This is a genomic window from Pseudomonas sp. RIT357 (assembly GCF_000632245.1).
GTDB classification, from domain to species: Bacteria; Pseudomonadota; Gammaproteobacteria; order Pseudomonadales; family Pseudomonadaceae; genus Aquipseudomonas; species Aquipseudomonas sivasensis.
The window spans coordinates 167,252-223,516 of record NZ_JFYX01000045.1 but is presented as its reverse complement, the minus strand read 5'-3'; the positions used below and the strand labels follow the sequence as shown (position 1 = coordinate 223,516).

The following is a 56,265-nucleotide window of genomic DNA, read 5'->3' as shown; positions in this document are numbered from 1 at the left end:
GCTGATGCGCCATTTATCGACCATGAGCGGCCTGCATCCCGAGCAACTTTATCGCGACCTCTCGGCCCTGGCCGGTGAGCTGGCAACGTTTAGCCGCGACGATAAGCGCACGCCTGCCTACCCGGTGTATCGCCATACGGCCCTGGCAGAAACGTTTGCTCCGGTGATGCTTGAACTCCGTCGGATGCTCTCGACCGTGATGGATACGCGGGCCATCGCTATTCCCTTGGAAGAGCGCCAATACGGCATCCGTGTGGCCGTGCTGCCGGACCGGGCGTTACTGGCCTCGGCCACCTTCATCCTGGTGGTTCAGGCTCAAATGGCGGCCGACAGCGTGCGCAGCAGTTTCCCCTCCCAGGTCAAGATCGGCTCGATGGAGAAAATCCGCGACCTGGTCAACCTGCAACTGCCGGGTGTTGGCCTGCGGCCTTTGCCGGCAGCCCCACGGCAATTGCCGTTCTATGCGGGCTGCACGTATTTCGAACTTGATCGCAGCAGCGAGTATTGGCAACTGTTGAGCCAGTCGAGCGGTTTTGCGATCCATGTACCCGCCGGGTTTCCTGGGTTGGATATGCAATTTTGGGCCATCCGCGATTTGGCCCAAAACGAGTGAGGTGAACGCCCTGTTGCAGGGCATCCAGAAACGCAAAACGGCGCCCGAAGGCGCCGTTTTGTTTACTGCATCCCGCTAAGCGATCAAACGCCCAGTACCGCGTGCTGCACCAGGGTGAGCAACGGTTGTGGGTACACGCCCAGGAAGAACGCGAGCAGGGCGATGGCCAGCAGCATCACGCCGCCTGCCTTCTGTTCCCAATGCAGCTCGGCATCCACACGGCGCAGGTTTGGCTCGATCAGGTACAGGGTGACCATCACGCGCAGGTAGTAGAACACGCCGATAGCGCTGCCCAGTACCAGGGACGCAACCAGCCACCACTCGTGGGCTTCTACACCGGTAGCGACGATGTAGAACTTGCCGATGAAACCCGCGGTCAGCGGGATACCGGCCAGGGACAGCATCATCACGGTCAGTACGGCGGTCAGGTACGGGCGGCGCCAGAACAGGCCGCGATACTCGTACAGGGCGTCAGCGTCACGGCCTTTGTACGGCGAGGACATCAGCGTAATTACACCGAAGGCGCCGAGGCTGGTGATCACGTAGGTGACCAGGTAAACGCCGATGGCTTCCACGGCCAGGCCTTTGCTCGCCACCAGGGCGATCAGCAGGTAGCCGAAGTGAGCGATGGACGAGTAACCCAGCAGACGCTTGAGGTTGTTCTGGGTCAGGGCCAGCAGGTTACCGAACAGGATCGACGCGATGGCGATCACGGTCAGCACGTTGCTCAGCACGCCGGTATTGGCAGCAGGCGAGATCTGGAACAGACGCACCATCACGGCAAACACAGCAACCTTGGACGCGGTAGCCAGGAACGCAGCCACCGGCGCCGGGGCGCCTTCGTACACGTCTGGGGTCCACAGGTGGAACGGCACCAGCGACAGCTTGAATGCCAGGCCGATCAGCATCATCGCCAGGCCCAGTTGGGCAATCGGCGCCGGGCTGTTGGTGGCAGCCAGTGCGTGGCCGATACCGGTGAAGCTCAGGCTGCCGGCTTCGGCGTAGAGCAGGGCCATACCGAACAACAGGAACGCGGAACCGGCCGCCGACAGCACCATGTACTTGATGCCGGCTTCCAGGGAGCGCTTGTTGAAGAAGGCGTATGCCACCAGGCCGTAGGTCGGGATCGACAGCAGTTCCAGGCCGATGAACAAGCCGGCCAGGTGCTGTGCGCTGACCAGCACGATACCGCCGGCCGCAGCCAGCAGGATCAGCAGGTACAGCTCTTCGCGATTGCCTGGGTAGCCGGTGCCGCCTTCGCCGAGGTAGGCGTGGGCGAGGGTGACGCAGGCGAGGGTGGCGACGAGGATCAGCGCGATATACAGCAGCGCGAAGTCATCGACCATCATCAGCGGGGTCACCGCCAGTGGCGCGACCTTGAGTGCCGGGATAATCGACAGCAAGGCCAGGTTCAAACCGGCACAGGACAGCAGGAACGTTTGTGAGTGATTGCGGCGCCAGGCGATTGCCAGCATCACCACCACGATGGTGAGGCTGGTAATCAGCAGCGGCGCAAGCGCGATAAAGTGTTGGATCGTGAATTCCATAGCGCTCTTACCGGGCCGAAGCGAGTTGAGAGAAGGCGGTGCCGAACCACTGCTGCACGCCATGCATCGTTGCGGCAGAAGTGTCCAGGAACGGTTGCGGGTACACGCCGATGTAGATCAGCAGCACCGCAAGGCCGAGCACCATGATCAGTTCGCGAGCATCCATCCCTTTCAGGACGGTGTCGGACTTGGCCGGGCCGAAGTAGGCGCGGTGGATCATGATCAGCGAGTAGACCGAACCGAATACCAGGCCGGAAGTAGCAATGGCGCTGATCCAAGGCGTTTGCACGAAGGCACCCATCAGGATCAGGAACTCGCCGATGAAGTTGCCGGTACCCGGCAAGCCCAACGAGGCAGCGGCAAAGAACAGGCTGATCGCCGGCAGGTACGCGATGCGCGACCACACGCCGCCCATCTCACGCATGTCACGGGTGTGCAGGCGCTCGTACAACTGGCCACTCAGGATAAAGAGTGCAGCGGCGGAAACACCGTGCGCCAACATCTGGATCACTGCACCTTGCAACGCCAGTTGGCTGCCGGAGTAGATGCCGATCAGTACGAAGCCCATGTGGGAAACGGACGAGAAGGCAATCAGACGCTTGATGTCGGTTTGCGCGAACGCCAGGAACGCACCGTAGAAGATCCCGATCAGACCCAGGGTCATGGCAATCGGCGCGAACTCCGCCGAGGCGTTCGGGAACAGCGGCAGCGCGAAACGCAGCAGGCCATAGGCAGCGGTTTTCAGCAGGATGCCGGCCAGGTCAACGGAACCTGCGGTCGGTGCCTGGGCGTGAGCGTCAGGCAGCCAGGAGTGGAACGGCACCACCGGCAGCTTCACCGCGAACGCGATGAAGAAGCCCAGCATCAGGATGTACTCGGTGGTCAGGGACATCTTGGTTTTCAACAGGTCGGCGTAGTTGAACGTAATCACGCCTGTGCTGTTGAAGTTGACCAGTACCAGACCCAGGATCGCCACCAACATGATCAGGCCGGAAGCCTGGGTGAAGATGAAGAACTTGGTCGCCGCGTAGATCCGGGTTTTCTTGCCGTCCGAAGAACTGTGACCCCAGAGCGCGATGAGGAAGTACATCGGCACCAGCATCATTTCCCAGAAGAAGAAGAACATGAACAGGTCGAGGGCGAGGAACACGCCGACAACGCCGCCCAGGATCCACATCAGGTTCAGGTGGAAGAAGCCCACGTGACGCTGGATCTCTTTCCAGGAGCAGAGTACCGAGAGGATACCCAGCAGGCCGGTCAGCAGGATCATCAACAGCGACAGGCCATCGAGGGCCAGGTGCACGTTGATGCCGAAGCGCTGGATCCACACGTGCTTGAATTCAAGCGCGAAAGTCGGATCGACACCCGGTGCCGGAGCGAATGAATAGTCACCGTGGGCCCACAGCCAGAGGCCGAGTGCGAGTTCCAGGGACATGGTCAGCAACGCAATCCAGCGGGGGAGGGTGGCGCCGAAGCGTTCACCCATCCAGCAGAGCAGGCCGCCGATGAAGGGGATCAGGATTAGCCAGGGCAGAATCATGACAGGCTCGTTTCCTTTCGCAAGTTTGCAAAGTTCGCAATGTACATAGACATGGTCAGACCGCCACGACAACGATGGCGGCGATCACCAGCACGGCACCGACCGCCATGGACGCTGCATACCAACGCAGTTGGCCGGTCTCGCTGCGGCTCAGGGCGGTGTGACCGGCCTTGGCGGCGCGCGGGATCAAACCGATGGTCTGGTCGAGCGGGTCTTTGCGCAGTACATGGCTGATAGCCAGGTAAGGCTTGACGAACAGTTTGTCGTAGATCCAGTCGAAGCCCCAGGCGGCGAACCACCAGGCCGACAGGAAGCGGCCGATGCCACTGTTGGCCACGGCCGTCACGAAGCGACGCTTGCCGAGGAACAACAGCGCGGCCAGCAGGATACCCGCGATGGCAATGGCGCCCGAGGCGATTTCCAGGCTGTGCTTGGCGGCGCCACCGGCATGGCCGGCGCTTTCCGGCAGTACACCGGCCAGCGGCGGGGTGATCAGGGCGCCGACGAAGGTCGACAGCACGATCAGCACCGACAGTGGCAACCAGTGGGAGATGCCGTGACCTGCGTGCGCTTCGGTCTTGGCTTCACCGTGGAACGTGATGAAGATCAGGCGGAAGGTGTACAGCGAGGTCATGAACGCACCCACCAGGCCTGCGTAGAGCAGGTTCTGGTTACCGCTGGCAAAGGCTTCCCAGAGGATTTCGTCTTTCGAGTAGAAACCGGCGGTCACCAGTGGCAGTGCGGCCAGGGCTGCACCACCGACGATGAAGCTGGCGTAGGCCAGCGGCAGTTTCTTCCACAGGCCGCCCATCTTGAAGATGTTCTGCTCGTGGTGGCAGGCAACGATCACCGCACCAGAGGCAAGGAACAGCAGGGCCTTGAAGAAAGCGTGAGTCATCAGGTGGAAGATCGCCGCGTCCCAGGCGCCAACGCCCAGGGCCAGGAACATGTAGCCGATCTGGCTCATGGTCGAGTAGGCGAGGATACGCTTGATGTCGGTCTGCACCAGCGCGGCAAAGCCGGCCAGCACCAGGGTCACGCCGCCGACGATGCCCACCAGGTGCAGGATGTCCGGCGCGAGGGTGAACAGGCCGTGGGTACGGGCGATCAGGTAGACACCCGCAGTTACCATCGTAGCGGCGTGGATCAGTGCCGACACTGGGGTAGGACCGGCCATCGCATCCGCCAGCCAGGTTTGCAGCGGCAGTTGCGCGGATTTACCCACGGCGCCACCCAGCAGCATCAGGGTCGCCAGAGTGATCCAGAAGTCGCCGACCTGGAATTTCTGTGGTGCCAGCACCAGCAGTTCCTGGATGTTCAGCGTGCCCACCTGTTGGAACAGGATGAACAGGCCGATGGCCATGAACACGTCGCCGATGCGGGTAACGATAAATGCCTTGAGTGCCGCGTTACCGTTGTTGCGGTTGCTGTAGTAGAAACCGATCAACAGATACGAGCACAGGCCCACGCCTTCCCAGCCGAAGTACAGGAACAACAGGTTATCGCCGAGCACCAGGAACAGCATGCTGGCGATAAACAGGTTGGTGTACGAGAAGAAGCGCGAGTAGCCCGCTTCACCGCGCATGTACCAGGACGCGAACAGGTGGATCAGGAAGCCCACGCCGACGACCACGCCGAGCATGGTGATCGACAGGCCGTCGACGTAGAGGGCGAAGTTAGGCTTGAAGCCTTCCACCGACATCCACTGCCACAGCACCAGGGTGTAGTGACCACCTTCCGGCGGCGCTACGTTGAATTGCCAGATGACGTAGGCGGCCACGATGGCCGACAGGCCAATGGAACCCACGCCGATCAGGGCCGAGAGGTTTTCCGACCAGCGTCCACGGGAGAACGACAGCAGCAGGAAACCGATCAGGGGAAATACGAAAGTCAGAAAGATCATGTTCATCCGCGCATCTCACTGGCAGCGTCGATATCAAGCGTGTGGAAGCGACGATACAGTTGCAGCAGGATCGCCAGGCCGATACTGGCCTCGGCGGCTGCCAGGCTGATCACCAGGATGAACATGACTTGTCCATCGGGCTGGCCCCAACGTGCACCTGCAACGATGAACGCCAGTGCCGCAGCGTTCATCATGATTTCCAGGCTCATCAACACGAACAGAATGTTACGGCGAACCATCAGGCCGACCAGGCCAAGGCAGAACAGGATGCCGGCGACCGCCAGACCATGCTCCAAAGGGATAGCAGGCATCGTCATTGCTCCTTGGCTTCGTTGCGGCCCAAGTGGAAGGCGGTGATGGCTGCCGCGAGCAGCAGCATCGAAGCCAGTTCGACCACCAGCAGGTACGGGCCGAACTGGCTGATGCCCACGGCTTTCGCGTCTACGGTGGTGTGGCCGATGGCCTGGCCGCTCTGGTGAGCGAACAGCACATACAGCAGCTCACCCAGCAGCAGCGCTGCGAGGACAACCGGGCCGAGCCAGATGCCGGGCTTGAGCCAGACGCGTTCCTGGGCGACCGAAGCCGGCCCCAGGTTGAGCATCATCACCACAAACACGAACAGCACCATGATGGCGCCGGCGTAGGCGATCACTTCGAGCACACCGGCGAACGGTGCGCCGAGGCTGAAGAACGTCATGGCCACGGCGATCAGCGAAATGATCAGGTAGAGCAGGGCGTGCACGGGGTTAGTGTTGGTGATCACACGAAGCGTGGACACCACTGCAATACCCGATGCGAAATAGAAAGCGAATTCCATCTTTCTTCCTTAAGGCAGCAAGCTCTTCACGTTGATCGGCTCGGCTTCGTTTTGTGCGGCGCCTTTCGGCTTACCGGCAACGGCCATACCTGCAACACGATAGAAGTTGTAATCAGGGTTTTTACCGGGACCAGAGATCAGCAGATCTTCTTTCTCGTACACCAGGTCCTGACGTTTGAACTCGGCCATCTCGAAATCCGGTGTCAGCTGGATTGCGGTGGTCGGGCAAGCTTCCTCGCAGAGGCCGCAGAAAATGCAGCGCGAGAAGTTGATGCGGAAGAAGTCCGGGTACCAGCGACCGTCTTCGGTTTCAGCTTTCTGCAGGGAGATGCAACCCACCGGGCACGCTACGGCGCACAGGTTGCAGGCTACGCAACGCTCTTCGCCATCGGGGTCGCGGGTCAGCACGATACGGCCGCGATAGCGCGGCGGCAGGTACACCGCTTCTTCCGGGTATTGCAGGGTGTCGCGTTTGCGGAAACCGTGACCGAATACCATCACCAGGCTTCGCAACTGGGTACCGGTACCCTTAACGATGTCGCCAATATATTTGAACATGGGTCAAATCCTCACTGAACCGCGGCCGCTGGCGTGTTCAACAACACAACGGCAGCAGTCACCAGCAAATTGATCAGGGTCAGTGGCAGGCAGAAGCGCCAGCTGAAATCCATCACCTGGTCGTATCGTGGACGCGGAATGGAAGCGCGCAGCAGGATAAACAACATGATGAAGAACGCGGTCTTCAGGAAGAACCAGAAGAACGCCAACTGCGGCAGGATGCCGAACGGACCGTGCCAGCCGCCGAAGAACAGCGTCACCAGCAGGGCAGAGATCAAGATGATGCCGATGTACTCACCGACGAAGAACATGCCCCATTTCATGCCGGCATATTCAATGTGGTAACCGTCGGCCAGTTCCTGTTCTGCTTCAGGCTGGTCGAACGGGTGACGGTGAGTCACGGCGACGCCAGCGATGAAGAAAGTACAGAAGCCGAAGAACTGCGGAATGATGAACCACAGGTTCTGCGCCTGGTACTCGACGATGTCGCGCATGTTGAACGAGCCGACCTGCACCACGATGCCCATCAGCGCCAGGCCCATGAACACTTCGTAGGACACGGTCTGCGCCGAGGCACGCAAGCTGCCCAGCAGGGCGAACTTGTTGTTACTCGACCAACCGGCGAACAACACCGCGTAGACCGACAGACCGGCCATGGCGAAGAAGAACAGCAAGCCGATGTTCAGGTCCGCCACGCCCCAGGTCGGGGTGATCGGGATGATCGCGAAGGCAATCAGCAAGGCGCTCATGGCCACGACCGGCGCCAGGGTGAAGATCACCTTGTCGGCAAACGGTGGGGTCCAGTCTTCCTTGAAGAACATTTTCAGCATGTCGGCAGCGATCTGGAACATGCCGAATGGGCCAACGCGGTTCGGACCGTAACGGTCCTGCCACCAGCCCAGCAGGCGACGTTCGACGAAGCTGAGCAGGGCGCCCGCAACGACCACGGCCAACAGGATCACGATGGCCTTGACGACCGAGATGATCACGTCGATCACTTCAGGGGTGAACCAGGTCATTGCGCTGCCTCCTGCAGACCGTCAACGGTTTTGCCAAAGATCGCAGGCGGAATGCCGGCGAGGCCTTTAGGCAGTGCAACCAGGCCAGCACCCAACGCTTCGTTGATACGCAGCGGCAGACGCAGAGTCTGGCCGGCCACGTTCAGGCTGAGCACGGCACCGTCGTTGACGCCGAGACGGTCGGCTTCGGACTTGGCCACGGACACGTACGCTTCTGGGATGCGGCTTTGCACCGGCGCGGCCTTGGAAGAGTTCTCTTCGCTGCCGAACAGATGGAAGAACGGCACAACTTGCCAAGTGCCCTGGGCCGGGTTGAACGGGCGCGGTACTGCTGCGAACCAGTTCAGCGAGTCACCGGTGCTTTCGATCAGGCGGGTGCCTGGGTCGCCAGCGCGGATGTGACCACCGACTTCGTCCTGGAACTTGTTCCAGGCTTGTGGCGAGTTCCAGCCCGGCGACCAGGCAAACGGCACCTGCTGACGCGGCTCGACTGACCCCGAGTAACCTTCCATGGAGAAGGCGAACGCGGTGTCGTTGTCTTGTGGGGTACGCGGTTCGTGCACGCTGATGTCGGCGCGCATGGCGGTACGACCGGAGTAACGCAGCGGTTCACGGGCCAATTTCATGCCCTTGATGCGGAACGCGGCGGACGGTGCGGCATCGACGATACGCGCAAGCTGCGGTGTGCTGCCGGCGACGGCTGCGGTCACGTGGTCCAGTTGGGTCCAATCGATCGGTTGGTTCAACAGGGTCGCGCGCAGGGCATGCAGCCAGCGCCAGCCTTCGTGAACCAGGATGCTGGCGTCCATGTACTTCGGATCGAATACCTGGAAGAAGCGCTGGGCGCGGCCTTCCTGGCTGACCAGGGTACCGTCGCCTTCGGCAAAGCTCGCCGCTGGCAATACCAACTGAGCGCGGTCGCTGGTGGCGGTCTTCTGGTGGTCGGCCACGATCAGAACTTTGGCGGCGTTCAGTGCAGCGTCAACCTTGGCGGCGTCGGTGCGTGTGTACAGGTCGTTTTCCAGCACCACCATGGCGTCGGCGTTGCCGTCGATCACGGCTTGCAGGCCAGCGTCCAGGGACTCACCACCCAGCATGGCCAAGCCTAGGCTGTTGGCTTCCGGCACGACCAGGCTGATGGAGCCGTTCTTGTCGCGCAGCTTCAAGGCCTTGGCGATGTTGGCGGCGGCTTCGATCAATGCTTTGGAACCCAGCGAGGTACCGGCAATGATCAATGGACGCTTGGCTGCCAGCAGGGCGTCGGCAATGCGTTGGGCCAATTCGACGGCTTCTGTGTCCAGGCCTTCGACGGCAGGCGCGCTGGCGTCCAGGGCGTGGGCCACGGCGAAACCGATGCGGGCGAGGTCGTCCGGTGCAGCGTGGACGCATTCTTCGGCGATGTCGTCGAGCTTGGTTTCAGCGATGCTGGCGATAAACAGCGGGTTCAGCGCGTGCTGGCCAATGTTTTTCACCGCAGCGTCCAGCCATGGCTGTACGCGCATGGCGTCGGCCATCTCTTCAGCCTTGCCTTTGACCGACTGACGCAGGGACAGCGCGATACGCGCGGCGGTCTGGGTCAGGTCTTCACCGAGCACGAAGATGGCATCGTGGTCTTCGATGTCGCGCATGTTCGGCACTGGCAGCGGGCTGTCGTTCAGCACTTGCAGGACCAGACGGATGCGTTCCAGCTCACCAGCTTCGATGCCGGAGTAGAAGTGCTCGGCACCGACCAGTTCGCGCAACGCGTAGTTGCTTTCGAGGCTGGCGCGAGGCGAACCGATACCGACGATATTACGACCGCGCAGCAGGTCGGCGGCTTTATCCAGCGCGTCGTCCAGGCTCAGCTTAGTGCCGTCGGCCAGCAGTGGTTGGCGCGGGCGATCCTTGCGGTTGACGTAGCCATAGCCGAAACGGCCACGGTCGCACAGGAAGTACTGGTTGACCGAACCGTTGAAGCGGTTTTCGATACGACGCAGTTCGCCGTAGCGTTCGCCCGGGGAAATGTTGCAACCGCTGGAGCAACCGTGGCAGATGCTCGGGGCGAATTGCATGTCCCACTTACGGTTGTAGCGCTCGGAGTGGGTCTTGTCGGTGAACACACCGGTCGGGCAGACCTCAGTGAGGTTGCCGGAGAACTCGCTTTCGAGCACGCCGTCTTCAACGCGACCGAAGTACACGTTGTCGTGGGCGCCGAAGACACCAAGGTCGGTGCCGCCAGCGTAGTCTTTATAGAAACGTACGCACCGGTAGCAGGCGATGCAGCGGTTCATCTCGTGGGAAATGAACGGGCCGAGGTCCTGGTTCTGGTGGGTACGCTTGGTGAAGCGATAACGGCGTTCGTTGTGGCCGGTCATCACCGTCATGTCTTGCAAGTGGCAGTGACCGCCTTCCTCACAGACTGGGCAGTCGTGGGGGTGGTTGGTCATCAGCCATTCGACAACGCTGGCGCGGAACGCCTTGGATTCTTCATCTTCGATGGAGATCCAGGTGTTGTCGGTGGCTGGGGTCATGCAGGACATGACGATACGACCACGGGTGTCGTTCTCGTCGGTGTATTGCTTGACCGCACACTGGCGACAGGCACCGACGCTACCGAGTGCGGGGTGCCAGCAGAAATACGGGATGTCGAGGCCTAGTGACAGACATGCCTGTAACAGGTTGTCCGCCCCATCGACTTCGAGCGCTTTGCCGTCTACGTGGATAGTGGCCATGGTTCAAAGTTCTTCGTTGGCCCGTTGTCAGCGGGCGTGGCTAATGGAATCTTGTTATTCATGGGCATCAACACAGCCTTTACGGCGTCAGCCCATGAGAAGACGAAGGGCACGGACCCTTCGCCTTTTAAAGCGTTACGCGCCGACTACGATCGGCCTTGCCAGAGGCGGGACGGCGGCGCTGGTAGGCGCAATACCGGCTTCGAACTCCGAGCGGAAGTATTTGATTGCGCTGCCCAATGGCTCCACGGCGCCCGGTGCGTGAGCACAGAAGGTCTTGCCTGGGCCGAGGAAACCGACCAGACCCAACAGGGTCTCGATGTCACCCTCACGGCCTTCGCCATTTTCCAGGGCCATCAGCAGCTTGACGCTCCACGGCAGACCGTCGCGGCATGGGGTGCAGAAGCCACAGGATTCACGGGCAAAGAACTGCTCCATGTTGCGCAGCAGCGAGACCATGTTCACGGTGTTGTCCACCGCCATCGCCAGGCCAGTACCCATCCGGGTGCCCACCTTGCCGATGCCGCCGGCATACATTTGTGCGTCGAGGTGCTCGGGCAACAGGAAACCGGTACCAGCGCCGCCTGGCTGCCAGGCCTTCAAGGTGTAGCCGTCGCGCATGCCGCCGGCGTAGTCCTCGAAAAGCTCGCGTGCGGTAACGCCGAATGGCAGCTCCCACAAGCCAGGATTCTTGACCTTGCCGGAGAAGCCCATGAGCTTGGTGCCCATGTCTTCGCTGCCTTCACGGGCCAACGATTTGTACCAGTCCACGCCGTCGGCGATGATCGCCGGCACGTTGCACAGGGTCTCAACGTTGTTGACGCAGGTTGGCTTGCCCCATACGCCCACGGCAGCGGGGAAGGGTGGCTTGGAGCGCGGGTTGGCGCGGCGCCCTTCGAGGGAGTTGATCAGTGCGGTTTCTTCACCGCAGATGTAACGCCCGGCGCCGGTGTGCACGAACAGTTCGAAATCAAAGCCGGAACCCAGGATGTTCTTGCCCAACAGGCCAGCAGCCTTGGCTTCTTCCACGGCACGGTTGAGGTGCTTGGCGGCGGTGGTGTATTCGCCACGCAGGAAGATATAGCCACGATAGGTTTTCAGCGCGCGGGCACTGATCAGCATGCCTTCGATCAGCAAATGGGGCAGTTGCTCCATCAGCATGCGGTCTTTCCAGGTGTTCGGCTCCATTTCATCCGCGTTGCACAGCAGGTAGCGGATGTTGATGGACTCGTCCTTGGGCATCAGGCCCCACTTCACGCCCGTGGGGAAGCCTGCACCGCCGCGGCCTTTGAGGCCGGCGTCTTTCACGGTCTGGACGATGTCGTCCTGGGCCATGTCGGCAAAGGCTTTGCGCGCAGCGGCGTAGCCGTTCTTGGCCTGGTACTCGTCGAGCCATACCGGCTCGGCATCGTCACGCAGGCGCCAGGTGAGAGGATGGGTCTCAGGCGAACGCTTGATCAGGTTGGCGGGGCCGAAAGATGTAAGGGTCATGGGTAGCCCTCAAGCAATTGGGTCACGCCAGCAGGCTGCACGTCACCGAATGTGTCGTCGTCGATCATCAACGCCGGCGCCTTGTCGCAGTTGCCCAGGCAGCACACCGGCAGCAGCGTGAAGCGGCCGTCCGGAGTGGTTTGGCCCAGGCCGATGCCCAGTTTGTTCTGGATCTCGCTGACCACGGATTCGTGACCACCGATGTAGCAGACCATGCTGTCGCACACACGAATGATGTGACGGCCCACCGGTTGGCGGAAGATCTGGCTGTAGAACGTAGCCACGCCTTCAACGTCGCTGGCAGGGATGCCGAGAATCTCGCCGATGGCGTAGAGGGCGCCGTCCGGCACCCAGCCACGTTCCTTCTGAACGATCTTCAGGGCTTCGATCGACGCCGCGCGCGGGTCTTCGTAGTGATGCAGCTCGTGCTCGATGGCCGAGCGCTCGGTTTCACTCAGGGTGAAACGGTCTGTCTGGATAAGCGTGCTGTTCATGCTTAGCGGTCCACGTCGGCCATAACGAAATCGATACTACCCAGGTACGCAATCAAGTCCGCGACCATCTCGCCTTTGATCACCGAAGGGATCTGCTGCAAGTGCGGGAAGCTTGGAGTACGAATCCGGGTGCGGTAGCTCATGGTGCCGCCATCGCTCGTCAGGTAATAACTGTTGATACCCTTGGTCGCTTCGATCATCTGGAAGGATTCGTTGGCCGGCATGACCGGGCCCCACGAAACCTGCAGGAAGTGCGTGATCAGGGTTTCGATGTGCTGCAGCGTGCGTTCTTTGGGCGGCGGCGTGGTCAGCGGGTGATCCGCCTTGTACGGGCCGGCCGGCATGTTGCGCATGCACTGTTCGATGATCTTCAGGCTCTGGCGCATTTCTTCGACGCGCACGATGCAACGGTCGTAGGCATCGCCATTGGCGGCCACCGGCACTTCGAACTCGAAGTTCTCGTAGCCGGAGTATGGGCGCGCTTTACGCAGGTCGAAGTCGCAGCCAGTCGAGCGCAGGCCTGCACCGGTGACGCCCCATTCCAGGGCCTCTTTGGTGTTGTAGGCGGCGACGCCGATGGTACGGCCCTTGAGGATGCTGTTATCGAGCGCGGCTTTTTGATACTCGTCCAGACGCTTGGGCATCCAGTCGATGAACTCCTTGACCAGGCGCTCCCAACCATTCGGCAGGTCGTGGGCCACGCCGCCGATGCGGTACCAGGCCGGGTGCAGACGGAAACCGGTGATGGCTTCGATGACCTTGTAGGCGCGCTGACGGTCGGTGAATGTGAAGAACACCGGGGTCATGGCGCCGACGTCCTGGATATAGGTACCCAGGAACAGCAGGTGGCTGGTGATCCGGAAGAACTCGGCCATCATGATGCGGATGGTGTCGACGCGGTCCGGGACCTTGATGCCGGCCAGCTTCTCGACCGAGAGCACGTACGGCAGGTTGTTCATCACGCCGCCGAGGTAGTCGATACGGTCGGTGTACGGGATGAAGCTGTGCCACGACTGACGCTCGGCCATCTTCTCGGCGCCACGGTGGTGGTAGCCGATGTCCGGCACGCAGTCGACGATTTCTTCGCCATCCAGTTGCAGGATGATACGGAAGGCACCGTGAGCCGAAGGGTGGTTCGGGCCCAGGTTGAGGAACATGTAGTCCTCGTTGGTGCCGGAGCGTTTCATGCCCCAGTCTTCCGGACGGAAGCGCGCAGCCTCTTCTTCAAGCTGTTGCTTGGCGAGGTTGAGGCTGAACGGGTCGAATTCGGTGGCGCGGGCAGGGAAGTCCTTGCGCAGCGGGTGACCTTCCCACGTTGGCGGCATCATGATGCGCGTCAGGTGCGGGTGGCCGGGGAAATCGATGCCGAACATGTCCCACACTTCACGCTCGTACCAGCTGGCGTTGGGCCAGATACCGGTTACGGTCGGGACGCTCAGGTCGCTCTCGGAGAGGGCAACCTTGATCATCACGTCGCTGTTACGTTCCAGCGACATCAGATGGTAGAACACCGTGAAATCGGCACCGCTTGGCAGGCCCTGGCGCTTGGTGCGCAGACGCTCGTCCACGCCATGCAGGTCATAAAGCATGACGTACGGCTTGGGCAAGTTACGCAGGAAGGTCAGGACTTCGACGAGCTTGGCGCGCGCCACCCACAGCACCGGCATACCGGTACGTGTGGCCTGGGCGGTGAAGGCGTCAGCGCCAAAACGGTTATTGAGTTCGACGACCACATCCTGGTCGTCTGCCTTATAAGGCGGGATGTACAGAGCGCTGCCTGTAGTCATGGTTTTTTATCGCTTTCGGTCAACGTAAAGAATGAAGCCAGGTGTTCGTTCTATAAAAGAAGCGGGCTGGATCAGACTTCGTCAGGGCTGCGCAGGTTGGTGACTGCGATTCGCTGTTCGCGGCGCTGTTCCTTTTGCGAGGGCATCTCGGCGCGGTAAACGCCTTGATCGCCGACGACCCAGGAAAGCGGACGACGCTCCTTGCCAATCGATTCCTGCAACAGCATCAAGCCTTGCAGAAATGCTTCAGGGCGGGGCGGGCAGCCAGGCACGTAGACGTCCACGGGCAGGAACTTATCCACCCCTTGGACCACTGAGTAGATGTCGTACATGCCACCGGAGTTGGCGCACGAACCCATGGAGATAACCCACTTCGGTTCGAGCATTTGCTCGTAGAGACGCTGAATGATTGGCGCCATCTTGATGAAGCAGGTTCCGGCGATAACCATGAAATCCGCCTGGCGCGGTGATGCCCGGATAACTTCGGCGCCAAAGCGCGCGATGTCGTGGGGCGCCGTGAAGGCGGTGGTCATTTCCACGTAGCAGCACGAAAGGCCGAAGTTGTACGGCCACAGGGAGTTTTTACGCCCCCAGTTGACCGCGCCACTCAGCACGTCTTCGAGTTTGCCCATGTAGATGTTTTTGTGGACTTGGTCTTCTAACGGATCGGAAACGGTTTCCCGTTCGCCGATGGGGTACTGCTCGTTAGGAGCATCCGGGTCGATCCTGGTGAGATTGTATTGCATCGCCAAAGCCTCATTGTTTCAGCTTCGCTTGCCGCTTACGACGAGCTTCCGGAGCCCAGTCAAGGGCGCCCACTCGAAATAGGTAGACAAGGCCTGCCAACAGAATTGCTATGAAAACGAGAGCTTCGACGAATCCGGTCCAGCCGCTTTCGCGGACGGACACAGACCAGGCAAAGAGAAAGAGGGCTTCGATATCGAAGATCACGAACAGCATCGCGACCAGATAGAATTTGGCTGAGAGCCGCAGACGGGCGCCACCTGTAGGTAGCATGCCCGACTCGAACGGTTCGTTTTTGCTGCGGCCCCAGGCTTTTGACCCGAGGAGGCTGGAAACACCGAGCATGAAGGCGCAAAGGCCGACAACACCGAGGAGGAAAATGGCAAAGCCCCAGTTGTGGGCCATGAGTCCTGTCGCTTCGGTCATGCTGGAAATCCTTAACAGAGAGCAAAGGTCTCTGAGCTCGAAAAAGTAATGATGCAGTGACGATATGTCGCAGCGCAGTCAATCGCGGTGATTTTATGGCTAAACACCGGGCAAGTAAAATTCCTATAGCGAAATTATTCGATGGAATAAGGACATAGTGCACCTTCTTGGGGCTGTAGCCCTTGCGGGGCGGGGATTAGCGGGCATTTGATCAATTATGTTTTGTTTAACCAGTAACGAAGTTTTCATGGTCTAAATGATAATGAATATTGTTTGTGCGGGGGTTTAAGCGATTGTTTCTCATGTGGCGGGGTAAGTTGCCGTTACTTGTTTGATTGGCGCAAGTTGCCGGAGCGGATCTTTTAACCGATTTATCCGCAGCGAATACCGCTCTGGATCAAGGTTTTGTACAAAATCTTCAGGTTGCGTGCGTTCCCTTGTGGGAGGGGGCTTGCCCTCGATGGCTGAGTGTCAGTCAATAACGCTGTTGCTGATCCACCGTTATCGGGGGCAAGCCCCCTCCCACATTTGGATTCTCATTGGCCCGGGGCAGATATCTCAGGCAAAAAAACGCCCCGAACCAGTCGGGGCGTGATTGTCGTGCAGCACTGCGGTTAGCTCTTTAACGGGTCCGCAGTGGCTGTGTACTCACATCGATCAGTGGAACTGCTCTTCTTCAGTCGACCCGGTCAGCGCGGTCACGGACGAGGTGCCGCCCTGGATCACGGTGGTCATGTCATCGAAGTAGCCAGTACCCACTTCCTGCTGGTGCGCCACAAAGGTGTAGCCTTTGGAGGCGTCAGCGAATTCCTGCTCCTGCAGCTTCACGTAGGCGGTCATGTCGTTGCGGGCGTAGTCGTGCGCCAGGTTGAACATGCTGTGCCACATATTGTGAATGCCGGCCAGGGTGATGAACTGGTGCTTGTAGCCCATGGCGGACAGTTCGCGCTGGAACTTGGCGATGGTCGCGTCGTCCAGGTTCTTCTTCCAGTTGAAAGAAGGCGAGCAGTTGTAGGACAGCAGTTGGTCCGGGTATTCCTTCTTGATCGCTTCGGCGAAACGACGCGCTTCGTCCAGATCCGGCTTGGCGGTTTCGCACCAGATCAGGTCGGCATACGGTGCGTAGGCCAGACCGCGGGCGATGGCCTGATCGAGGCCGGCGCGTACCTTGTAGAAACCTTCCTGAGTGCGTTCGCCGGTAACGAATGGCTGGTCGTACGGGTCGCAGTCCGAGGTCAACAGGTCTGCTGCGTTGGCGTCGGTACGGGCCAGGATGATGGTCGGTGTGCCGGCAACGTCAGCCGCCAGACGGGCAGCGGTCAGCTTCTGTACAGCTTCTTGGGTCGGAACCAGTACCTTGCCGCCCATATGGCCGCATTTCTTCACGGAAGCCAGTTGGTCTTCGAAGTGAACGCCCGCGGCGCCTGCTTCGATCATGCTCTTCATCAGCTCATAGGCGTTCAGTACGCCGCCGAAGCCGGCTTCGGCGTCAGCTACGATTGGCGCGAAGTAGTCGATGTAGCCTTCATCGCCTGGGCCTTTGCCAGCTTTCCACTGGATCTGGTCAGCACGACGGAACGAGTTGTTGATGCGCTTGACTACGGTTGGCACGGAGTCAACCGGGTACAGCGATTGGTCGGGGTACATGGATTCAGCGGAGTTGTTGTCCGCTGCCACTTGCCAGCCGGACAGGTAGATCGCCTGGATGCCGGCTTTTACCTGTTGGACTGCTTGACCGCCAGTGAGGGCGCCCATGCAGTTGACGAAATCTTTGTCGGGACGGAAGGAAGGCTTGGCACCTTGGATGACCAGGTTCCACAGCTTCTCGGCGCCGAGTTTTGCAAAGGTGTGCTCAGGTTGAACCGAGCCACGCAGGCGGACGACGTCAGCAGCGGAATAAGCGCGGGTTACGCCTTTCCAGCGTGGGTTTTCAGCCCAATCTTTTTCAAGGGCTGCAATTTGCTGTTCGCGTGTCAGTGCCATGGGGAAAAACCTCGTCGCATAGGTCTAGGTGGAAAGATCCATTTGCCAGCCGCGCAATCGTTGCGGGGTATGGCTGCTCGCTGACCAGAAGCATAGGTGGTCAAGTCAGGTTCGACGGGGAAGGCGACGGGATGAACGATGATCGAGAGGGGGCAGGTAAAGGCTGGCCGAGAACGGTCTTCGGGCATCGTGGGCCCTTGGGTATTCTGCAGCATGTTGCCGGGTTACCTGGTTAGCTTCCGTCCCTCGGGACAACTTCGTTCCAGTCGCAACCTCGTCAAACACACCTTGTGGGCGGTACAGACACGAATCGGCTCAGGTGGGTAGCTTAGAGCGACGATCCGAAGGCCCTTGCCAGGGCCCCTGATTAGCGGGAGCGAGGCCATCATGCCCATGCTTTTTTGGATCGTCAAATGTTTTGTAGTGCTTTTTTTATAGCACTACATCTTTAGTCTAATACGACTCATCAGTCAGTTTTTGGTGCTTCAGTTCAGGGTGTCGACCTTGACCCGCAACGTCAGGTCATCGCGGCCCTGGGTAGAGTAGCTGCGGGTTGTAGAGGATTTATCGGCTTGGGTTTCACGGTTGATGCCGGCCAGGGGGATCCATTCGCCAAGACGCCCGCTGACGGTTGTGTCGGTGCTTTGCACATTCACTACATCGGGACGTTCCTGGCTCATGCGGTCACGGTTGGTACTGATCGCCAGATGCACGGTCTCGCCGGTGACGCTGGCAGTGACGTAGAAGCCCTGGGTGACGTTGCGGTATTGGGTCTGGTTCTGCGGGCGGCCGTAGGCGTCTGGTTGGGTGGTGGTCAGTGGCACGCTCTGGCCAACCTGGATCAGCGCGGGCACGCCTTCGCTGGCCTGGATCTGCTGGATGCCGCCGTCGCGACTGGCAGTGCCGTAGTTGATGATGCGGGTTTGGCTATCGCCACTGTTCTGTTGGTTGTTTTCGTTCGTGTCTACAGTAATCAGCAGGCGCTTGGCCGGTGTGTCCAGTTGTGCAATCAGTGCGCGCAGGTCCTGGAGCTTGCCGGGATCGGCGTTAACAATAAGTTGGTTGCCGTAGGCGCTGACGGTGCCGTCCTTGCCGATAAAATTCTGCGCCACCGGCAATAGATCGGCGCTGGTGCGGTTGTTCAGGTTGACGACTTCGGTGTCGGCCATTGTCGAGCAACTGACGGCCAGGAGGAGGGCGGTGAGCAGGGTGCGTAGGGACATGTCCGTTATCTCTGCGAGTCATTTAGGCTTGATAGTGCCAGTTTGTCGGCCTGGGGTGTAGTGAGCGGGCTTGCCCCGCGCTGGGTTGCGTAGCGGTCCCTATAAAAAACGCCGCGTTCTTTCAGAAAGAACGCGGCGTTTGGTTTTGTGGCTGCTAAGCAGCCCAGCGCGGGGCAAGCCCGCTCACCACAGACAAGCCCTTAAGCAGGCGTCAGCCCCCACGCACCATATCAACATGGGGAATCCCGACTTCCAGGAACTCATCGCTGACGATCTTGAAGCCCAACCGCTCATAAAATGGCGCTGCATAGACCTGCGCGCTGAGGAACTGTTTGGTCTGGCCGCGTTGCTCGGCCACGCCAATTACCGCTTCCATCAGCTTGTCGCCAACCTTCAGGCCGCGCCAGTCCTTGAGGACCGATACGCGGCCGATCTCGCCGCTGGGCAGCAGGCGAGCGGTGCCGATTGGAAAGTCGCCTTCGAACGCCAGGAAGTGCATCGCACCAGCGTCATCCGCGTCCCACTCCAACTCGGGCGGAACCGATTGTTCAGCGATAAATACCGCTTCACGAATGCGCCGAATCTCGGCGATATCCTTTTGCCAGTCCGCGACACTTACGTGAATTTTATTCATCGGCAAATCCCAGGCTGCCTTGCTTGACCAGCTCGCACAGCAGGTCGCGGCCGTCTTCGTCGGCGAGCCACTCACCCAGGTTTTCGCTGTGCAGCGCATCGGCGGAGCACACCAGTTTCAACAGTTCACGCAGCTTGCCGGGCAGGTAGCGGCTCTGGCCGCTGGCAAACAGCAGCACGTCGTCGTCCACTTCCGACCACGCCATGCGCGCGCTTGGGTTGCGTACCAGAATCGCGCCGTCTTGCAGGGTGCTGATGAAGTCTTCTTCGCCCAGCTCTTCGCCGGCGACGAGTTCTGGGTAGCGCGGTTCGGTCATGAACTGGCCAAACCAGGTCAGCAGCATGCGTTCGTCGCTCATGTGCTCGGCCAGCAGGCTCTTGAGGCGGTCGAGGGCGTCGCGCTGGATCTGATGCGGGTCGCTGACCGGCTGCGCGTCGGCGTCGGTGTAGCGCTCTTCATCCGTCAGGTATTGGGCGAGGAAATCGGTGAAGTGCGTGAGCACTTCGGCGGCGCTCGGCGCACGGAAGCCGACCGAGTAGGTCATGCAGTCGTCTTCGGCGATGCCGAAGTGTGCCAGGCGTGGCGGCAGATAGAGCATGTCGCCCGGTTCGAGTACCCATTCGGCGGTTTCTTCGAATTCGGCGAGGATGCGCAGGTCGGCGTGTTGCAGCAGCGGGCTTTCGGAGTTGCACATCTGGCCGATCTTCCAGTTGCGCTTGCCTTGGGCTTGCAGCAGGAACACATCGTAGTTGTCGAAGTGCGGACCAACGCTGCCGCCAGGCGCGGCGAAGCTGATCATCACATCGTCGATGCGCCAGCTTGGTAGAAAGCGGAACTGCTCCAGCAGCTCGGCCACTTCCGGAACGAACTGGTCGACCGCCTGCACCAGCAGGGTCCACTCGCGCTCAGGCAGGCTGCCGAAGGCGTCTTCGGCGAACGGGCCGCGACGCAGTTCCCACGGGCGCTCGCCGTGTTCGATCACCAGGCGCGATTCGACTTCTTCTTCCAAGGCCAGGCCGGCCAGTTCGTCGGCGTCGATCGGGCTTTCGAAATCAGGGATGGCCTGACGGATCAGCAGTGGTTTTTTCTGCCAGTAGTCGCGCAGGAATTCCCGTGCCGTGATGCCGCCCAGAAGTTGAAGAGGGATGTCAGGATTCATGTGTAACCTATTGAAAGAAAGCACTTTTCAGACTGGAATAAAAACGCCCGGCGCGGCCGGGCGTCTCAAGGGTCTTGCGATGATCAGATGCGCTTGGCTTGCTCTACCGCGTTGCCGATGTAGTTGGCCGGGGTGAGCAGTTTCAGCTCGGCCTTGGCGGCGGCTGGCATGTCCAGGCCGTCGATGAAAGTTTGCAGCGCTTCAGGGCTGATGCCCTTGCCGCGCGTCAACTCTTTCAGCTTCTCGTACGGGTTTTCGATGTTGTAGCGACGCATCACGGTCTGGATCGGCTCGGCCAGCACTTCCCAGCATGCGTCCAGGTCAGCGGCGATTTTCTGCGCGTTGAGCTCCAGCTTGCTGATGCCTTTGAGGCTGGCTTCGTACGCGATCACGCTGTGGGCAAAACCCACGCCGAGGTTGCGCAGTACGGTCGAGTCGGTCAGGTCGCGCTGCCAGCGGGAGATCGGCAGCTTGCTGGCCAGATGCTGGAACAGGGCGTTGGCGATGCCGAGGTTGCCTTCGGAGTTTTCGAAGTCGATCGGGTTGACCTTGTGCGGCATGGTCGACGAACCGATTTCACCGGCAATGGTGCGCTGCTTGAAGTAGCCCAGGGAGATGTAGCCCCAGATATCGCGATCGAAGTCGATCAGGATGGTGTTGAAGCGCGCAATGGCGTCGAACAGCTCCGCGATGTAGTCGTGGGGCTCGATCTGCGTGGTGTAAGGGTTGAAGCCCAGGCCCAGCTCGTCTTCGATGAAGGCGCGGGCGTTGGCTTCCCAGTCGATCTCAGGGTAGGCCGACAGGTGCGCGTTGTAATTGCCGACGGCGCCGTTGATCTTGCCCAGCAATGGTACGGCAGCGACTTGAGCAATCTGACGCTCCAGACGATACACCACGTTGGCGAGTTCTTTGCCCAGGGTGGTCGGCGAAGCTGGCTGGCCGTGGGTGCGCGACAGCATTGGCACGTCAGCGAAACGGATGGCCAGTTCGCGGATAGCTTCGGCGGTCTGGCGCATCAGTGGCAGCATCACGTCATCGCGGCCTTCGCGCAGCATCAGGGCGTGGGACAGGTTGTTGATGTCCTCGCTGGTGCAGGCAAAGTGGATGAACTCGCTGACCTGGGCCAGTTCCGGCAGCTTGGCCGCCTGCTCTTTGAGCAGGTATTCAATGGCTTTGACGTCGTGGTTGGTGGTGCGCTCGATCTCTTTCACACGCTCGGCGTGCTCCAGGGAGAAATTTTCCGCCAGGGTGTTGAGCACAGCGTTGGCTTCGGCAGAGAACGCCGGCACTTCGCTGATGGCGGGATGAGCGGCCAGGCGCTGGAGCCAGCGCACTTCAACCAGAACACGAGCACGGATCAAGCCGTATTCGCTGAAAATAGGGCGCAGGGCCTGGGTTTTGCCGGCGTAGCGGCCGTCAACAGGGGAAACCGCAGTGAGCGAAGAGAGCTGCATGGGGTGTTCTCGGACAGTCGGGCAACGAAATGGGGCGCGTATCATACATGAAAAAATCCGCCGGTCCGTCGCCAACTGACCGGCGTATTACGCGTAACGGCTTGAAAAAAGCCCTTTGCTGCGACTTATTCGTTGCGCATCAACGGGTAAAGCTCTTTGAGCAATTTTCGACGGCTGATCACCAGCTGCCAGCGATGGCCGCCCAACTGACGCCACAACCGCGCCGAGCGAATACCGGCCAGAAGCAGGGCGCGGATTTTCGAGGCGTTGTTCGGTTGCTGCAGGTTGCGCATGTCGCCGTGAACCTGGATCCGCTGGCGCAAAGTGCTCAAGGTGTCTTGATACAGCGCACCACAGGCGGCGATCACGTTTTCGTGGGCCGGGCCGAAGTGTTCTACCTGGGACTGGATTTGTGGCAGGCGTTTGCCGATGGTTTCCAGCATGTCCTCGCGCTTGGCCAGTTGGCGCTCGAGGCCGAGCATCGACAGGGCGTAGCGCAGCGGCTCGCGCTGCAAGGTGCTGGGGTCGCGCTCCAGGGCGCCGATCAGGGCGCGGTAACCTTCACGCAGTGCGAGGTCGTCGCCGCCGTAGACTTCCAGAGTGTCCTTGGGGTCGCGGATCAGCAGGCTGCCGAGCATGCAAGTCAGGCCGGCTTCGGTGACCTGGCCGGTCTTGGCGATCTTGTCCACGAGCACGGCGGAGAGAAATACCCCGCCGAGTGCCGTCAATTGCTCTTGGGTAGGGCTCATGCCGGGTTGCTCCAGGCTTGCGCGACTTCAATCACGCCGCCGCCCAGGCAAATTTCGCCGTCATAGAACACCACAGACTGGCCGGGGGTGACCGCGCGTTGCGGGTCATCAAAGGTGGCGCGGTAGCCTGTCGCGGTTTTTTCCAGGGTGCAGGGCTGGTCGCTTTGGCGATAGCGCACTTTGGCAGTCAGGCGGCGCGGGGTGCTCAGGTCGATCGGGTTGACCCAATAGATCTCCGAGGCCAGCAGCGCGCCCGAGAACAGCAGCGGGTGTTCATTACCCTGGCCGACGATCAGCACGTTGTTTTCCAGGTCCTTGACCAGCACATACCACGGCTCTTCACCGGCGTCTTTCAAACCGCCGATGCCCAGGCCCTGGCGTTGGCCAATGGTGTGGTACATCAGGCCATGGTGACGGCCGATCACTTCACCTTCGGTGGTCTTGATCTCACCCGGTTGCGCCGGCAGGTATTGCTTAAGGAAGTCGCTGAAGCGGCGCTCGCCGATAAAGCAAATCCCGGTGGAATCCTTTTTCTTCGCGGTAGCCAGGCCGTGTTTCTCGGCGATCCTGCGCACTTCGGGTTTTTCCAGCTCGCCCACCGGGAACAGGGTCTTGGCGATCTGTTCACCGCCAACAGCGTGCAGGAAGTAGCTCTGGTCCTTGTTCGGGTCCAGGCCCTTGAGCAGTTCAGTACGGCCATCGATGTCGCGGCGGCGCACGTAGTGGCCAGTGGCAATCAGGTCGGCGCCAAGGATCATGGCGTAGTCGAGGAACGCCTTGAACTTGATTTCGCGGTTGCACAGGATGTCCGGGTTCGGCGTGCGACCGGCCTTGTATTCAGCCAGGAAGTGCTCGAACACATTGTCCCAGTACTCGGCGGCGAAGTTGGCGGTGTGCAGCTTGATACCGATCTTGTCACACACGGCCTGGGCATCTGCCAGGTCGTCCATGGCGGTGCAATATTCCGTTCCATCGTCTTCTTCCCAGTTCTTCATGAACAGGCCTTCCACCTCATAACCCTGCTCCATGAGCAGAACGGCGGAAACGGAAGAATCCACGCCGCCGGACATGCCGACGATGACGCGCTTCTTTTGTGTGTCAGAAGGGGCTGGATCACGCATAGGGTTTCAACGGGTGTCTTGAAAAAGGACGCGATTCTAGCAGGCCTGGGCCCGCAAGGCTAAAGAGAAGGGCGGATCAATTCCAGACTGTGACGCTGGCCGGCCAGATAATCATCGATGCAGCGGATGATCAGCTCGCTGCGCCAGTCCTCGCGCACGGCCATCAGCTCGTCACGGCTCAGCCAGCGGGCGCGCAGGATGCCTTCGTCGAGTTGGTAGTTCGGGTGGTGTTTCAGGGCTTTGGCAATGAAACAGACCCTTTGGTAGGTCACGCCATTGCTGGGTGCGGTGTACAGGTAGATGCCGACGATACCGGTGGCTTCAACGTCCCAGCCGGTTTCTTCGAGAGTTTCACGCACGGCGGCCTCGGTCAGGGTTTCGTCTGGGTCAAGGTGGCCGGCGGGCTGATTGAGCACGGCGCGACCGCCCTTGAGTTCTTCGACCATCAGGAAGCGTCCTTTGTCTTCGACGATGGTGGCGACGGTAATGTGGGGTTGCCAGGTCATGGGATGCCTCGATTCAAGATATGACGCGGTGTTTGGACAGAATTACGGCCAGTGTGGGAGGGGGCTTGCCGCCGATGACGCTTTGTCAGTTACCAATAGCTCGACTGATCCATCGCTTTCGGGGGCAAGCCCCCTCCCACATTTGATCCGGTTTCTTCCGTTGAGCGGTAGAAACAGAAACCCCGGCACAGGGCCGGGGCTTCTTTGCATCCTTACAACCTTACTTCAACTTGGCAATTGCCGCGTTGAGGGTGTTGCTTGGGCGCATGGCCTTGCTGGTCAGCTCTGGGTTCGGCGCGTAGTAGCCGCCGATGTCCACTGGCTTGCCCTGTACGGCGTTGAGTTCGGCAACGATGGTTGCTTCGTTCTCGGCCAGGGTTTTTGCCAGTTCGCCGAACTGCGCTTGCAGTGCAGTGTCCTCGGTCTGGGCGGCCAGGGCTTGAGCCCAGTACAGCGCCAGGTAGAAGTGGCTGCCGCGGTTGTCGATGTTGCCGACTTTGCGCGATGGCGACTTGTTGTTGTCGAGGAATTGGCCAGTGGCCTGGTCCAGGGTCTTGGACAGTACCAGGGCTTTCGGGTTGTTGTACGTCACACCCAAATGCTCAAGGGAGGCGGCCAGGGCCAGGAATTCGCCCAGGGAGTCCCAGCGCAGGAAGTTTTCTTCCAGCAACTGTTGCACGTGCTTCGGTGCCGAACCGCCGGCGCCGGTTTCGAACAGGCCACCGCCGTTCATCAGCGGCACGATCGACAGCATCTTGGCGCTGGTGCCCAGTTCCATGATCGGGAACAGGTCGGTCAGGTAGTCGCGCAGTACGTTGCCGGTCACCGAGATGGTGTTCAGGCCCTTGCGGGTGCGCTCCAGGGTGAACTTCATCGCGTCGACTGGCGACATGATGCGGATGTCCAGACCTTCGGTGTTGTGGTCTTTCAGATAGGCCTGAACTTTCTCGACCACGACGCCGTCGTGAGCGCGCTTAGGGTCCAGCCAGAAGATGGCAGGGGTGTTGCTGGCGCGCGCGCGGTTGACGGCAAGCTTGACCCAATCCTGGATCGGCGCGTCTTTGGTCTGGCACATGCGGAAGATATCGCCGGCTTCGACGTTCTGTTCCATCAGCAGGTTGCCCTTGCTGTCGGTGATACGGACTACGCCGTCAGCCTTGATCTGGAAAGTCTTGTCGTGGGAGCCGTACTCTTCTGCTTTCTTCGCCATCAGGCCAACGTTTGGCACGCTGCCCATGGTGGTTGGATCGAAAGCGCCATTGGTCTTGCAGTCTTCGATGACCGCTTGGTAGATAGTGGCGTAGCAGCGATCCGGGATCACGGCCTTGGTGTCGTGCAGCTGGCCGTCGGTGCCCCACATCTTGCCGGAGTCACGGATCATGGCTGGCATCGAGGCGTCGACGATGACGTCGCTCGGCACGTGCAGGTTGGTGATGCCTTTGTCGGAGTTGACCATCGCCAGGGAAGGGCGAGCGGCGTAGACTGCCTGGATGTCAGCTTCGATCTGCGCTTGCTGCTCGGCCGGAAGAGTCTTGATGCGAGCGTACAGGTCACCGATGCCGTTGTTCAGGTTGAAGCCGATCTGCTCCAGTACCGTGGCGTGCTTGGCCAGGGCATCTTTATAGAACTCGGCAACGATCTGGCCGAACATGATTGGGTCGGAGACTTTCATCATGGTGGCTTTGAGGTGAACCGACAGCAGTACGCCTTGTTTCTTGGCGTCTTCGATTTCAGCGGCGATGAACGAGCGCAGTGCGTTTTTGCTCAGTACGGCGCTGTCGAGGATCTCGCCAGCTTGAGCGGTAGTTTTTTCTTTCAGGACGGTGGTGGTGCCGTCCTTGCCGACCAGCTCAATTTTGACAGCATCAGCGGCTTCGATCTGTACGGCTTTTTCGCTGCCGTAGAAGTCGCCATTGCTCATGTGGGCGATGTGGGACTTGGAGTCCGCAGCCCATGCGCCCATTTTGTGCGGGTGCTTGCGGGCGTAGTTCTTGACCGACAGCGGCGCGCGGCGGTCGGAGTTGCCTTCGCGCAGTACCGGGTTCACGGCGCTGCCCTTGACCTTGTCGTAACGTGCACGGGTTTCTTTTTCCGCGTCGGTGGTTACGGTTTCCGGGTAGTCCGGCAGGGCGTAGCCCTGGGCCTGCAGTTCCTTGATCGCCGCTTGCAGCTGCGGGGTCGAGGCGCTGATGTTAGGCAGCTTGATGATGTTGGCTTCAGGGGTAACGGCCAGGTCGCCCAGTTCGGCGAGGTGGTCCGGTATGGCCTTGTTGCCCAGTTGCTCGGGGAAGCTTGCGAGGATGCGCCCGGCGAGAGAAATATCGCGGGTTTCCACGGCAATATCAGCGGAAGCGGTGAAGGCCTCTACGATAGGCAGCAGTGAATAGGTGGCGAGGGCAGGGGCTTCGTCGGTGAAGGTGTAGATGATCTTCGAGCGGGTGGGCATATTCGGATTAACTCTCTTCTTTGCTGAAAGCGTGCGCAGAAACTCGAGATGCGCCGGGTGGAGCGCGTTCGTTCAAAGTCATCCATGAGCGAAATGTCGAGGTTTCTTCGCGGTGATGTTGGGTTGCATCAGTCGAGCGTCAAGCGGGTGGACTATTGTAATAGTCCGGCTTTGTAGCTGAAGGCACCTATTCTAGAGCGGTCAGCCGTCGTGACTCTTGGGTCAGCGGCGGCATTATACATAGGTCGCTATGCTTACGCCGAGCCTTCATACAAAAGGTGTGTCGTCCATTGGTCTAAAGGTCGCAGGTGCCGGGGTACGCCTAAAGTCGCATGATGTGCTCAAGATTGGCGCTTTTCCCTTTGCTTTCAGGCTTGTAGGCGACAAATTATGCTGTTTTCGATGCAAATGAACATGGCGTGAGGTTTCGGTCGTCATTTATCTGGAGTAGGCTCGAACGCAGCCAGATGTTTAATCCATAGATGGAGTTCAGCATGGGATACAAGAAGATTCAGGTTCCGGCAGTCGGCGACAAAATCACCGTCAATGCAGACCATTCTCTCAATGTTCCTGACCAACCGATCATCCCTTATATCGAAGGTGACGGTATTGGCGTCGACATCAGCCCGGTGATGATCAAAGTGGTCGACGCAGCTGTTGAAAAGGCATACGGCGGCAAGCGCAAGATCTCGTGGATGGAGGTGTACGCCGGCGAAAAGGCGACTCAGGTCTACGATCAGGATACCTGGCTGCCCCAGGAAACCCTGGATGCCGTCAAGGATTACGTGGTGTCCATCAAGGGTCCGCTGACCACGCCGGTCGGTGGTGGTATTCGATCGCTGAACGTGGCTCTGCGTCAGCAGCTCGACCTTTATGTGTGCCTACGCCCAGTGCGTTGGTTCGAAGGTGTGCCGAGTCCGGTCAAGAAGCCCGGCGACGTGGACATGACCATCTTTCGCGAAAACTCCGAAGACATTTACGCCGGGATCGAGTGGAAAGCTGGCTCGCCGGAAGCTATTAAAGTGATCAAGTTCCTCAAGGAGGAAATGGGCGTTACCAAGATCCGCTTCGACCAGGATTGCGGGATTGGCATCAAGCCGGTGTCCAAAGAGGGCACTAAGCGCTTGGCGCGCAAGGCCTTGCAATATGTGGTGGATAACGACCGCGAATCGCTGACCATCGTGCACAAAGGCAACATCATGAAGTTCACCGAAGGGGCCTTCAAGGAATGGGCCTATGAAGTGGCGGCCGAAGAGTTCGGCGCGACCCTGCTCGATGGTGGGCCGTGGATGCAGTTCAAGAACCCGCGCACCGGCAGGAATGTGGTGGTCAAGGATGCAATCGCCGACGCCATGCTCCAGCAGATCCTGCTGCGTCCGGCTGAATATGACGTGATTGCAACCCTTAACCTCAATGGTGACTACCTGTCCGACGCGTTGGCGGCGGAAGTGGGTGGTATCGGCATTGCGCCGGGTGCCAACCTGTCTGACACCGTGGCAATGTTCGAGGCGACTCACGGGACGGCGCCCAAGTATGCGGGCAAGGATCAGGTCAATCCGGGGTCCTTGATCCTTTCAGCGGAAATGATGCTGCGTCATATGGGTTGGATTGAAGCTGCCGATCTGATCATCAAGGGCACCAATGGCGCCATTTCGGCCAAGACCGTGACCTATGATTTCGAGCGCCTGATGGAGGGCGCCACGCTGGTGTCGTCGTCGGGCTTCGGTGATGCGCTGATCTCGCATATGTAACGTCTCACGCGACAAAAAACGGCCATCCCAACTTGAGTGGGATGGCCGTTTTTCTTGCCGCAGACTGCATGCTCGGCGGCGGTTCAGGCCGGTTGCTTCTTCTCTTTATGAGCGTGTTTCTCCGTGGTCTTTTCCGGTGCTTGCGCGCTCACTGCGTCGATGTTCACGGCATGCAGTCCCTTGGGGCCTTGAATGATTTCAAAACTCACGGGCTGGCCCGCTTTCAGCGTTCTATAACCATCCATTTGGATTGCTGAATAGTGCGCAAAAAGGTCCTCGTTTTTCCCTTCCTCATTAACAAAGCCATATCCTTTGGCGTTGTTGAACCACTTGACCTTGCCATTGATCTTGACGCCGGACATACCCATTTCCCTCTGCACCAGACTCCATCACTGGAGTATCATCCAGTTTATCCGTCCTAACCCGAATAAATTAAGGTTGACTGCGCGGACCTTTTTTACCCACTGTGGGTTCTATTGGTTGTAACACCGATTCGCCGATAGTCAAGGCGACCGGCCAGTTGAGAGTTGAAATTCTGACAGGTCGCCCCCACCACTGTATTTGAACCACTGACGAACCTTTCTTTCCATGCATGCAATCAGCCAGATTCGACTAACATTCAATCAGGATCGACCGGATCACGAACACGATGACGACGGTTCTGCAGGCATTGCTGTTCAGGAGGCCAAGCCTGCTCTACAGGCGCCGCCGATGTACAAGGTGGTTTTGTTCAATGATGACTACACACCGATGGATTTCGTGGTCGAAGTGCTCGAGGTGTTTTTTAACCTGAATCGAGAGTTGGCGACCAAGGTAATGCTGGCCGTTCACACAGAAGGACGGGCAGTATGTGGAGTGTTTACCCGTGACATCGCCGAGACAAAGGCCATGCAGGTCAACCAGTACGCCAGGGAAAGCCAGCATCCGCTACTCTGTGAAATCGAGAAGGACGGTTAACGCCGACCACTTGGGTATGAGGTGAAGCTATGTTAAACCGCGAGCTCGAAGTCACCCTCAATCTTGCCTTCAAGGAGGCTCGTTCGAAGCGTCATGAATTCATGACAGTCGAACACCTTTTGCTGGCACTTTTGGATAACGAAGCTGCCGCCACCGTTCTGCGTGCGTGCGGCGCCAACCTCGACAAACTCAAGCATGACCTGCAGGAGTTTATCGACTCCACCACGCCACTGATCCCCGTGCATGACGAGGACCGCGAGACCCAGCCAACCCTGGGCTTCCAGCGGGTATTGCAGCGTGCTGTTTTCCACGTACAGAGCTCCGGTAAGCGTGAGGTCACAGGCGCCAACGTGCTTGTGGCGATCTTCAGCGAACAGGAAAGTCAGGCAGTGTTCCTGCTCAAGCAGCAGAGCGTTGCCCGTATTGATGTCGTCAACTATATCGCCCACGGTATCTCCAAGGTGCCTGGGCACGGCGATCATTCTGAGGGTGAGCAGGATATGCAGGACGACGAGGGCGGTGAGTCTTCTTCTTCAAGCAACCCGCTGGATGCCTATGCCAGCAATCTCAACGAACTGGCGCGCCAGGGTCGGATCGATCCGCTGGTGGGGCGTGAGCTTGAGGTTGAGCGTGTAGCGCAAATCCTCGCGCGTCGTCGCAAGAACAATCCGTTGCTGGTGGGTGAGGCGGGCGTGGGCAAAACCGCAATCGCCGAAGGCTTGGCCAAGCGTATCGTGGATAACCAGGTGCCTGACCTGCTGGCCAACAGCGTCGTCTACTCCCTTGATCTGGGCGCGTTGCTCGCCGGGACCAAGTACCGGGGCGATTTCGAGAAGCGCTTCAAGGCGTTGCTCGGCGAGTTGAAAAAACGCCCGCAGGCGATCCTGTTCATCGACGAAATCCACACCATCATTGGTGCTGGTGCGGCGTCTGGCGGGGTGATGGATGCGTCCAATCTGCTCAAGCCGTTGCTGTCGTCGGGTGATATCCGCTGCATTGGTTCGACCACCTTCCAGGAATTCCGTGGCATCTTCGAGAAAGACCGTGCGCTGGCGCGTCGCTTCCAGAAGGTCGACGTGTCCGAGCCTTCGGTTGAAGACACCATCAGCATCCTGCGCGGGCTCAAGGGGCGTTTTGAAGCGCACCATGGCATCGAGTACACCGATGAGGCGCTGCGTGCAGCTGCAGAGCTGGCGTCGCGTTACATCAATGATCGGCATATGCCGGATAAAGCTATCGACGTGATCGACGAGGCGGGGGCTTATCAGCGCCTGCAACCGATCGAGAAGCGTGTGAAACGCATCGACGTGCCTCAGGTCGAGGACATCGTGGCGAAGATCGCGCGAATTCCACCAAAGCACGTCAACAGCTCCGACAAAGAGCTGCTGCGTAACTTGGAGCGCGATCTCAAGCTCACTGTGTTCGGCCAGGATGCAGCCATCGACGCGCTGTCCACTGCGATCAAATTGTCGCGTGCGGGCCTCAAGTCGCCGGACAAACCGGTCGGCTCGTTCCTGTTTGCTGGCCCGACCGGTGTCGGCAAAACCGAAGCGGCGCGGCAGTTGGCCAAGGCCATGGGGATCGAGCTTGTGCGGTTCGACATGTCTGAGTACATGGAGCGTCATACCGTGTCGCGCTTGATCGGTGCGCCTCCTGGGTATGTAGGCTTTGATCAGGGCGGTTTGTTGACCGAAGCGATCACTAAGCAGCCCCATTGCGTATTGCTGCTCGATGAAATCGAGAAGGCTCACCCGGAAGTCTTCAACCTGCTGCTGCAGGTCATGGATCACGGGACCCTGACCGACAACAACGGACGCAAGGCGGACTTCCGCAACGTGATCGTGATCATGACCACCAACGCCGGTGCCGAAACAGCCGCGCGGGCTTCGATCGGCTTTACCCATCAGGATCACTCCTCTGATGCGATGGAAGTGATCAAGAAGAGCTTCACGCCGGAGTTCCGCAACCGTCTGGACACCATTATCCAGTTTGGTCGCCTCAGTCATGAGGTTATCAAGAGTGTGGTGGACAAGTTCCTCACCGAGCTTCAAGCGCAGTTGGAAGACAAGCGCGTGCAGCTGGATGTCACGGAAGCGGCGCGCAGTTGGATCGCCGAGGGTGGCTACGATGCCGCAATGGGCGCCCGCCCAATGGCGCGTCTGATCCAGGACAAGATCAAGCGGCCATTGGCCGAAGAGATCCTGTTCGGCGAACTCTCCGACCATGGTGGCGTGGTGCATATCGACCTGAAGGATGGCGAGCTGACCTTCGAGTTCGAAACCACGGCTGAAATGGCCTGATCGTTCTGCAGTAATGCAAAAGGCGCCGAAAGGCGCCTTTTTGCTGTCTTGAAACGCAGTTCTCAGAACAATGAAGATCCAGTGTGGGAGGGGGCAAGTCCCCTCCCACAGGAATCATCGGTGTTTGAAAATCCCATGCACACAAAAACGCCCGGCATAACCGGGCGTTTTGTATTGACTTGCTTAGCGAGCGCGGTAAGTGATGCGCCCTTTGCTCAAGTCATAGGGCGTCAGCTCGACGCGCACTTTGTCACCGGTAAGAATACGAATGTAGTTCTTGCGCATCTTGCCGGAGATATGCGCGGTTACGACGTGCCCATTTTCCAACTCCACACGAAACATGGTGTTGGGCAGGGTGTCGACGACAGTGCCTTCCATTTCGAAGCTGTCTTCTTTCGACATGCAGTAAAGCCCTCGGTATCCAGTGAATGGCCCGGTGCAACTGCGCCAGGCAAAAGCGGCGTGCATTGTGCCCGAAAAAGGGTGTTTAAGCCAAGGGGTTCTAGTTAAGCGTGACCCATCTTTGATTAATTAGCAGTTCTATGGGGCGATATTGGGTCTTGTAGCTCATCTTTTTGCAGTTCTTGATCCAGTATCCGAGGTAGACGGCCTCCAGTTCCAGGCGCAGTGCTTCGCCGATTTGCCAGAGAATTGCAAAGCGCCCGAGGCTGCGGCGTTCTTCGGCAGGTTCATAGAACGTGTATACCGCCGACAGGCCATTAGGCAGCAAGTCGGTCACGGCGACGGCCAGCAGGCGACCGTCCGCTCGAAACTCATAGAAGCGTGAAAAGGGTAGGTCACGCACTAGAAACGTGGAGAACTGGTCGCGGCTCGGGGGGAACATATCGCCGTCGGCGTGGCGTTGCTCAATATAGCGCTGGTAAAGGTCGAAATATTCTTCGGTAAATCGAGGCTTGCACGATGTCACCGTCAGGTCGGCGTTGCGCTTGAGGATGCGCTTCTGGTTACGATCCGGCAGAAATTGCGCCACGGGCAGGCGTGCCGGTACGCAGGCATTGCAGTTCTGACAATGGGGTCGGTAAAGGTGGTCGCCACTGCGTCGAAAGCCCATTTCCGAAAGATCGGCATACACGTGCACGTCCATCGGTTGGCTGGGGTCGAGGAACAACGTGGTGGCCTGCTCGTCTGGCAGATAGCTGCAAGAGTGGGCTTGAGTGGCATAAAACTTCAAACGCGCCAACTCGGTCATGATCAACCCTCGGGATAAGCTTTGAAATAAGTGTAAGCCAGGTGCGCGGATGTCGCCTAAGAAACCCATGGTCCGGTGTTGGGCTGGTCCAAGTGGTCGCGTAGAAAACCGGCGAACTCAGTGCGAGGAATGGCGCGGGCACCCAAGCTGTGCAAGTGATCGTTGGGCATCTGGCAGTCGATCAGCACAAAGCCCCAGGCCTGTAATTGTCGTGTCAGTGTGGCGAAGCCGAATTTTGAGGCGTTGTCGGCGCGGCTGAACATGGATTCGCCAAAAAACAGTTGGCCCATCGCTAGGCCATACAGGCCGCCCACCAGCACCCCTTCGTCCCATACTTCTACCGAGTGTGCATGGCCGCGTTTGTGCAACTCCAGGTAGGCGCTCTGAATGCCTTCGGTGATCCAGGTGCCATCGGCATAGGCACGCGGTGCGGCGCAGGCTTGGATGACTGCTGCGAAGTCCTGGTCGAATGTCACGCTGTAGCGCTGCTGGCGTAACAGCTTGCTCAGGCTGCGGGATACGTGCAGCTCGTCAGGGAAGATCACCGTGCGCGGGTCCGGAGACCACCAGAGGATCGGTTGACCCTCCGAGAACCATGGGAAGCAGCCATGGCGGTAGGCTTGGACCAGTCGCTCGGCCGACAGGTCGCCGCCGGCGGCGAGCAGGCCATTAGGTTCGCGCATAGCTTTGGCCAGCGGTGGGAAGGTCAGGGTATTGCGTTGTAACCAGGTCAGCATGGCATCCAGGCTTATGGAAGGGGAGGGGGGTGGCAGGTATGACACCCGCCTCGGCAGTGCTGATTATTGTCGACGCAGCGCCATCGGGCCAGCTTGAATCAGCCATTGATGCGTATTAGCGTGAGCGGGTGTTTCTGCAACTCTATGCCGGGGGTGTGGTCGTATTCGGGGCCGGCCCATGCAGGCCATTTGCCAAGCTTGTCTGGATTAGTAAAAACAGTTCATAAGCCTTTGTCAGCAAAGACAATGCATGCTCAAATTGAACATGTCGTGACACACAATTGGCTATGCTGCCTGAAGAAAGCCAAGTGGCGTGGCATCGGGGGTACAAACCCGTACAATGCGGCCATTGTGGCGTTATCGTCCTTTCATTCAGCAATTGCCCGGTGTTAAACGTACATTCAACGACGATCGTTTATTTTTCAACTGCTCGGATTGGGCAGTATTTGCAGTCATTCAACAGATGGACGCGCTAAAGGCGCAGGAAAAGACCCGTTTTGAAGAAATCCGCCGCAACACCTAAAGCAGCAGTCGTGCCGGCTTGGCGCCAGCACCTGCATTATCGACTCAAGGAAGGCGCGCTGATCGCTATCGGCGCGCTGTGCTTGTTCCTGATGATGGCCTTGCTCACCTACGGCAAGGACGATCCGGGCTGGAGCCACAACAGCAAGATAGACGATGTGCAAAACTTCGGCGGTCCGGTGGGTTCCTACAGCGCCGATATCCTCTTCATGGTGCTGGGTTACTTTGCTTACATCTTCCCGTTGCTGCTGGCGATCAAGACCTGGCAGATCTTCCGTCAGCGTCATGAGCCGTGGCAGTGGAGCGGCTGGCTGTTCTCCTGGCGCCTGATCGGTCTGGTGTTCCTGGTGCTCTCCGGCGCGGCGCTGGCCCATATTCATTTCCATGCGCCCACCGGTTTGCCGGCGGGCGCGGGCGGGGCCTTGGGCGAAAGCCTCGGCGACCTGGCGCGCAAGACCCTGAATATCCAGGGCAGCACTCTGATGTTCATTGCGCTTTTCCTGTTCGGCCTCACGGTGTTCACCGACCTCTCGTGGTTCAAGGTGATGGACGTGACAGGCAAGATCACCCTCGACCTGCTCGAATTATTCCAGGGCGCCGCCAACCGTTGGTGGTCCGCTCGTGTTGACCGCAAACGCATGGTGGCTCAGTTGCGTGAGGTGGATACCCGCGTCAACGAAGTCGTAGCCCCAAGCACACCGGATCGCCGCGAACAGGCCAAGGTCAAGGAGCGCCTGATCGAGCGCGAACAGGCCCTGAGCAAGCACATGTCCGACCGCGAGAAGCAGGTGCCGCCTGTGATTGCACCTGCGCCGCCCAAGGCCCCCGAGCCAAGCCATCGCGTGCAGAAAGAGAAACAGGCGCCGTTGTTTGTCGATAGCGCTGTCGAAGGCACCTTGCCGCCGATCTCGATTCTCGACCCGGCTGAAAAGAAACAGCTCAACTATTCCCCCGAATCACTGGCGGCTGTCGGCCACTTGCTGGAAATCAAGCTCAAGGAATTCGGCGTCGAAGTGTCGGTGGACTCGATCCACCCTGGCCCGGTGATTACCCGTTACGAAATTCAGCCGGCCGCTGGTGTGAAAGTCAGCCGCATCTCCAACTTGGCCAAAGACTTGGCCCGTTCCCTGGCCGTGACAAGCGTGCGTGTGGTGGAAGTGATCCCCGGCAAGACCACCGTGGGTATCGAGATTCCCAACGAAGACCGCCAGATCGTGCGCTTCTCCGAAGTACTGTCGACGCCGGAATACGACAACTTCAAATCGCCGGTCACCCTGGCGCTGGGCCATGATATCGGCGGTAAGCCGGTTATCACTGACCTGGCAAAAATGCCTCACCTGCTGGTCGCCGGTACCACCGGTTCCGGTAAGTCGGTGGGCGTGAACGCGATGATCCTATCGATCCTGTTCAAGTCCGGCCCGGAAGACGCCAAGCTGATCATGATCGACCCGAAGATGCTTGAACTGTCGATCTACGAAGGCATTCCACATCTGCTGTGCCCAGTGGTAACCGACATGAAGGACGCCGCCAACGCCCTGCGCTGGAGCGTTGCCGAGATGGAGCGCCGCTACAAGCTGATGGCGAAGATGGGTGTACGTAACCTGTCTGGCTTCAACGCCAAGGTCAAGGAAGCCCAGGACGCCGGCACACCGCTGACCGACCCGCTGTACAAACGCGAAAGCATTCACGACGAAGCGCCGCTGCTGAGCAAGCTGCCGACCATCGTGGTGGTGGTCGACGAGTTCGCCGACATGATGATGATCGTCGGCAAGAAGGTTGAAGAGCTGATCGCGCGTATCGCCCAGAAAGCGCGGGCAGCAGGTATTCACTTGATCCTCGCCACCCAGCGTCCGTCGGTGGACGTGATCACCGGTCTGATCAAGGCCAACATCCCGACGCGCATGGCGTTCCAGGTATCGAGCAAGATCGACTCGCGGACCATTATCGACCAGGGTGGCGCCGAGCAACTGTTGGGTCACGGCGACATGCTCTACATGCCACCGGGCACCAGCCTGCCGATTCGCGTACACGGTGCCTTTGTTTCCGATGATGAAGTGCACCGCGTGGTGGAAGCCTGGAAGCTGCGCGGCGCACCCGAATACAACGACGACATCCTCGCCGGCGTCGAAGAAGCTGGCAGCGGTTTCGACGGTGGCAGCAGCGGTGGCGACGACGATGCCGAGACCGACGCCCTGTACGACGAAGCCGTGGCGTTTGTGCTGGAAAGCCGTCGCGCGTCGATTTCTGCAGTTCAGCGCAAGCTGAAAATCGGCTACAACCGCGCCGCCCGCATGATCGAAGCGATGGAAAACGCCGGCGTAGTCACCGCAATGAACACCAACGGCTCGCGTGAAGTCATTGCCCCTGGGCAGATGCGCGACTGATCCCGCGCCGCGTGGCAGCACGCGGCGCGCCCTTACGACTCAATGAGGACTCCCATGCGCTTTATCCGCATGCTGTTGTTGCCGGCACTGGCCCTGACTGCTGTTTCGGCTCACGCTGACCCGGCCTCTGTCGCCAGCCTGACCAACCTGCTGGACAAATCCAAGACCCTGACGGCGCGCTTCTCCCAACTGACCCTGGATGCCGGCGGTACCCGTTTGCAGGAAACGGCAGGCGAAATGGCTGTGCAGCGTCCGGGGCTGTTCTACTGGCACACTGAAGGCAAGGCCGAGCAGACCATCGTTTCCGACGGCCAGAAGGTCACGTTGTGGGACCCGGATCTGGAACAGGCAACTATCAAGAAGCTCGACCCGCGCCTGAATCAGACGCCTGCGCTGTTGCTGTCGGGTGATGTGTCGAAGATTAACGACAGCTTCGACATCACCTCCAAGCAAACCAGCAACGTGATCGAATTCACCCTCAAGCCGAAGTCCAAGGACACGCTGTTTGACAGCCTGCACCTGTCTTTCGGTAACGGCGTGATCAATAACATGCGCCTGATCGACAGCGTCGGCCAACGCACCGATATCCTGTTCTCCGGGGTCAAGGCCAACGAGCCGGTGCCTGCTTCCAAGTTCAAGTTCGACATCCCTAAGGGTGCCGACGTGATTCAGGAATAAACCAGAGGTTTCAAACGCTGCCCATGGATCTGTTTCGAAGTGACCCGATTGCCCAACCCCTGGCCGCGCGTTTGCGTTCGACCAACCTGGATGAGTACGTCGGTCAGGAACACCTGCTCGCTCGCGGCAAGCCTTTGCGCGAAGCCCTGGAGCAGGGCGCGCTGCATTCGATGATTTTCTGGGGCCCGCCGGGGGTGGGTAAAACCACTCTGGCGCGGCTGCTGGCGAAAGTCTCGGATGCGCACTTCGAAACGGTTTCCGCGGTGCTGGCTGGGGTCAAGGAAATCCGCCAGGCGGTGGAAGTGGCCAAGCAGCAGGCTGGGCAATACGGTAAGCGCACCATCCTGTTTGTCGACGAAGTGCATCGCTTCAACAAGTCGCAGCAGGATGCGTTCCTGCCTTATGTCGAAGATGGCACGCTGATCTTTATCGGCGCTACTACCGAAAACCCGTCCTTCGAATTGAATAACGCCTTGCTGTCGCGGGCGCGAGTGTATGTGCTCAAGAGCCTCGATGAAGCGGCGATGCAAAAGCTGCTGCACCGCGCGTTGAGTGAAGACAAGGGCCTGGGCAAGCGCCAACTGAGTGTCAGCGAAGAAGGCTTCAAGATCCTGCTCACCGCTGCCGATGGCGACGGTCGCCGTTTTCTCAACCTGCTGGAGAATGCGTCGGACCTGGCCGAGGATGGCAGCGAGATTGGCGTCGACCTGTTGCAAAGCCTGCTTGGCGACACACGTCGTCGGTTCGACAAGGGCGGTGAAGCGTTCTACGACCAGATTTCGGCGCTGCACAAATCTGTGCGCGGCTCCAACCCTGACGGCGCGCTGTATTGGTTTGCGCGGATGATCGACGGCGGCTGCGACCCCTTGTACCTGGCGCGCCGCGTGGTACGCATGGCCAGCGAAGACATCGGCAACGCTGACCCGCGCGCCTTGAGCCTGTGCCTGGCGGCGTGGGACGTGCAGGAGCGGCTCGGCAGCCCGGAAGGTGAGTTGGCGGTGGCCCAGGCCATCACTTACTTGGCCTGCGCGCCGAAAAGCAACGCGGTGTACATGGGCTTCAAGGCGGCGCTACGTGCTGCCGCCGAGCACGGCTCCCTTGAAGTGCCGCTGCACCTGCGCAATGCGCCGACCAAGTTGATGAAACAATTGGGCTACGGCGATGAATACCGCTATGCCCACGATGAGCCGGACGCCTATGCCGCCGGCGAAGACTACTTCCCAGATGAGCTTGAGCCATTGCCGCTCTACCAGCCGGTGCCCCGTGGCCTGGAGCTGAAAATCGGTGAAAAACTCAATCACCTGGCCCAACTCGATCGCCTCAGCCCCAAACAGCGGAGAAAGTAGTGCTCAAGACGATTCTTGCCGTGTCCGCAGCCGGCATCGCTGGTACATTATTGCGTTTCGCCACCGGTACTTGGGTGAGCGCCAACTGGCCTAAGCATTTTTATGCCGCAACCCTTGCGGTCAACCTTGTTGGCTGCTTGATCATTGGGTTGCTGTACGGCTGGTTCCTGTTGCGCCCGGAAATACCGATTGAAATTCGTGCCGGCTTGATTGTCGGCTTTGTAGGCGGTCTGACGACCTTTTCATCCTTTTCACTGGATACGCTGCGCTTGCTGGAAAGCGGGCAGGCCCTGGTCGCCTTTGGGTACCTGGGCATCAGCGTGTTCGGCGGGCTGCTCGCCACCTGGGCTGGCCTGTCCTTGACCAAACTTTGATAAACGAGAGACCGACATGCTCGATTCCAAACTGTTACGTAGCAACCTTCAGGACGTAGCGGACCGCCTGGCATCCCGTGGCTTTGCCTTGGATGTTGCGCGCATCGAAGCGCTGGAAGAACAGCGCAAGACCGTCCAGACCCGCACCGAAGCACTGCAGGCTGAGCGTAATGCGCGTTCCAAATCCATCGGTCAGGCCAAGCAGCGCGGCGAAGACATCGCGCCGCTGATGGCGGACGTCGAGCGTATGGGCACCGAGCTGTCCGACGGCAAGGTCGAGCTGGACAAGATCCAATCCGAGCTGGATTCGATCCTGCTGGGCATCCCCAACATTCCGCACGAGTCTGTGCCCGTTGGCGAAGACGAAGACGGCAACGTCGAAGTGCGCCGCTGGGGCACGCCAAAAGCCTTTGATTTCGAGATCAAGGACCACGTCGCCCTGGGCGAATTGACCGGTGGCCTGGATTTCGAAACCGCCGCCAAGATGTCCGGCGCGCGCTTTGCGTTGCTGCGCGGTCCGATTGCGCGCATGCACCGTGCCTTGGCGCAATTCATGATCAACCTGCACACCGGCGAGCACGGCTACGAAGAGGCCTACACCCCGTACCTGGTTCAAGGTCCGGCGCTGATGGGTACCAGTCAGTTGCCGAAGTTCGAAGAAGACCTGTTCAAGATCAGCCGCGATGGTGAAGCCGATCTGTACCTGATCCCGACTGCTGAAGTGTCGCTGACCAATATCGTTGCCGGCGAGATCCTCGATGCCAAGCAACTTCCACTCAAGTTCGTGGCCCACAGCCCGTGCTTCCGCAGTGAAGCCGGTGCATCGGGTCGTGACACCCGCGGCATGATCCGCCAGCACCAGTTCGACAAGGTCGAGATGGTGCAAGTGGTTGAGCCGTCGACCTCCATGGAAGCCCTGGAAGGCCTGACCGCCAACGCCGAACGCGTGCTGCAGCTGCTGGAGCTGCCGTACCGAGTGCTGGCTCTGTGCACCGGCGACATGGGTTTCAGCGCCGTGAAGACCTACGATCTGGAAGTGTGGGTGCCGAGCCAGGACAAGTACCGCGAGATCTCGTCGTGCTCCAACTGCGGTGATTTCCAGGCCCGTCGTATGCAGGCGCGTTTCCGTAACCCGGAAACCGGCAAGCCGGAACTGGTGCACACCCTCAACGGTTCGGGCCTGGCTGTAGGCCGTACACTGGTTGCCGTGCTGGAAAACTACCAGCAGGCTGACGGTTCGATCCGTGTACCTGAAGTGCTCAAGCCTTACATGGCGGGCGTTGAGGTCATCGGCTAAATGGAATTTCTGCCGCTGTTTCATAACCTGCGCGGCAGCCGTGTGTTGGTCGTTGGTGGCGGGGAGATTGCTTTGCGCAAATCCCGGCTGCTGGCCGACGCCGGTGCGGTGCTGCGGGTGGTTGCTCCCCAGATCGAAGACCAGTTGCGTGAATTGGTGCTGGGCAGTGGCGGGGAACTGATTGTGCGCGGTTATCAGGAGGCCGACCTTGATGGTTGCACCCTGATCATCGCCGCCACCGACGACGAGCCACTGAATGCGCAAGTGTCCAGTGATGCCAAGCGTCGCTGTGTACCGGTCAATGTGGTGGACGCACCGGCCTTGTGCAGTGTGATCTTCCCGGCAATTGTCGACCGTTCTCCCTTGGTGATTGCGGTGTCCAGCGGCGGCGATGCGCCGGTGCTGGCACGCTTGATCCGCGCCAAGCTGGAAACCTGGATTCCGTCCACCTACGGCCAGTTGGCGGGGCTAGCGGCGCGTTTTCGTGCCCAGGTCAAAGGCTTGTATCCGGATGTGCAGCAGCGTCGTGCGTTCTGGGAAGAAGTGTTCCAGGGCCCGATTGCCGACCGCCAGTTGGCTGGGCAGGGTGATGAGGCTGAGCGTCTACTGATTGAAAAGGTCAACGGCGCACCGCCGTATGCGCCGGGTGAGGTCTACCTGGTGGGTGCAGGCCCGGGCGATCCCGACCTGTTGACCTTCCGTGCGCTGCGTCTGATGCAGCAAGCGGACGTGGTGCTTTATGACCGCTTGGTCGCCCCGGCGATTCTTGACCTGTGCCGCCGCGATGCCGAACGTGTGTATGTCGGCAAGCGTCGCGCAGACCACGCTGTGCCGCAGGACCAGATCAACCAGCAACTGGTGGACCTGGCCAAGCAAGGCAAGCGCGTGTTGCGCCTCAAGGGTGGCGATCCGTTCATCTTCGGGCGTGGTGGTGAGGAGATCGAAGAGCTGGCGGCCCATGGCATCCCGTTCCAGGTGGTACCAGGAATCACGGCGGCCAGCGGCTGCGCGGCCTATGCGGGTATTCCGCTGACCCACCGTGACTATGCGCAGTCAGTACGTTTTATCACCGGGCATTTGAAGAACGGGACGTCGGACCTGCCTTGGAGTGATCTCGTGGGGCCGTCGCAAACCCTAGTGTTCTACATGGGCTTGATTGGCTTGCCGATTATCTGCGAGCAACTGATCAAGCATGGCCGTGCTTCTGATACCCCGGCGGCGTTAATCCAGCAGGGCACCACCTCCAACCAGCGCGTGTTCACCGGCACGCTGGCGGACTTGCCACGCATGGTGGCGGAGCATGAAGTGCATGCGCCGACGCTGGTGATCGTGGGTGAGGTGGTAGTGTTGCGTGAGAAGCTGAAGTGGTTTGAAGGCGCCCAGTCTCAGGTCTGAGTCTTTTAAAAACATCGGGAGCAAGTCCCCTCCCACATTTTTACTGTATTCACAGTTCCAAATGTGGAAGGGGGTTGCTCCCGATGAGACCATCACACACAGCGCATTTCCTGAATCAGCGCCAGACGCCTTCGCCACTCAACCGCTGGCGATCGTGCCCAGCATCAAACCTTTGCAACGGCCCCTTTGGCACAACCCCCGTCGGGTTGATCGTGCGGTGACTGGCATAGTAATGCCCCTTGATGTGCTCAAAATCCACCGTCTCGGCCACCCCCGGCCACTGAAACATCTCCCTCAGCCAATTCGACAGATTCGGATAATCCGCAATCCGCCGCAGATTGCATTTGAAATGGCTGTAATACACCGCATCAAAACGAATCAACGTGGTGAACAACCGCACATCCGCTTCGGTCAGGTACTCGCCGGCCAGGTAGCGATGGTCGCCCAAGTGCTGTTCCAGATGGTCCAGTTCAGCAAACACATCATCAAACGCGCTTTCATACGCTTTTTGTGAGGTGGCAAAACCTGCGCGGTACACGCCATTGTTCACGGCCGGGTAGATCCGCTCGTTCAGCTCATCGATGGTTGTACGTAGGGAGTCGGGATAGAAATCCAGGGTATTGCCAGTCAGTCCGTTGAAGGCGCTGTTGAACATGCGGATGATCTCCGCCGATTCATTGCTGACGATGCGTTTGAGCTTCTTGTCCCACAAGACCGGCACGGTCACGCGGCCGGTGTAGTCGGCTGTGTCGGCGGTGTAGCGTTGGTGCATAAATTCGAAATTATCCAGCTTATCGCCGGTCGAGCCGTGGGCCTTGTCGAAGGTCCAGCCGTTTTCCAGCATCAGCCAGCTGACTACGGACACATCGATCAGGCTTTCGAGGCCCTTGAGCTTGCGCAGGATCAGCGTGCGGTGCGCCCATGGGCAGGCCAGGGACACATAGAGGTGATAACGACCGGCCTCGGCCTTAAAGCCGCCTTCGCCGCTCGGGCCAGGTTGGCCATCGGCGGTCACCCAGTGGCGCCGCTGTGCCTGTTCCCGTTGGAAAGCGCCGTCTGCGCTACTTTCGTACCACTGGTCTTTCCAGTGTCCTTCGATCAGCAAACCCATGACTGGCTCCTTGGCTAATAAGCGTTGGAGCCCAGTCTAAAGGGATGAGTTCGAACTAAAAGCGCAAAGACTGCGGATGAATGATCGATTAAATCGATTTATCCCGTGCTTCCCAATATTGCTGCGCCAGTTCGAACGCCTGCTCCCGCGGGTGGCCAAGGCCGCGCAAGGCCAGGGCCATGGTGGCGATCAGCGCCAGCTGCGGGTAGCTGTCCTCTGCATCGCCGCGCCATACGGCCTTCAAGTGCTCAGGCTCCAGCGTTGCCGGCTTGACGTGGCGCTGGGCGGAGAGGGCGGGCCATTCTTCATCCCAGCTCTCGCCGCCGGTGGTGCCGTACAGGTGGCTGATAGTGTCGGGGTTGATCTCTATCTCGCCACCGTCGCCTTTCACCACAATCACGTTATCCCCGAGCAGCCCGCTGGCATCGCGGTGCACGCCCTGGTAGCCCGGATGAAAGATGCTTTGCAGGCCGCAACGGGCATTCAACGGGTTGAGCAGCCGCGCCAGCGAGTGGATCGGCGAGCGAAGACCCAAGGTGTTGCGCAAATCGATCATGCGTTGCAGTTGTGGTGCCCAGTCGCCCAGCGGGATAAATGCGAGGTTTGCGTGCTCAAACGCCGTACCGACCTGTTGCCAGTTTCGGCACAGGGGAATGTGCAGGGTATCCAGCAGCTGCTCGGTGTACAGCCGGCCCGCCGTATGGGCGCCGCCGCCGTGTATCAGGATGCGCACACCGTTCTGCGCCAGGCATTTGGCTGCCAGCAGGAACCACGGCAGGTGGCGTTTCTTGCCGGCATAGGTGGGCCAGTCGACGTCGACATTCAGTGTGGGGGCATCCAGGCGCTCGCGCACGGCTTCTGTGAAACCGGCGAGTTCTTCCGGGCTTTCTTCCTTGTGCCGAAGCAGCATCAGGAAGGCGCCCAGTTGGGTGTCTTCGACTTTTTCGTCGAGCAACATGCCCATGGCTTCGCGGGCTTCTTCGCGGGTGAGGTTACGCGCGCCGCGCTTGCCTTTGCCCAGGATGCGTACGAATTGCGCAAATGGGTGCTCGGCAGGAGTTTGCAGGGTCAGCGGGGAGAAGTCGGTCATAAGCAATTCGTCGGCCGGGGCAGGCCCGCCAGCTTGGCGGCGAGTTTGGCGGGAGTGCCGTTGAACAATTGGTTGAGGTGCAGGCTGTTGCCTTTGTCCGGGCCTAGCTTCAAGGCGGTGTACTTGATCAGCGGGCGCGTGGCTGGGGACAGCTGGAATTCGGCGTAAAAGCCGCGCAACAGTTCGAGGATTTCCCAGTGCGCCGCAGTCAATACCAGGTTTTCGGCGGTGGCCAGGGCGTTGGCCACCTCGGTGGACCAGTCGTTCAGGTCGACGAGGTAGCCGTCCTTGTCCAGTTCGAGGCGGCGTTCGCCCACGGTCAGGGTGTTCATAGCCAGGTGTTGACCTTGTCGTAGTCGATCGACAGTTGCACGAAACCGGGATAGTCCACGCTGTCGGCCCAGTCCGGTAATGGCAGGTTGCGCGCCTGCATGTCTTCGGCCAGCACAAAGACCTTCACGCCCTTGGTTTGCAGGGCTGGGGCGTGCAGGCCGTAGGCGCCGTCGCCGCACAGCAGGATCGCGTCCTCGGCGCCGCAGATACGCAGGCAGCTGTCGAGGCGGCTATCGGTAAACGGGGAGTGAGACACCACGTGTAAAGTCGACATCAGAGGGTAATTACCTGGTCGTAACGGTCAATCAATTGGGAAATAGCGTCGTTGCTCAACGGTTGCGCTTCGGTTGGCGGCGTCAAGCCACGCACGGCCATGCTGTGGCGGCAGACAAACACATCATCGATGCCGAACAGCTCCAATGCCTGCAGGTTGGCACTGAGGTCCTTTTGTTGCACGGCCTTGGCGTTCTGGTGCGGCGCGAGCTGGAACACGCCGTCATCCATGAACAGCAAGCCGATGGGCAGATCAAAGGCGCCACCCGCCAGCACGATATCCAGCGCTTCCCGTGCGCTCGGCCCGGACCACGGCGCCTGACGGCTGATCAGCAATAAGGATTTGGACATTTCACGGCCCTCCAAAACAGATCAGGCGGTCGGCATCCTGGATTGCATCATGCAATTGCCCCAGGCCTGACAGCGTCCACGGTGCATCCAGGTTCACTGCGCTGCGTTGATAGCGCGTGGCCTCTTCGCTGTTGAGCACGCCACGACGCAGGGCGGCGGCGATGCATACCACGCCGTCGAGCTGATGAGTGCTGACAAACTCACGCCATTGGCGGGCAATGTCCTGCTCATCTTGGGGCGCTACGAGGTTGTTGGACGCGCTGTAAACGCCATCCTGATAAAAAAACAACCGCACAATCTCATGCCCACCGGCCAACGCCGCCTGGGCGAAGAGCAAGGCGCGGCGCGAAGAGGGCGCGTGGGCGGCGGAATACAGGGCAATCGCGAACTTCATGGAACACTCGGCAAGCAAACGTAGGCCAATGATAAAGCCGCCGTCGCGAAAAAGCCCGCCGTGATCAAAACGGTCACTGTCGGTGATCGTTCTGACGATTGCCGGTAGGCGCAAGGCTGCCTAGTCTGTGGGCATTCGAACCGAAAGTGGAGTCCCCATGTCAGGTCCCTTGGCGTCCCTCAAAGTGCTGGATTTTTCCACCTTGCTGCCCGGCCCGTTTGCTTCGTTGATGCTGGCGGACATGGGCGCCGAAGTGCTGCGTATCGAATCGCCCACGCGCCTGGACATGCTGCGGGTCTTGCCGCCCCATGATCAGGGCACCTCGGCAAGCCATGCCTACCTCAATCGCAATAAACGCAGCCTGGCGCTGGACCTCAAGCAGGTCGAGGCCTTGGAGATTGTGCGGGCGCTGGTCAAAGACTACGACATCGTGCTCGAACAGTTTCGCCCCGGCGTGATGGAACGCTTGGGCCTGGGGTATGAGGCCTTGAAGGCGATTAATCCCCGGCTGATTTATGTGTCGATCACCGGTTATGGCCAGACCGGCCCGTATAAGGATCGCGCCGGCCACGATATCAACTACCTGGCACTGGCAGGCGTGGCCAGCTATACCGGGCGCCAGGACAGCGGGCCGCTGCCGTTGGGTGTGCAGTTGGCGGACGTGGGCGGGGGTTCGCTGCATGCGGTGGTGGGGTTGCTGGCGGCCGTTATCGCCCGCCAGCAAAGTGGCGTCGGGCAATACCTGGATGTAAGCATGACCGATTGCTCGTTCAGCTTGAATGCCATGGCTGGGGCGGGTTATCTCGCCTGTGGTGCGGAGCCGGAATGGGAAGGCCATGTGCTCAATGGCGGGAGTTTCTATGATTACTACCGCTCGCGCGATGGGCGCTGGATGTCGGTGGGCAGCCTGGAGCCGGCGTTTATGCAGCAATTGTGTGAAGCGTTGGGGCGCCCGGAGCTGGCCGCGCAGAGCTTGAAGCCAGAGCGGCAGGCGGCGCTTAAGCAGGCCTTGCAAGTGGAGTTCGAGAAGCGCAGTTTCGCGGAATTATGCGAGCTGTTTGCCGGGGTGGATGCCTGCGTTGAACCTGTGCTGACGCTCAGCGAAGCCGTGGCCCATCCGCAGTTAAAGGCGCGGGCGCTTGTCAGCCAGGTGCCCAGGGGCGATGGCTCGAGCCAGGCGCAGATTGCCTGCCCGTTAAAGTTTTCGGACGGGTTGCCAGCGCCCCGGCACATTGGCGTCGCCGTGGGCGCGCACAGTGATGAAGTGTTGGCGGAGCTGGGCTTGAGCCCGCCGCGCATCAGCGAGCTGCGCAGCTCCAAGGTAATTATGTAGTGGCTGGGCGGACGCTATCGGGAGCAAGCCCCCTCCCACATTCAGGCCTGTGAATACGATCAAAATGTGGGAGGGGGAGCGATGAGGCCTTTATTCCACCCGGGTTTCGCCGGTAAACACCAACGTCTGCCGACAGCGCCGGCACAGATACCGCCGCCCCTGAGCCACCATGCCATGGCGCTGTGACGAAAACGGAAAGTCGCTGTCGGCACATGGGCAGCGGTAGATATAGCGGGTCACCTGGCGCCGCTGCACGGCATAGGTATGGCAACGGTCCGGCGGCAGTTCGTAGACCCCACGCATGATCAACTGCCATTCCTCGCCATGGGGCTGGATGCGTTCACCAAACAATTGGTGGGCGATCAGGTGCGCCACCTCATGGGCCACGGTCTGCTTGAGGAAGTGCTGGCTGTTTTCTCGGTACAACTGTGGGTTAAAGCGCAGCAGGTTCTCGTGCAAATGCGCGACACCGGCTTTCTGGCCCCGCAGCTTGAGGCTGACCTGGGGGCGTTTGAAGCTTCGTTTGAAAAAGGATTCGGCTTGCAGGAAACAATCTTCGACGCGGGTATTGAGTTGCTCGGGCATGCTGTACATATCTCCAGAGATGCCCAGTATGCCGCAAAGCTGAGTGTTTCCGAATCTGTCAGGCGCCGAATGGTCATGCATAACGCACAAAGCCACCTTGCGGTGGCCTTGCCTACGGTTTCAGCAGTTCAGTTGGTATAGATCGGCCCTACGCCCAGGCCCCAGACGATCACCGTAAACGCCATGATCGCCACCAGCACCACCAGGCCTACGGCCAGTACCGAGCTGGAAAACAGGAAGCCCTCGTCCGGATCGATGTTCATGAACGTCGGCAGCCCCACATACAACAGGTACACCGTGTAGCAGATCGCCGCTGTGCCCACGACCATACCCAGCCACATGTGCGGGTAGAGCGCCGCCAGCCCGCCGATAAACAGCGGCGTCGCGGTGTAGGTCGCAAAGGCCACGCAGCGAGCCATGCTGGGGTTGGCGTCATAGGTGCGGGCCATCCAATGAATGAACGCGCCCATCACCGCCACGCCGCCAAGCATGGCTGCGTACGACATGATGGTCATCCACAACGCACTTTCCTGGGTCAGCATCACCGGCGCGCGATTGCCGATGACCCAGCCCACCTGGGTGGTGCCGATAAACGCTGATATTGCGGGAATTGCCGCGAGAATCAGGGTGTGAGTGAGGTACATGTGGCCGATGCTTTCTTCTTTATCGCCACGGATTTCCCGCCATTCCTGGTCGGGATGGGTAAACAGCCCCACGACGTGATGGATCATGCCAGTCACTCCTGTCGTTGTTACCATCGCCCCCCATCGGAGCGCCCACGGGCCAATTGGCCTGAAAGGTCTGGATATAGATGTGCGACCTCACGTCGCAGTATAGGAAGGGATGACCGGAATAACTGTAGGGCCTTTAGAGCAAATCGCACTGTAAACAGTGGGCCTAATCGCAGATTGGAATGCGGGGCCACGTTGAATGTGTGGACTCGACATCGGTAAGATACCCGGCTTTTCGTCACACACCTCCAGCGGATCCAATCGCCATGGGCACTCTTACGGTCAACCAGAACAAACTGCAAAAACGCCTGCGTCGCCTGGCGGGTGAAGCAGTCGCCGATTTCAACATGATCGAGGATGGCGACAAGGTCATGGTCTGCCTCTCCGGCGGCAAAGACAGTTACACCCTGCTCGATGTGCTGCTGCACCTGCAAAAGGTCGCGCCGATCAAGTTCGACATCGTTGCCGTCAACATGGACCAGAAACAACCGGGGTTTCCCGAGCACGTGCTGCCGGCTTACCTGAAAGCGCTGGGCGTCGAGTACCACATCGTCGAGAAAGACACCTATTCGGTGGTCAAGGAGTTGATCCCGGAAGGCAAGACCACCTGCTCGCTGTGCTCGCGCCTGCGCCGTGGCACGCTCTACACCTTTGCCGATGAAATCGGTGCGACCAAGATGGCATTGGGTCACCATCGCGACGACATCGTCGAAACCTTCTTCCTCAACATGTTCTTCAACGGCTCCCTCAAGGCCATGCCGCCCAAGCTGCGCTCCGATGACGGACGCAACGTGGTAATCCGTCCGCTGGCGTATTGCAACGAGAAAGACATCCAGGCCTACTCCGACTTCAAGCAATTCCCGATCATCCCGTGCAACCTGTGCGGCTCCCAGGAAAACCTGCAGCGCCAGGTGGTCAAGGAGATGCTGGTGGACTGGGAGCGCAAGACGCCGGGGCGCACCGAAAGCATCTTCCGCAGCTTGCAGAACGTGCAGCCGTCGCAGTTGGCCGACCGCAACCTGTTTGACTTCGCCAGCCTGAAAATCGACGAGACGGCCGCTTCGCGCTTCGTCAACGTAGTGAACCTCTGAAGCAGTTCAACGCTCTGAAAGACGGCGCTCAAGGGCGCCGTTTTCATTTCAATCCCCAGGAGAGGGCATGCGCGATTACAAGTGGCTGCACGAATATTGTCTGAACCGCTTTGGTTCAGCGGCTCAACTCGAAGCCCACCTGCCGGTACCCAAGACCCCGGCCCAATTGCGCAAGATCAGCGATGATCGCTACCTGTCGACCTTGGCGCTCCGGGTGTTTCGCGCCGGGTTGAAGCACAGCGTAGTGGACGCCAAGTGGCCGGCGTTTGAGCAGGTGTTCTTCGGCTTCGATCCGGAAAAAGTCGTGCTGATGGGCGCCGAGCACTTGGAACGCCTGATGCAGGACACGCGTATCATCCGTCACCTGGGCAAGCTCAAGAGCGTGCCGCGCAATGCGCAGATGATTCTGGATATTGAGCAAGAGAAGGGCAGCTTCGGCGCGTTTATCGCCGACTGGCCGGTGACGGATATCGTCGGGCTCTGGAAGTACCTGAGCAAGCACGGCCATCAGTTGGGCGGCCTGTCGGCGCCGCGATTCTTGCGGATGGTGGGCAAGGATACGTTTGTGCCGAGTGATGACGTAGTGGCTGCATTGAATGCGCAGAAGATCGTCGACAAGGCGCCGACCAGCCTGCGGGATCTGGCGACGGTTCAGGGCGCGTTCAACCAGTGGCATGCCGAGAGTGGGCGGCCGATGTGTCAGTTGTCGATGATGTTGGCTTACACAGTCAACCACTGACCCCAGTCGGCGCAAGTTCTTGTGTGGTGAGCTCGCTCGCCACACAAGCCGGATGCACTGCAAATCGTTGATCAGGCCTCAGCCAGCCGCCGATTCAACTGATGCCGCCACCGCACATAGAGCAGTGCGGTACAAAACACCGCCAGACTCGCCAGCATCTCAAGCACCCCGAACCACTGACGGTTCGGGTCATACGCGGCCAGCGCGCCCTTGATGAAATACAGGTTCACCGCAAAGCACATCCATGAATGCCCCCGCGCACTGCCGCTGATCATGCCCGGCGCCAGCAACAACAGCGGCACCAGCTCGATCAGCAGGATCACCCATGGGCGTGCGCCGTGCAGGTCGGCGACGAACAGGTAATACACGCAGAGCAAACCCACCAGGCTAAAAAACGCCAGCAGGCTCAGCGCGCGTGCCACCTTGACCCGCGGCTCCAGCCACGCTTGGGGCGGCAGAACTTTAGGCTTTTTGGCCACGACCATTCTCCAGCAGCGTGGCGGTGGTGGCGAGGCGCAATCCCAGTGCCCGGCACAGGGTGATTTCATGTTGATCGAGCATGCGCTTGCCGTCCGGCCCGGAATGGTGGCTGGCGCCATATGGCGTACCGCCGCCCTGGGTGTCGAGCAATGCCTGTTCGCTGTAGGGCAGGCCAGTGATCAGCATGCCGTGGTGCAGCAGCGGTAGCAGCATCGACATCAGCGTGGTCTCCTGGCCGCCGTGCAGGCTGGCGGTGGAGGTGAACACGCCAGCCGGCTTGCCGACTAGCGCGCCGGTGAGCCACAGGTTGCTGGTGCCATCGAGGAAGTACTTGAGCGGCGCGGCCATGTTGCCGAAGCGCGTTGGACTGCCCAGGGCCAGGCCTGAGCAGTTCTTCAGATCATCTAGATTGGCATACAGCGCGCCTTCGTCCGGAATGCTCGGCGCCACGGCTTCGCATTCGGTGGAGATCGCCGGCACCGTGCGCAAGCGCGCCTCCATGCCGCCTTGCTCAATGCCCCGGGCAATCTGCCGGGCCATTTCGCTGACCGAGCCGTTGCGGCTGTAATACAGCACCAGCACGTACGGTGTGGTCACGGCAGAATCTCCAGCACGTTTTCTGGTGGGCGGCCGATGATGGCTTTGTCGGCGGTTTCCAGGATCGGACGCTCCATTAGCTTGGGGTGTTCGGCGATGGCGGCGATCAGATGGGCTTCGCTGAGGCTGGCGTCGGCCAGGTTGAGAGTTTTGTACTCGTCTTCGCCGGTACGCAGCAATTGACGGGCGCTGAGGCCCAGTTTGGCCAGCAAGGCCTTAATTTGCGACGCATCCAGCGGGGTTTCCAGGTAGCGCACCACGGTTGGGGTGAGACCGCGGGCTTCAAGCAGTTCGAGCGCACCGCGGGATTTCGAGCAGCGCGGGTTGTGATAAAGCGTCAGATCGGTCATGTGCGGGTCGCATCTTGCGTAAGGTGGCGGGTATTCTACCCGCGCTGCACCCCGTCCTTAAACCGTAAGAGGCGATAGGTCGCAGCCAACGTTCATTTTTGCGAAGGATTACCCCATGACACGTCGACTGATCGGTGCATTGGCGATCATTACAACCCTGCTGCTCAGCGGCTGCGGGAATGACTATGGCGTTGACCAGTACGGCCAGAAAGTCGCGGCCGAGCGCTTGGACAAGCAATGGCTGGTGGTCAACTACTGGGCAGAATGGTGTGGCCCGTGCCGCACGGAAATCCCTGAGCTCAATGCCTTGGCGGAACAGCTGAAGGGGCAGGGCGTGGGGGTGTTCGGGGTTAACTTCGACAATGTGCAGGGTGCAGAGCTGAAAGAGGCCAGCGACAAGCTGGGCATTAAATTCACCGTGCTGGCGCAAAACCCCGACGGGATCTTTGAAATTCCGCGCAGCGAGGCATTGCCGGTGACTTACATCATTGATGACAAGGGCAAGGTGCGTGAGCAGTTGATGGGCGAACAGACGGCGGAAGGGGTACTGGCCAAACTCAAGGCCTTGCGCGGTTAAAGCAACCACTCAAATCAAATGTGGGAGGGGGCTCGCCCCCGATTGCAGTGTTTCAGTCAATACATCCGTTGACTGTTACACCGCCATCGGGGCCAAGCCCTCTCCCACATTTGGACCGCAAGCAGCGTGATCAGCCTTCTTCCAGCCACAGGCGAATCGGCTTGCCTTCGGCCGGCCAGAAGCGGGTCTGCTCGATCGGCGAGATGTCCCAGCGTTGTACGCTTTGCAGGGCCTGGAAGAAGCGATGCTCCTGCTCCATCAAGGCCTCGGCGCAGAGCTTGCGGGTGCTGCCGATTTTGCCGAAGCTGAGCTTGTCGCCCTCGACCGTGTACGGCGCAAACCAGTGGTTGCAGCCGCCATTACCGTAGGCGCGGCCATCGGCGCCGAGGGTGACAGTCAGGTGTGCGTAGTCCATCAATGGCCGCTCACCAATCCACTCCACCACGTAACTGTGATCCTGCTTGAGCTTGACCGCATCACCGGCACAGCCGCTCAAGGCCACGCCGACGGCGGCGAGCAGAAGCAGGCCTTTCATTGCGCAGCCTTCTGGCATTTCGGGCAGCGGTGCTTGTCGCCTTCACTGGCCCAGCCCAACTCTTTGATGCGCGCGTTGGCGGCAGGCTGCAGCGGTTCTTTGGTCAGCTTGGTTTCTACCGCGAATTCAAACTCCAGCACGGTGTCGCAGCTGTCGCAGTTGACCTTCCAAGTGTGAATCTCCAACTCGCCGAATTTCGGCCCTTGAGCCATGGCGACCCATTGGCCCGCCGGGCGGATGGAGTAGCGCGCGTCACCTTCAACGGTCAGGCGCATTGACAGGGTTTTACTGCCGCGCAGGGTGACGATCAGGACATCGCCATGCTTGATCGAACCACCGTTGCCGGTGACTTGGTAACGGCCCGGCACTAGGGCGCGGCATTCGATCAGGGTGTGTTGCGGGCTCAGCAAGCTGAAGCGGAAATCGTGTTCGGCCATGGATCCTCCAAATAGGCGCGGCATCCTATCACGGGTGCCTGCTTATCATGAGCTTGCTATGTGACCGCTGATCATCCTTCGACGAGGTTCTGCGCCCGACCATCGGCCCATGCAGCAATGTTGGCAAGGGTAGTGCCGGCAATGGCCGCCAGGGCCTCGCGGGTAAGGAACGCCTGGTGTGCGGTGATGATCACGTTGGGGAAGGTCAGCAGGCGTGCGAGCACGTCGTCTTGCAGTGGCAAGTCCGAGCGGTCCTCAAAAAACAGCTGGGCTTCTTCTTCGTAGACATCCAGCCCCAAGTAGCCGAGTTGGCCGTCCTTGAGGGCTTCGATCAATGCCGGGGTATCCACCAGGCCGCCACGGCCAGTATTGATCAGCATCGCGCCGGGCTGCATGTGCGACAGGGAACGGGCGTTGATCAGGTGCTTGCTGTCAGCGGTCAGCGGGCAGTGCAGGCTGATGATCTGCGCCTGGGCCAGTAACTCGGGCAGGCTCACGTACTTCGCGCCCATTGCCTGCACCTGTTGATTGGGGAAGGGGTCGTAGGCGAGCAACTCACAGCCGAACCCGGCCATGATCCTGGCGAATGTCGCGCCGATCTGCCCAGTGCCGACAACACCGACAGTCTTGCCCACCAGGTCGAAACCGGTAAGACCGTGCAAGCTGAAGTCACCCTCGCGGGTGCGGTTGTAGGCACGGTGCAGGCGGCGGTTGAGTGCGAGGATCAGCGCTACGGCGTGTTCGGCGACCGCATGGGGCGAGTAAGCGGGTACCCGTACGATCGTCAGGCCCAGGCGCTTGGCGACGGCGAGGTCGACATGGTTGTAACCCGCCGAGCGCAGTGCAATCAGTCGGGTGCCGCCCTTTGCCAGGTGTTCCAGCACCGGGGCGCTGAGGTCGTCGTTGATAAAGGCGCAGACCACCTCGTGGTGTTCGGCCAGGGCCACGGTGTCGAGATTGAGTCGGGCCGGCTGGAATTGCAGTTCCAGCCCAGCTGGCAGTGGCTCGCCGAGGAAACTATCGCGGTCGTAGGTCTGGCTGCTGAAAAGAATCACGCGCATTGAAAAGCTCCCTGCAATTTGTCAGTGGGTCAGCGCCATGAAATAGGGTCAGACACTTACCCGTGCTTCACTGGCCAATCGCGCGATGGCCATGTCCAGTTCGTCCAGCGCGGTCATCGCCTTGGCATCGTCCTGCTTGAGCAGGGTTTCGGCGCGCTGGCAGGCGGCGCGCAGTTGCGGTACGCCACAGTAGCGGGTGGCGCCGTGCAACCGGTGGACGCGTTCGATCAGCGCCAGGTTGTCCTTGGCGTCGCGGGCGATGTGAATGGCTTGGCGGTCGGCTTCCAGGGAGGCCAGCAGCATGGCAAGCATGTCAGCCGCCAGATCGGTTTTACCCGCGGCCAGGCGTAGGCCTTCCTCATGGTCCAGAACCGGCAACTGCACCCCTGGGCCCAGACCTTCAGTGACACGCTCAGGCACTTGGTTGCGCAAGGCCAGGCCGGTCCACTTCAACACCACTTGGGCCAGTTGCCTTTCGCTGATGGGTTTGGTCAGGTAATCGTCCATGCCGCTTTGCAGCAAGGCGCGTTTTTCGTTAGCCATGGCGTGAGCGGTAAGGGCGACCACTGGCAAGGGTGTGCCATGGCGCTCACTTTCCCACTGGCGGATCGCCTCGGTGCTCTGGCGCCCATCCATGCCAGGCATTTGTACGTCCATCAGCACCAGGTCGAAGGTGTCCTGTTTTACCGCGTCGACTGCGGCATAACCGCTTTCTACCGCACGTACCTGGGCGCCCATGTCCTCCAGCAACGTTTGCACCAAGAGCAGGTTTGCCGGGTTGTCGTCGACACACAGCACACGCGGCGCACGGCTGGACAGCGGCTCGCCCGGTTCGCTGCGCGACGGGCGCGGGCTGATCAGGTCGGAGAGGGCGCGGCGAAGCTTGCGGGTGCATGCCGGCTTGGCCTGCAACTGGCTGTTGGGGTTGGGCACCGACTGGTTGAACAGCATCTGTTCTGTGGTTGGGCACAGCACCAGCACTTTGCAACCCAGGCGTTCCAGGTCCCAAAGATGCTGGTTGAGGCGCTCGGGCGGGATGTCGTTGGCAGTGACGCCGAGCACCGCCAAGTCGATGGCTTGCTCGGTCTGATGGGCGCTGGTGATGCCGTTGGTCAGGTTTTCCAGGCTATTGAACGGCGTGACTTCCAGGCCGCAGTCTTCCAGTTGATGTTGCAAGGCCTGGCGCGCCAGTTCGTGGTTTTCCAGTACTGCCACGCGATGGCCCAGCAGCGGCGCGCAGGGCAGGTCTTCGATATCGTCGCGGGTTTTGGGCAGGTTCAGGCTGATCCAGAATTCCGACCCTTCGCCCGGCGTACTGTCGACGCCGATTTCACCGCCCATTTGCTCGATCAGGCGCTTGGAAATCACCAGGCCAAGCCCGGTGCCGCCCGGCTGGCGCGACAGAGAGTTATCGGCTTGGCTGAACGCCTGGAATAAAGCCCGCACATCCTGGCTGGACAGGCCGATGCCGGTGTCCTGCACGCTGATGCGCAGTTGCACGCTGTCTTCCTGTTCCTCCTCGATCATCGCCCGGGCCACGATAGTGCCCTCGCGGGTGAACTTGATGGCGTTGCTGATCAGGTTGGTCAGGATCTGCTTAAGCCGCAGAGGGTCGCCCACCAGTGCCAGCGGCGTGTCGCGGTACACCAGGCTGACGAGCTCCAACTGCTTGGCATGGGCAGCGGGGGCGAGGATGGTGAGGGTGTCTTGCAGCAAATCCCGCAGGTTGAACGGGATGCTGTCGAGCACCAGCTTGCCGGCCTCAATCTTCGAGAAGTCGAGGATCTCGTTGATGATGCCCAACAGGTTGTCGGCGGATTTTTCGATAGTGCCCAAATAGTCCAACTGGCGCGGTGTGAGCTCGCTTTTTTGCAGCAGGTGGGTAAAACCAAGGATACCGTTGAGCGGTGTGCGGATTTCATGGCTCATATTGGCCAGGAACTCGGACTTGATACGGCTGGCCTCGAGTGCTTCTTTGCGGGCCAGGTCCAGCTCGATGTTCTGGATTTCGATGGTTTCCAGATTCTGGCGTACGTCTTCGGTGGCCTGGTCGATGCTGTGCTGCAACTCTTCCTGAGCGTTTTGAAGAGTTTCGGCCATGCGGTTGACGCCTGAGGCGAGTTGGTCCAGTTCCTGGCTGCCCAAAGGAGGCAAGCGGGTTTCCAGGTTGCCGTCCTTGAGCTGGGCCACTGCTTGCTTGATCAGGCCAATCGGCTCGTTGATCGTGCGGCTGATGCGCAGCGCCAGGGCTGCTGTGCAGATCAGGCCAATGGCGATCAACAGCAGGCTGGCGAACAGACTGCGATAGCCGCGCAGCAACA

At 59.8% G+C, this 56,265-nt stretch carries 55 protein-coding genes (2 of these 55 only partly in view); 14 read left to right on the top strand and 41 right to left on the bottom strand.

Annotated features, from left to right (window positions below):
- Window positions 1–613: the end of a type VI secretion system baseplate subunit TssK gene (gene tssK, locus BW43_RS06640; RefSeq protein ID WP_032889699.1), read on the top strand. The gene continues 734 nt to the left of window position 1, outside the view; only the last 613 of its 1,347 coding nucleotides appear in the window; its start codon lies beyond the left edge, outside the window; its stop codon occupies window positions 611–613.
- 83 nt (window positions 614–696) lie between these two features.
- Here tssK and nuoN read toward each other — a convergent pair whose 3' ends face one another.
- The 22 genes from nuoN to BW43_RS06750 all read right to left on the bottom strand — a co-directional run bounded on the left by nuoN (window position 697) and on the right by BW43_RS06750 (window position 26,925).
- Entirely contained in the window at window positions 697–2,160 is a 1,464-nt protein-coding gene (gene nuoN / locus BW43_RS06645; protein WP_003174731.1) for an NADH-quinone oxidoreductase subunit NuoN, read from the bottom strand.
- A 7-nt stretch (window positions 2,161–2,167) separates the two neighbouring features.
- Window positions 2,168–3,700 carry an NADH-quinone oxidoreductase subunit M gene (gene nuoM / locus BW43_RS06650; protein WP_017527174.1) on the bottom strand — a complete coding sequence of 511 codons (1,533 nt, stop codon included), beginning with the start codon at window positions 3,698–3,700 and terminating at the stop codon, window positions 2,168–2,170.
- Window positions 3,701–3,755: 55 nt separating this feature from the next.
- The gene (nuoL, locus tag BW43_RS06655; RefSeq protein ID WP_032889698.1) at window positions 3,756–5,609 is read right to left on the bottom strand and encodes an NADH-quinone oxidoreductase subunit L; all 1,854 of its coding nucleotides are present in this window, start codon (window positions 5,607–5,609) and stop codon (window positions 3,756–3,758) included.
- A complete protein-coding gene (nuoK, locus tag BW43_RS06660; RefSeq protein ID WP_003174727.1) occupies window positions 5,606–5,914 on the bottom strand; it encodes an NADH-quinone oxidoreductase subunit NuoK in 309 nt (102 codons plus the stop codon). The genes nuoL and nuoK overlap by 4 nt, the downstream gene beginning before the upstream one ends.
- 2 nt (window positions 5,915–5,916) lie before the next feature.
- The gene (nuoJ, locus tag BW43_RS06665) at window positions 5,917–6,420 is read right to left on the bottom strand and encodes an NADH-quinone oxidoreductase subunit J (RefSeq protein ID WP_032889695.1); all 504 of its coding nucleotides are present in this window, start codon (window positions 6,418–6,420) and stop codon (window positions 5,917–5,919) included.
- 9 nt (window positions 6,421–6,429) lie between these two features.
- Window positions 6,430–6,978, bottom strand: a complete 549-nt coding sequence (gene nuoI / locus BW43_RS06670; RefSeq protein WP_003174725.1) for an NADH-quinone oxidoreductase subunit NuoI — start codon at window positions 6,976–6,978, stop codon at window positions 6,430–6,432.
- 11 nt (window positions 6,979–6,989) lie between these two features.
- Entirely contained in the window at window positions 6,990–7,997 is a 1,008-nt protein-coding gene (nuoH, locus tag BW43_RS06675) for an NADH-quinone oxidoreductase subunit NuoH (protein WP_003174724.1), read from the bottom strand.
- Window positions 7,994–10,708, bottom strand: coding sequence for an NADH-quinone oxidoreductase subunit NuoG (nuoG, locus tag BW43_RS06680; RefSeq protein WP_032889693.1), 2,715 nt, complete (start codon window positions 10,706–10,708; stop codon window positions 7,994–7,996). The genes nuoH and nuoG overlap by 4 nt, the downstream gene beginning before the upstream one ends.
- A 135-nt stretch (window positions 10,709–10,843) precedes the next feature.
- Window positions 10,844–12,199, bottom strand: coding sequence for an NADH-quinone oxidoreductase subunit NuoF (gene nuoF / locus BW43_RS06685; protein WP_003174722.1), 1,356 nt, complete (start codon window positions 12,197–12,199; stop codon window positions 10,844–10,846).
- Window positions 12,196–12,693, bottom strand: a complete 498-nt coding sequence (gene nuoE, locus BW43_RS06690) for an NADH-quinone oxidoreductase subunit NuoE (protein WP_003174721.1) — start codon at window positions 12,691–12,693, stop codon at window positions 12,196–12,198. Before nuoE ends, nuoF begins: the two co-directional genes overlap by 4 nt.
- Window positions 12,694–12,695: 2 nt before the next feature.
- Window positions 12,696–14,480, bottom strand: coding sequence for an NADH-quinone oxidoreductase subunit C/D (gene nuoC / locus BW43_RS06695; RefSeq protein ID WP_032889692.1), 1,785 nt, complete (start codon window positions 14,478–14,480; stop codon window positions 12,696–12,698).
- Between the two features lie 71 nt (window positions 14,481–14,551).
- Complete coding sequence (locus BW43_RS06700; RefSeq protein WP_003174719.1) at window positions 14,552–15,226, bottom strand: NADH-quinone oxidoreductase subunit B family protein; 675 nt, start codon at window positions 15,224–15,226, stop codon at window positions 14,552–14,554.
- 10 nt (window positions 15,227–15,236) lie between these two features.
- Entirely contained in the window at window positions 15,237–15,650 is a 414-nt protein-coding gene (locus tag BW43_RS06705) for an NADH-quinone oxidoreductase subunit A (RefSeq protein ID WP_003219575.1), read from the bottom strand.
- 657 nt (window positions 15,651–16,307) lie between these two features.
- A complete protein-coding gene (gene aceA / locus BW43_RS06710; protein ID WP_032889690.1) occupies window positions 16,308–17,633 on the bottom strand; it encodes an isocitrate lyase in 1,326 nt (441 codons plus the stop codon).
- A gap of 485 nt (window positions 17,634–18,118) precedes the next feature.
- On the bottom strand, window positions 18,119–18,856 hold the full coding sequence (locus BW43_RS06715) for a secretin N-terminal domain-containing protein (RefSeq protein WP_032889688.1): 738 nt from the start codon (window positions 18,854–18,856) through the stop codon (window positions 18,119–18,121).
- Window positions 18,857–19,067: 211 nt separating this feature from the next.
- Complete coding sequence (locus BW43_RS06720; RefSeq protein WP_032889687.1) at window positions 19,068–19,490, bottom strand: GNAT family N-acetyltransferase; 423 nt, start codon at window positions 19,488–19,490, stop codon at window positions 19,068–19,070.
- Window positions 19,483–20,649, bottom strand: a complete 1,167-nt coding sequence (locus BW43_RS06725; RefSeq protein ID WP_032889686.1) for a cupin domain-containing protein — start codon at window positions 20,647–20,649, stop codon at window positions 19,483–19,485. Before BW43_RS06725 ends, BW43_RS06720 begins: the two co-directional genes overlap by 8 nt.
- 83 nt (window positions 20,650–20,732) lie before the next feature.
- A complete protein-coding gene (gene purB, locus BW43_RS06730; protein WP_032889684.1) occupies window positions 20,733–22,103 on the bottom strand; it encodes an adenylosuccinate lyase in 1,371 nt (456 codons plus the stop codon).
- Window positions 22,104–22,228: 125 nt separating this feature from the next.
- Window positions 22,229–22,852 carry a high frequency lysogenization protein HflD gene (gene hflD, locus BW43_RS06735; RefSeq protein ID WP_027606331.1) on the bottom strand — a complete coding sequence of 208 codons (624 nt, stop codon included), beginning with the start codon at window positions 22,850–22,852 and terminating at the stop codon, window positions 22,229–22,231.
- Complete coding sequence (gene mnmA, locus BW43_RS06740) at window positions 22,849–23,973, bottom strand: tRNA 2-thiouridine(34) synthase MnmA (RefSeq protein WP_032889682.1); 1,125 nt, start codon at window positions 23,971–23,973, stop codon at window positions 22,849–22,851. The genes hflD and mnmA overlap by 4 nt, the downstream gene beginning before the upstream one ends.
- A gap of 59 nt (window positions 23,974–24,032) precedes the next feature.
- Window positions 24,033–24,479 (bottom strand): NUDIX hydrolase, encoded by a 447-nt coding sequence (locus BW43_RS06745; protein WP_032889681.1) that lies wholly within the window; start codon window positions 24,477–24,479, stop codon window positions 24,033–24,035.
- Window positions 24,480–24,699: 220 nt separating this feature from the next.
- Complete coding sequence (locus BW43_RS06750; RefSeq protein WP_032889680.1) at window positions 24,700–26,925, bottom strand: NADP-dependent isocitrate dehydrogenase; 2,226 nt, start codon at window positions 26,923–26,925, stop codon at window positions 24,700–24,702.
- A gap of 494 nt (window positions 26,926–27,419) precedes the next feature.
- Between BW43_RS06750 and icd the strand changes: the two genes are divergently transcribed.
- Window positions 27,420–28,676, top strand: coding sequence for an NADP-dependent isocitrate dehydrogenase (gene icd, locus BW43_RS06755; protein ID WP_032890041.1), 1,257 nt, complete (start codon window positions 27,420–27,422; stop codon window positions 28,674–28,676).
- Between the two features lie 83 nt (window positions 28,677–28,759).
- Here the strand turns inward: icd and cspD are convergent, their stop codons facing one another.
- Entirely contained in the window at window positions 28,760–29,038 is a 279-nt protein-coding gene (cspD, locus tag BW43_RS06760) for a cold shock domain-containing protein CspD (RefSeq protein WP_032889679.1), read from the bottom strand.
- A 226-nt stretch (window positions 29,039–29,264) separates the two neighbouring features.
- Here cspD and clpS point away from each other — a divergent pair, with 226 nt between their 5' ends.
- Both clpS and clpA read left to right on the top strand, forming a co-directional pair.
- Complete coding sequence (gene clpS, locus BW43_RS0127775) at window positions 29,265–29,633, top strand: ATP-dependent Clp protease adapter ClpS (protein ID WP_010567912.1); 369 nt, start codon at window positions 29,265–29,267, stop codon at window positions 29,631–29,633.
- Between the two features lie 29 nt (window positions 29,634–29,662).
- A complete protein-coding gene (gene clpA, locus BW43_RS06765) occupies window positions 29,663–31,933 on the top strand; it encodes an ATP-dependent Clp protease ATP-binding subunit ClpA (RefSeq protein WP_032889678.1) in 2,271 nt (756 codons plus the stop codon).
- 183 nt (window positions 31,934–32,116) lie between these two features.
- Here the strand turns inward: clpA and infA are convergent, their stop codons facing one another.
- The 3 genes from infA to aat all read right to left on the bottom strand — a co-directional run bounded on the left by infA (window position 32,117) and on the right by aat (window position 33,880).
- Entirely contained in the window at window positions 32,117–32,335 is a 219-nt protein-coding gene (gene infA, locus BW43_RS06770; protein WP_002553999.1) for a translation initiation factor IF-1, read from the bottom strand.
- A 100-nt stretch (window positions 32,336–32,435) separates the two neighbouring features.
- On the bottom strand, window positions 32,436–33,143 hold the full coding sequence (locus tag BW43_RS06775; RefSeq protein WP_032889677.1) for an arginyltransferase: 708 nt from the start codon (window positions 33,141–33,143) through the stop codon (window positions 32,436–32,438).
- Window positions 33,144–33,199: 56 nt separating this feature from the next.
- A complete protein-coding gene (gene aat / locus BW43_RS06780) occupies window positions 33,200–33,880 on the bottom strand; it encodes a leucyl/phenylalanyl-tRNA--protein transferase (RefSeq protein WP_032889676.1) in 681 nt (226 codons plus the stop codon).
- 497 nt (window positions 33,881–34,377) lie between these two features.
- On the opposite strand from aat, the gene BW43_RS06785 reads away from it, so the two are divergent.
- From BW43_RS06785 to cysG, 6 genes are read left to right on the top strand one after another with little or no spacing between them, the layout of a single operon-like run.
- A complete protein-coding gene (locus tag BW43_RS06785) occupies window positions 34,378–36,786 on the top strand; it encodes a DNA translocase FtsK (RefSeq protein WP_032889675.1) in 2,409 nt (802 codons plus the stop codon).
- 54 nt (window positions 36,787–36,840) lie between these two features.
- Window positions 36,841–37,464 (top strand): outer membrane lipoprotein chaperone LolA, encoded by a 624-nt coding sequence (lolA, locus tag BW43_RS06790; protein WP_032889674.1) that lies wholly within the window; start codon window positions 36,841–36,843, stop codon window positions 37,462–37,464.
- 23 nt (window positions 37,465–37,487) lie between these two features.
- Window positions 37,488–38,810: a replication-associated recombination protein A gene (locus BW43_RS06795; RefSeq protein WP_032889673.1), complete on the top strand. Its 1,323-nt coding sequence runs from the start codon at window positions 37,488–37,490 to the stop codon at window positions 38,808–38,810.
- Window positions 38,810–39,184 carry a fluoride efflux transporter CrcB gene (crcB, locus tag BW43_RS06800; protein WP_032889672.1) on the top strand — a complete coding sequence of 125 codons (375 nt, stop codon included), beginning with the start codon at window positions 38,810–38,812 and terminating at the stop codon, window positions 39,182–39,184. The genes BW43_RS06795 and crcB overlap by 1 nt, the downstream gene beginning before the upstream one ends.
- Before the next feature lie 16 nt (window positions 39,185–39,200).
- A complete protein-coding gene (gene serS / locus BW43_RS06805) occupies window positions 39,201–40,481 on the top strand; it encodes a serine--tRNA ligase (RefSeq protein WP_032889671.1) in 1,281 nt (426 codons plus the stop codon).
- Window positions 40,482–41,876, top strand: a complete 1,395-nt coding sequence (cysG, locus tag BW43_RS06810; RefSeq protein ID WP_032889670.1) for a siroheme synthase CysG — start codon at window positions 40,482–40,484, stop codon at window positions 41,874–41,876.
- A 115-nt stretch (window positions 41,877–41,991) separates the two neighbouring features.
- Here cysG and BW43_RS06815 read toward each other — a convergent pair whose 3' ends face one another.
- The 6 genes from BW43_RS06815 to tusD form a co-directional block, all read right to left on the bottom strand.
- The gene (locus BW43_RS06815; protein ID WP_032889669.1) at window positions 41,992–42,987 is read right to left on the bottom strand and encodes a glutathione S-transferase family protein; all 996 of its coding nucleotides are present in this window, start codon (window positions 42,985–42,987) and stop codon (window positions 41,992–41,994) included.
- Window positions 42,988–43,075: 88 nt separating this feature from the next.
- Entirely contained in the window at window positions 43,076–44,077 is a 1,002-nt protein-coding gene (locus BW43_RS06820) for a glycosyl transferase family protein (protein ID WP_032889668.1), read from the bottom strand.
- Window positions 44,074–44,409: a TusE/DsrC/DsvC family sulfur relay protein gene (locus tag BW43_RS06825; RefSeq protein WP_032889667.1), complete on the bottom strand. Its 336-nt coding sequence runs from the start codon at window positions 44,407–44,409 to the stop codon at window positions 44,074–44,076. Before BW43_RS06825 ends, BW43_RS06820 begins: the two co-directional genes overlap by 4 nt.
- Complete coding sequence (tusB, locus tag BW43_RS06830) at window positions 44,406–44,684, bottom strand: sulfurtransferase complex subunit TusB (RefSeq protein WP_032889666.1); 279 nt, start codon at window positions 44,682–44,684, stop codon at window positions 44,406–44,408. Before tusB ends, BW43_RS06825 begins: the two co-directional genes overlap by 4 nt.
- On the bottom strand, window positions 44,684–45,034 hold the full coding sequence (gene tusC / locus BW43_RS06835) for a sulfurtransferase complex subunit TusC (protein ID WP_032889665.1): 351 nt from the start codon (window positions 45,032–45,034) through the stop codon (window positions 44,684–44,686). Before tusC ends, tusB begins: the two co-directional genes overlap by 1 nt.
- 1 nt (window position 45,035) lies before the next feature.
- A complete protein-coding gene (gene tusD, locus BW43_RS06840) occupies window positions 45,036–45,428 on the bottom strand; it encodes a sulfurtransferase complex subunit TusD (protein ID WP_032890039.1) in 393 nt (130 codons plus the stop codon).
- Window positions 45,429–45,585: 157 nt separating this feature from the next.
- On the opposite strand from tusD, the gene BW43_RS06845 reads away from it, so the two are divergent.
- Window positions 45,586–46,761 (top strand): CaiB/BaiF CoA-transferase family protein, encoded by a 1,176-nt coding sequence (locus BW43_RS06845; RefSeq protein WP_032889663.1) that lies wholly within the window; start codon window positions 45,586–45,588, stop codon window positions 46,759–46,761.
- A gap of 90 nt (window positions 46,762–46,851) precedes the next feature.
- On the opposite strand, the gene BW43_RS06850 is transcribed toward BW43_RS06845, so the two are convergent.
- Both BW43_RS06850 and BW43_RS06855 read right to left on the bottom strand, forming a co-directional pair.
- Window positions 46,852–47,346: a SprT family zinc-dependent metalloprotease gene (locus BW43_RS06850; protein ID WP_032890037.1), complete on the bottom strand. Its 495-nt coding sequence runs from the start codon at window positions 47,344–47,346 to the stop codon at window positions 46,852–46,854.
- A 128-nt stretch (window positions 47,347–47,474) separates the two neighbouring features.
- Window positions 47,475–48,077, bottom strand: a complete 603-nt coding sequence (locus BW43_RS06855; protein ID WP_032889661.1) for a Yip1 family protein — start codon at window positions 48,075–48,077, stop codon at window positions 47,475–47,477.
- Window positions 48,078–48,343: 266 nt separating this feature from the next.
- Here BW43_RS06855 and ttcA point away from each other — a divergent pair, with 266 nt between their 5' ends.
- Entirely contained in the window at window positions 48,344–49,168 is an 825-nt protein-coding gene (gene ttcA / locus BW43_RS06860) for a tRNA 2-thiocytidine(32) synthetase TtcA (RefSeq protein ID WP_032889659.1), read from the top strand.
- Window positions 49,169–49,235: 67 nt separating this feature from the next.
- Window positions 49,236–49,907, top strand: coding sequence for a DNA-3-methyladenine glycosylase I (locus BW43_RS06865; RefSeq protein ID WP_032889657.1), 672 nt, complete (start codon window positions 49,236–49,238; stop codon window positions 49,905–49,907).
- Window positions 49,908–49,978: 71 nt separating this feature from the next.
- On the opposite strand, the gene BW43_RS06870 is transcribed toward BW43_RS06865, so the two are convergent.
- Genes BW43_RS06870 through arsC form a run of 3 tightly spaced genes read right to left on the bottom strand, consistent with a single transcriptional unit; the run spans window position 49,979 to window position 51,334 of the window.
- Window positions 49,979–50,386 carry a DUF2069 domain-containing protein gene (locus tag BW43_RS06870; RefSeq protein ID WP_032890035.1) on the bottom strand — a complete coding sequence of 136 codons (408 nt, stop codon included), beginning with the start codon at window positions 50,384–50,386 and terminating at the stop codon, window positions 49,979–49,981.
- Complete coding sequence (wrbA, locus tag BW43_RS06875; protein WP_032889655.1) at window positions 50,370–50,984, bottom strand: NAD(P)H:quinone oxidoreductase; 615 nt, start codon at window positions 50,982–50,984, stop codon at window positions 50,370–50,372. Before wrbA ends, BW43_RS06870 begins: the two co-directional genes overlap by 17 nt.
- On the bottom strand, window positions 50,981–51,334 hold the full coding sequence (gene arsC / locus BW43_RS06880; RefSeq protein ID WP_032889654.1) for an arsenate reductase (glutaredoxin): 354 nt from the start codon (window positions 51,332–51,334) through the stop codon (window positions 50,981–50,983). Before arsC ends, wrbA begins: the two co-directional genes overlap by 4 nt.
- A gap of 115 nt (window positions 51,335–51,449) precedes the next feature.
- Here arsC and BW43_RS06885 point away from each other — a divergent pair, with 115 nt between their 5' ends.
- The gene (locus BW43_RS06885; RefSeq protein ID WP_032889653.1) at window positions 51,450–51,911 is read left to right on the top strand and encodes a TlpA disulfide reductase family protein; all 462 of its coding nucleotides are present in this window, start codon (window positions 51,450–51,452) and stop codon (window positions 51,909–51,911) included.
- 130 nt (window positions 51,912–52,041) lie between these two features.
- Here BW43_RS06885 and BW43_RS06890 read toward each other — a convergent pair whose 3' ends face one another.
- From BW43_RS06890 to BW43_RS06905, 4 genes are all read right to left on the bottom strand, one after another.
- Window positions 52,042–52,446, bottom strand: a complete 405-nt coding sequence (locus BW43_RS06890) for an META domain-containing protein (protein WP_032889652.1) — start codon at window positions 52,444–52,446, stop codon at window positions 52,042–52,044.
- Complete coding sequence (locus BW43_RS06895; protein ID WP_032889650.1) at window positions 52,443–52,883, bottom strand: hypothetical protein; 441 nt, start codon at window positions 52,881–52,883, stop codon at window positions 52,443–52,445. Before BW43_RS06895 ends, BW43_RS06890 begins: the two co-directional genes overlap by 4 nt.
- Window positions 52,884–52,954: 71 nt before the next feature.
- Entirely contained in the window at window positions 52,955–53,944 is a 990-nt protein-coding gene (locus BW43_RS06900) for a 2-hydroxyacid dehydrogenase (protein ID WP_032889649.1), read from the bottom strand.
- A 48-nt stretch (window positions 53,945–53,992) separates the two neighbouring features.
- Window positions 53,993–56,265, bottom strand: the 3' portion of a protein-coding gene (locus tag BW43_RS06905) for a response regulator (protein ID WP_032889648.1). Its footprint extends 481 nt past the window's final position; 2,273 of the gene's 2,754 nt are visible here — the last part of the coding sequence; its start codon lies beyond the right edge, outside the window — the gene reads right to left on this strand; the stop codon is at window positions 53,993–53,995.

Bases quoted from the DNA above. Each gene is read 5' to 3' on its own strand.
- nuoN (WP_003174731.1), bottom strand. From the start codon at position 2,160: ATGGAATTCACGATCCAACACTTTATCGCGCTTGCGCCGCTGCTGATT.
- nuoM (WP_017527174.1), bottom strand. From the start codon at position 3,700: ATGATTCTGCCCTGGCTAATCCTGATCCCCTTCATCGGCGGCCTGCTC.
- nuoL (WP_032889698.1), bottom strand. From the start codon at position 5,609: ATGAACATGATCTTTCTGACTTTCGTATTTCCCCTGATCGGTTTCCTG.
- nuoK (WP_003174727.1), bottom strand. From the start codon at position 5,914: ATGCCTGCTATCCCTTTGGAGCATGGTCTGGCGGTCGCCGGCATCCTG.
- nuoJ (WP_032889695.1), bottom strand. From the start codon at position 6,420: ATGGAATTCGCTTTCTATTTCGCATCGGGTATTGCAGTGGTGTCCACG.
- nuoI (WP_003174725.1), bottom strand. From the start codon at position 6,978: ATGTTCAAATATATTGGCGACATCGTTAAGGGTACCGGTACCCAGTTG.
- nuoH (WP_003174724.1), bottom strand. From the start codon at position 7,997: ATGACCTGGTTCACCCCTGAAGTGATCGACGTGATCATCTCGGTCGTC.
- nuoG (WP_032889693.1), bottom strand. From the start codon at position 10,708: ATGGCCACTATCCACGTAGACGGCAAAGCGCTCGAAGTCGATGGGGCG.
- nuoF (WP_003174722.1), bottom strand. From the start codon at position 12,199: ATGACCCTTACATCTTTCGGCCCCGCCAACCTGATCAAGCGTTCGCCT.
- nuoE (WP_003174721.1), bottom strand. From the start codon at position 12,693: ATGAACAGCACGCTTATCCAGACAGACCGTTTCACCCTGAGTGAAACC.
- nuoC (WP_032889692.1), bottom strand. From the start codon at position 14,480: ATGACTACAGGCAGCGCTCTGTACATCCCGCCTTATAAGGCAGACGAC.
- BW43_RS06700 (WP_003174719.1), bottom strand. From the start codon at position 15,226: ATGCAATACAATCTCACCAGGATCGACCCGGATGCTCCTAACGAGCAG.
- BW43_RS06705 (WP_003219575.1), bottom strand. From the start codon at position 15,650: ATGACCGAAGCGACAGGACTCATGGCCCACAACTGGGGCTTTGCCATT.
- aceA (WP_032889690.1), bottom strand. From the start codon at position 17,633: ATGGCACTGACACGCGAACAGCAAATTGCAGCCCTTGAAAAAGATTGG.
- BW43_RS06715 (WP_032889688.1), bottom strand. From the start codon at position 18,856: ATGTCCCTACGCACCCTGCTCACCGCCCTCCTCCTGGCCGTCAGTTGC.
- BW43_RS06720 (WP_032889687.1), bottom strand. From the start codon at position 19,490: ATGAATAAAATTCACGTAAGTGTCGCGGACTGGCAAAAGGATATCGCC.
- BW43_RS06725 (WP_032889686.1), bottom strand. From the start codon at position 20,649: ATGAATCCTGACATCCCTCTTCAACTTCTGGGCGGCATCACGGCACGG.
- purB (WP_032889684.1), bottom strand. From the start codon at position 22,103: ATGCAGCTCTCTTCGCTCACTGCGGTTTCCCCTGTTGACGGCCGCTAC.
- hflD (WP_027606331.1), bottom strand. From the start codon at position 22,852: ATGAGCCCTACCCAAGAGCAATTGACGGCACTCGGCGGGGTATTTCTC.
- mnmA (WP_032889682.1), bottom strand. From the start codon at position 23,973: ATGCGTGATCCAGCCCCTTCTGACACACAAAAGAAGCGCGTCATCGTC.
- BW43_RS06745 (WP_032889681.1), bottom strand. From the start codon at position 24,479: ATGACCTGGCAACCCCACATTACCGTCGCCACCATCGTCGAAGACAAA.
- BW43_RS06750 (WP_032889680.1), bottom strand. From the start codon at position 26,925: ATGCCCACCCGCTCGAAGATCATCTACACCTTCACCGACGAAGCCCCT.
- icd (WP_032890041.1), top strand. From the start codon at position 27,420: ATGGGATACAAGAAGATTCAGGTTCCGGCAGTCGGCGACAAAATCACC.
- cspD (WP_032889679.1), bottom strand. From the start codon at position 29,038: ATGTCCGGCGTCAAGATCAATGGCAAGGTCAAGTGGTTCAACAACGCC.
- clpS (WP_010567912.1), top strand. From the start codon at position 29,265: ATGCATGCAATCAGCCAGATTCGACTAACATTCAATCAGGATCGACCG.
- clpA (WP_032889678.1), top strand. From the start codon at position 29,663: ATGTTAAACCGCGAGCTCGAAGTCACCCTCAATCTTGCCTTCAAGGAG.
- infA (WP_002553999.1), bottom strand. From the start codon at position 32,335: ATGTCGAAAGAAGACAGCTTCGAAATGGAAGGCACTGTCGTCGACACC.
- BW43_RS06775 (WP_032889677.1), bottom strand. From the start codon at position 33,143: ATGACCGAGTTGGCGCGTTTGAAGTTTTATGCCACTCAAGCCCACTCT.
- aat (WP_032889676.1), bottom strand. From the start codon at position 33,880: ATGCTGACCTGGTTACAACGCAATACCCTGACCTTCCCACCGCTGGCC.
- lolA (WP_032889674.1), top strand. From the start codon at position 36,841: ATGCGCTTTATCCGCATGCTGTTGTTGCCGGCACTGGCCCTGACTGCT.
- BW43_RS06795 (WP_032889673.1), top strand. From the start codon at position 37,488: ATGGATCTGTTTCGAAGTGACCCGATTGCCCAACCCCTGGCCGCGCGT.
- serS (WP_032889671.1), top strand. From the start codon at position 39,201: ATGCTCGATTCCAAACTGTTACGTAGCAACCTTCAGGACGTAGCGGAC.
- cysG (WP_032889670.1), top strand. From the start codon at position 40,482: ATGGAATTTCTGCCGCTGTTTCATAACCTGCGCGGCAGCCGTGTGTTG.
- BW43_RS06815 (WP_032889669.1), bottom strand. From the start codon at position 42,987: ATGGGTTTGCTGATCGAAGGACACTGGAAAGACCAGTGGTACGAAAGT.
- BW43_RS06820 (WP_032889668.1), bottom strand. From the start codon at position 44,077: ATGACCGACTTCTCCCCGCTGACCCTGCAAACTCCTGCCGAGCACCCA.
- BW43_RS06825 (WP_032889667.1), bottom strand. From the start codon at position 44,409: ATGAACACCCTGACCGTGGGCGAACGCCGCCTCGAACTGGACAAGGAC.
- tusB (WP_032889666.1), bottom strand. From the start codon at position 44,684: ATGTCGACTTTACACGTGGTGTCTCACTCCCCGTTTACCGATAGCCGC.
- tusC (WP_032889665.1), bottom strand. From the start codon at position 45,034: ATGTCCAAATCCTTATTGCTGATCAGCCGTCAGGCGCCGTGGTCCGGG.
- tusD (WP_032890039.1), bottom strand. From the start codon at position 45,428: ATGAAGTTCGCGATTGCCCTGTATTCCGCCGCCCACGCGCCCTCTTCG.
- BW43_RS06845 (WP_032889663.1), top strand. From the start codon at position 45,586: ATGTCAGGTCCCTTGGCGTCCCTCAAAGTGCTGGATTTTTCCACCTTG.
- BW43_RS06850 (WP_032890037.1), bottom strand. From the start codon at position 47,346: ATGCCCGAGCAACTCAATACCCGCGTCGAAGATTGTTTCCTGCAAGCC.
- BW43_RS06855 (WP_032889661.1), bottom strand. From the start codon at position 48,077: ATGATCCATCACGTCGTGGGGCTGTTTACCCATCCCGACCAGGAATGG.
- ttcA (WP_032889659.1), top strand. From the start codon at position 48,344: ATGGGCACTCTTACGGTCAACCAGAACAAACTGCAAAAACGCCTGCGT.
- BW43_RS06865 (WP_032889657.1), top strand. From the start codon at position 49,236: ATGCGCGATTACAAGTGGCTGCACGAATATTGTCTGAACCGCTTTGGT.
- arsC (WP_032889654.1), bottom strand. From the start codon at position 51,334: ATGACCGATCTGACGCTTTATCACAACCCGCGCTGCTCGAAATCCCGC.
- BW43_RS06885 (WP_032889653.1), top strand. From the start codon at position 51,450: ATGACACGTCGACTGATCGGTGCATTGGCGATCATTACAACCCTGCTG.
- BW43_RS06890 (WP_032889652.1), bottom strand. From the start codon at position 52,446: ATGAAAGGCCTGCTTCTGCTCGCCGCCGTCGGCGTGGCCTTGAGCGGC.
- BW43_RS06895 (WP_032889650.1), bottom strand. From the start codon at position 52,883: ATGGCCGAACACGATTTCCGCTTCAGCTTGCTGAGCCCGCAACACACC.
- BW43_RS06900 (WP_032889649.1), bottom strand. From the start codon at position 53,944: ATGCGCGTGATTCTTTTCAGCAGCCAGACCTACGACCGCGATAGTTTC.